This is a genomic window from Thiocystis violacea, assembly GCF_016583565.1.
Taxonomy (GTDB): Bacteria; Pseudomonadota; Gammaproteobacteria; order Chromatiales; family Chromatiaceae; genus Thiorhodococcus; species Thiorhodococcus violaceus_A.
Genome location: NZ_NRRF01000026.1, coordinates 1 through 57,671 on the forward strand (window position 1 = coordinate 1; position 57,671 = coordinate 57,671).

The window sequence follows — 57,671 nt, forward strand, 5'->3', positions numbered from 1 at the left end:
GGCGGTGGTGGTCGGCCATCCCGCGGTAAAGGCGGCGGTGGTGGTGGCGGTGGGCGTGGCGGCAAGGGCGGGCGCTAGGCGCGGTGTCGTGATGTCCGCGAGGCGCTGGTTCTGCAACTGCCGGGCTGGCGTCTCTCAAGGTCTGACCTGAATGCAGGCTCCGCGTCTCCATCCCGGCCTCTTCTTCTGTCCTGGCGAGGAGGGATTGCTCGCCTACGATCCTGTCGCGGACCGCGTCCATCGCGTCAATCCGCTTGCCTCGCTCATCTGTGAGCTGTGCGACGGCGAGCGCCCCCTGGAGGAGATCCAACGTCTCGTGGCGCCCATGCTGCCCGATGGCGAGCACGACCAGGTACGGCTCTGCATCGAGCAGGGTCTGCGGGCCGGCCTCTTCGTTACGGCGCCGATAGCGGCGCCGGTCATGGATGCGGCCGACTTGGCCCGGCGGCTGAAGGACGAGGGCCGTTACGAAGCCGCCTTCATCTGCCAGTACCACGCCGGCGAGTGTGAGCCTGAGGATGCCGGCCATTGGGCGGCGCTGGGCGAGCTGAGTCATATCCTGGGCCGCCGGGCGGACGCGCGCGCCGCCTATGAGCGTTACCTCGCGCTCCAGCCCTATGATGCCGAGGTGCGTCATCTCCTCATCGCCTTGCGCGACGAGCCACCCCCCGCGCGCGCGGACAACGACTGTATCGAGCAGCTCTACGCGCGTTTTTCGTCCTTCTATGAGTCGAACATGCTGGAGGAGCTGGATTACCAGGCGCCTCGGCGACTCGCGGCCCTGATCGCCGAGCTGATGGGGGCGCGCGGCCGGCTCCGGGCGCTGGAGCTGGGCTGCGGCTCCGGGCTTGCAGGAGTCGAGGTCCGGCCGCGATGCGCGCATTTGACCGGCGTCGACCTCTCGTCCCACATGCTGGATCTCGCGCGCGAGCGCGGTCTCTACGACGCGCTCGAGCAGGCCGAGATCGGCGCTTGGCTCCAGCGCTGTGACCGATCCTTCGATCTCATTCTTGCCTGCGACTCGCTGATCTACTTCGGCGATCTCGCGCCGGTGATGCGCGCGGCTGGCCGTTTGCTCGAGCCGGATGGTCTCTTCATCTTCTCGCTCGAGCTGGGCGCTCGGAAGCCCTGCAAGCTGAACGACAATGGTCGCTACAGCCATCACCCGGAGACGATTCGCGAGCTGGCCGCGGACGCGGACCTGAAGATTCTGCGCCTGGAGCAGGGTTATCTCAGGATGGAGTACGGAGAGGAGGTCGAAGGTCTTTTCGTGGCCTTGCAGCCCATTGGCAAAGCCTGAGCGGCGCTTCGAGCTAGCCCTCGGCGTGCCCGTCATTCCAGCTCCGAGCCTTGCGAGATGGGCGCGTCCGCCCGGCGTTGTTCGGGCGGGGTCTCTCCGGAATGCGCCGCTCAGGCCATGCGGCGGAATCTGACCTCGACGAGCAGGCCCTGGCCGGTATCGGTATCCAGCACCTCGATGTCGGCGTGATAGAGGTCGCAGATCCGACGCACGCTCGACAGGCCCAGTCCGGCCCCGGGCTCGCCCTGGCCGATCGGTCGGTAGAAGCGGTCGAAGACGCGCTCGCGGTCCGCGGCTGGGATGCCGGGTCCGGAGTCGGTCACATGCAGCAGGAGATGGCCGCGCCGTGCCGCGACCACGACCTGGACCTTGCCTCCCGCGGGGGTGAACTTGATGGCATTGTCCAGAAGATTGCCGATCAGGATCGAGAGAGGCGCCGGCGACAGATCCACCAAGGCGTCATCGTCGGGTGGCGTCCTCGATGTCAGGGCGATGTCCTTGGCCTGGGCGATGGCGGCTTTGTCCTCCAGAACCTGAGTGACTGCCGCCACGAGCGAGCTGCTGCTCGCCTCCCCATCGCTGACGCGATGATGCAGGCGCGAGAGGATGAGCAACTGCGAGATCAGGTGGCTTGCCCGGTCGATGCCGCGGATCAGCCGCCCGAGTGCCTGGTCACGCTCGTCCGGGTTCTTGCTGCGCTGGGCGATCTGGGCATGGGTGCGGATGATGGTGAAGGGTGTGCGCAGCTCGTGAGAGGCGTCGGCGGCGAAGTGCCGCTCGGCCGCCAGCGCCCGATCCAGCCGCTTCATGAGCCCGTTCAGCGCGGCCGTCAGCGGGCGGATCTCGATGGGGATGCGGCGCGTGTCGATGGGGTCGAGCTGGTCGGCCGAGCGATGCGCGATCTGGCTCGTCAGCCGTCGCAGCGGGCGCAGGCCGTCGGTGACCGCCAGCCAGATGAGCAGCACGGCCAAGGGCATGGACCAGAGGATGGGGCGCAGCGCATGGATCGTCAGGTACTCGATAAGCTCCTGGCGGATGCCGTAGCTCTGTCCGACATAGATGATCTCGCCCGCCTTCCCGGTGGGGAGCCCGAAGACGCGCCAGAGCGTGTCCGCGATCCGATGTTCGGAGAAGCCCGGCGCCTTGCCGAGCGGCTCCTTCGGGGCGGCGCCAAAGGCGCTGATGAGCTTCTCCTTGCGCCACAGCTGAAAGCTGATCATGGATTCATAGGCGTGCCCGATGGGTGAGAGCTTCTGTGGCGACCCGACGACGTCCGGCAGGTGGCCGGCGAGCGTGATCTGGCGCAGGACGTGGGCGGTCTGAGCCAATTGGGCGTCCATCAGTTCGCCGACTTCGTGCTCCGAGCGATCGAGAGAGACGGCGGCAACGGCGATCCAGATCGTTGCCCAGACGACGAAGAGCGAGAGTAGCAGTCGGTGCCTGATGGACTTCATCGGGGTGGCAGAGAGACCAGTTTGTAGCCCACGCCGCGCAGGGTCAGGATCCGCTGCTTGCCGAGCTTGCCGCGCAAATGGTGAATATGGACTTCCAGGGCGTTGCTCTCGAGGCCGTCCTCCCAGCTGTAGCAGGCGGCCAGGAGACGCGCGCGCGCAACCACATGGTCGGCGTGCGCGATCAGGGTCTGCAGCAAGACATATTCCTTGGGCGGGAGCTCCAGAGGGGTGCCCGCCAAGGTCACGCGACGGTTGCGCGTATCCAGCTCCAGGGCTCCTGCTCTGAGGAGGGGGGTGGCATGACCGCTGCACCGGCGCGAAAGGGCGCGGATGCGGGCGGTCAGCTCATCGAGGTCGAAGGGCTTGGCCAGATAGTCGTCCGCCCCGGCGTCCAGCCCGGCGACCTTGTCCGCCACCGTGTCACGCGCCGTGAGGATGAGGACCGGAAGCTTGATCCCATGGCCGCGCAGATCGCGGAGTAGGGAGAGCCCGTCGCGGCCGGGTAGTCCCAGGTCGAGCACCGCGACATCGAAGTGCTCGACACTCAGGGCATGCTCCGCCAGCGCGGCGGTCTGGACCCAGTCGGCGGTGTAGCCGTCTTGGGCGAGCCCGGTCTTGAGGCCAGGGCCGAGTAGAGGGTCGTCTTCAACGATCAGGATGCGCATGATGCTGCCGTGATCTGGGCGTGATGGCATGAGTATGGGGCCAATGTGCGCTTTCTCGCGCCGAGACCGCCCGGCGCGCCCAGCATCGCGCCGGCAAACGCGCGCGGGCGACGCCGATCGATGTCCTCAGGGTCTATCGATGTCATCGGGGTGTCTTTTTCAGAACTGCGAATGGCGTCACTGATTTCGCTTTGCATTTCGCCAGCATTCGCGTATCGTGCTGGCCAGATTCAGCGCCATCCGGTCGGCGCTGCCCGTCTCTCGGTTGAATCCCCCTCCATAGGCTCACCCGTTACGATACGTCCCCCACACAGCCTAGACCGGCCCAGCAAATCCCTGGGTAGGCCGACCCAGGAGCACTTATGTCTTTTGCTGAGCTCGGCCTGTCGGCCGAACTGCTGCGCGCTGTCGCCGCGCAGGGCTACACCCAGCCCACCCCTATTCAGGTCCAATCCATTCCTGCCATTCTTTCAGGTCGCGATGTCCTCGCCGGTGCTCAAACTGGCACGGGTAAGACGGCCGCCTTCACCCTTCCGATGCTCCAGCGTCTGAGTCAAACCAGCGATCGCGGCCGTTTGCCACGCGCCCTGGTGCTGACCCCGACCCGGGAGCTGGCGGCGCAGGTCGGCGAGAGCGTGCGCACCTATGGTCAGCACCTGCCGCTGCGCTCCATGCAGATCTTCGGCGGTGTCGGCATGGGGCCGCAGACCTCTCAGCTGCGCCGCGGCGTCGACATCCTGGTGGCGACGCCTGGTCGGCTGCTCGATCACGTCGGGCAGGGGAATCTGGACCTGTCGCAGATCGAGTTCCTCGTGCTGGACGAGGCGGATCGCATGCTGGACATGGGCTTTATCCACGATATCCGCCGTGTCCTCAAGCTGCTGCCGAAGAAGCGCCAGAACCTGCTGTTCTCCGCCACCTACTCTCGCGAGATCGAGCTGCTCGCGACCGGTCTGCTGCAGAATCCGCAGCGCATCGAAGTCGCACGCCGCAATACGGCCGCCGAATTGGTCTCGCAGCTGGCGCATCCCATCGCACGGGAGCACAAGCGCGCCCTGCTGTCGCATTTGATCCAGAGCGGTGGCTGGGACCAGGTGCTGGTGTTCACCCGGACCAAGCACGGTGCCAATCGCCTGGCGCAACAGCTCGAGCGCGACGGCATTACCGCCGCTGCCATCCACGGCAACAAGAGTCAGGGTGCGCGCACTCGGGCGCTCGCGGACTTCAAGAGCGGCGCGGTGCGGACCTTGGTCGCGACCGATATCGCCGCCCGCGGCCTGGACATCGATCGCTTGCCGCATGTCGTGAATTTCGAGCTGCCCAACGTCCCCGAGGACTATGTGCACCGTATCGGCCGAACCGGCCGCGCGGGCTCCAACGGCACAGCCGTCTCCTTGGTGAGCCCGGACGAGCGCGGACTGCTCGCCGGCATCGAGCGTGTGCTTGGCCGGCGCATCGACAGCCAGCGCATCGCCGGATTCTCCGACCTGCCTGCAACGGCCGCATCCGAGTCCGCGGACGATGAACCGGCGCGGAACCGCTCGTCGCAGCCACCGCGGAAGCACCATGCGCGGACCCGCTCCGATGGCGCGGAGCGTGGTGCCGCGCAGCATCCGAGGGGGCGTTCTCGCCAACCCGGAAGCGCGAGACCCAAGCCGCGGGCGAGCGTCTGATCGCCGCCGATGCAACCAAACTTCGCGGGCCGGCCTCGGCCGACCCGCAAGCCCTCCAGCCGACGAGCGCATCGGTTGGCTGGAGAACTCATTTTTTTGATGCGCAGCTCCTTGAGAGATAGACACTGATGAATATCTATGTTGGCAACCTGGCTTATGCCGTGACCCAGGATGATCTACGCGAAGCATTCGCCGCTTACGGCCAGGTCGAAAGCGCCAATCTGATCACCGATAAGTTCACCGGTGAGTCAAAGGGGTTTGGCTTCGTCGAGATGCCGAACAACTCCGAAGCCGATGCCGCCATCAAGGCTCTGAACGAAACGCCGCTGAAGGGTCGTCCTCTGCGCGTCAATCAGGCCAAGCCCCGTGGCGAGCGTCCGGCTCGCAGTGGTGGCGGTGGCGGTTCGCGCTGGTAAGTAATCACTGACAGCGACCAGCTGTCAGTGATCAGCCGATCCAGGAGCCTGTCCGGCGACGCCGGACAGGCTTTTCGTCGTTGCGATTGCCTTCCAACTGCGTGATTGCCGGGAAACAACCTGCCAACAGTTCTGTAAGCACTGGTGGGAGTCATCCGGACGTTTGAACACGTATCGAGCGGGGTCGGCGCAGAGCGCCGAAGAGGCGCGTGGCACCGCGGAGCGGTGCCACGAGACGGGAAGAAACATCCCGGCTTCTTGGGTAAGATTTCGCCGCTGACACCTGACACCTGACACCTGACACCTGACCTACTCCTGCGCCCCCGTTGGCGGCGGCGTCCAGCCGCGCTCCGTGCGGTCGTGCAGCTGCAGCCGGTCCGTCTCCATCAGCTGTGCCAGGGTTTCCCGATGCTCACGCGCTCGCGCCATGATTGCGCGATTGCGAGAGACATCCGGGTGCTCATCCCAGAGTTCGTAGAGCTGGTCCAGCCCCGCCTCGTCGTGCCGGCGAAAGGCGCGCGCCATCTTCTCCACCTTGAATGGATGCATGCCGAGCTCCTTGAGCGCCTCGGCGCCCAGGCGCAGGGATGCGTCGAAGACCTCCCGAAGGGCCACGTCCGCGCCCGCCTTGCGCAGCAGATAGAGATGGTTCATGTCGAAGGCGCGGGCCAGCACCTTGACCGAGGGATAGCGTCGTTTGACGTACTCCACCAGCTGAACCGCGCGATCCCGGTCGTCGATGGCGACGATGAGGAGTTGCGCGTCCTCGATCCCGGCCGCGTGCAGCAGGTCCGGGCGTGTGGCATCCCCGAAGAAGCTCTTGATGCCGAAGCGGTGCTGGGTCTCGATCTGCGCCGCCTCGTGATCCAGCACCACCGTGCGCACCCCGCTCGCGATCAGCAGGCGGTTGACGATCTGGCCGAAGCGCCCGATGCCGGCGATGATGACCGGACCCTGCTCGTCGATCTCGTCCGCCTCCGCTGGCTCCATGCGCGAGCGATGCGGCTGAATCAGCTTGTCGTAGATGACGAAGAGCGCGGGCGTCAGCAGCATGGACAGCGCCACCACGAGCGACAGCAGCTTGGCGTCCTCGGTGGCGATGACGCTGTTGGCCATGCTGAAGTTGAGCAGCACGAAGCCGAACTCCCCAGCCTGCGCGAGCCCGAGGGTGAAGAGCCAGCGATCGGGCGTCTTGAGCCGGAAGAGGCGCGCCAGGCCGAAGAGGACGCAGCCCTTGAGCAGGATGACGCCCAGGGTGAGCCCCAGCACCGTCGCGAAGTCCCCGAAGAGGATCTCGACGTCGATCCCGGCTCCGACCGTGATGAAGAAGAGCCCGAGCAGGATCCCCTTGAAGGGCTCGATGTCGGATTCCAGCTCATGGCGGAACTCGCTGTTGGCGAGGATGACCCCGGCGATGAAGGTGCCGAGCGCGGGCGAGAGATCGACCAGGGTCATCAAGAGGGCGATGCCGACCACCAGCAGCAGGACGGTGGCGGTGAAGATCTCCCGCAGCCTGGATTCCGCCACGAAGCGCAGCAGGGGGCGCGAGAGAAAATAGCCGCCGAACAGGATGGCGGCGATGGCGCCCAGCACCACGAGCCCATGTGCCCAGCCGGGTAGACCGGCGACCAGACTCATCTCCTCCACCTGAGCGACCGCGTTCGCGGCCGTCGGGGCGTGCGCCAGGGCGTCCGCGTTGATCAGCATCAGTTCCGGACTTGCCAGTAGCGGCAACACGGCCAGCAGGGGGACCAGCGCGATGTCCTGAAAGAGCAGGACGGAGAAGCTCGATCGGCCGCCCTGGGTTCCGGCGAGGCCCTTCTCGCTCAGCGTCTGCATCACGATCGCGGTCGACGACAGCGAGAAGATGAGTCCGACGGCGAGCGCCAGCCGCCAGTCCGCGCCCAGGATCAGAGCCGCCGCCGCGATCAACAGGGCCGAGAGGGCGACCTGCAGACCGCCCATGCCCAGCAGGCGGGCGCGCATCTGCCACAGGGTGCTCGGGTCCAGCTCCAGGCCGATGAGGAAGAGCATCATGACGACGCCGAGCTCGGCGAAGTGGCGGATCTCCGAGGTTTCGTCCCCGACCAGTCCCAGTGCAGGCCCAATGATGATGCCCGCGATCAGATAGCCCAGGACCGAGCCCAGTCCGAGACGCTTGGCGATGGGCACCGCGACCACGGCGGCGCACAGATAGACGAAGAGTTGAAAGAGCATGCCATCCATGGGGTCAGTCCTCCCGGATCAGGCTCGGCAGCTCGGCATTGAGCATGCGCAGCTTCTGGGCGTGGCTGATGTCGAGCCGATCATCTCTCAGCGCCTTCAGGAGTGTCACCCAATCCGCGATGTGGGTCTCCAGCCGACCCTCCTCCAGCGCGGTGCGGGCACTGAAGAGGGCGAACGGTGGCAGATAGACCATGCCGCAGAGGTGCGCGGTCTGCTCAAGCGGATTGAGCAGTTCGCGGATGCCGAAGTGATGAAAGCCCTCGGCGCGGTAGGCCAGCTCCGGTCCGCCGGCCGTCAGCGCGCTGAAGAAGATCTTGCCGTGCAGCGCCGTGCCCTCGGTCCCATAGGCGAAGCCGTGCTCCAGCGCCAGATCCTGCCACTCCTTGAGAATCGCGGGCGTCGAGTACCAGTAGAGCGGGTGCAGGAAGACGATGACCTCATGCGCCCGCAGGCGCGCCTGCTCGCGATCCACGTCGATGCCGTAGTCCGGATACTCCCCGTAGAGATCGACGAGTGTGACCCCTTGGGTTCGGATGGCGGCATCCGCGAGGTGTCGATTGACCTCGGAGCGGTCGGGCGAGGGATGGGCGTAGAGCACGAGAATGCGGCGCTCCCATGTGCGGGGCGGATCGGTGTCGGTGGCTCGTCGGGGTTCGCTGGTCAAGGTCTTTCTCCACGATCCGCGGGTGGGTGCCGTGCCTCGACGGACGACAGGCTTGGCGATTTCTCCGACCCCAGGGAAATTCTGTCAATCCTGCAACATCCGATTCACCCTGTCGATCGTTCGAACGCTCGCGAAAGGCCGTGTCCGCGAGCCCGCGCCCCCTGGCCGCGGACGATCCTTCAGCGCGTCTCTGCCGGGATGAGCCGCCGCCGGTGCTCCGGCGGACCCGGCAGCAAGGGGACGGGCTCGCCGGCCGCCCAGGCCGCGTAGTCGCCGAGCCGCGTCGCCGCGAAGGGATGGGCGTTGGGTCCGCCGGGGAGCTGCAGAATCCCCCGTGCCTCGGCACCGGGCGCGACGACGAGCCGCTCCGAGGCGCCGAACGCCGGCGCGGCGATGCGTGGCAAGTTCGCGTCCCCGGGAACCGCGCGCGCAGGCAGGTCGAGATGGGTGCTGATCCAGCCCGGGAGCGCCCGCGACAGCGGGTGCCTGATGGCCGTGGTGTTGCGCTCGCCCCAGGTGCGGGAGGCCCAGCCGTCAGGCGGACCCCAGTGCGCGAGCACGCGATCGAGACAGGCGCGCTCGAGCGCGGGCCAGTCGCTGTATTCGCTCGGCACCCAGTCGGGGCGCGCGTTCAGGATGGCCCAGACCGCGACCTCGGTGCGTGGGAGTCGTGCCATGTCCCGCGGACTGGAGAGCGCCGGAACGGCAGCGCCCAGTGCCCGCAAGAGGGTACGAGTGACCTCGGCGCGCCAGTCGCGCACCAGCCGATAGGCCACCGAGTCGATCACGGCCTTGCCGGTCCAGTCGCTCAGCAGGCGCTGCAGCCGGCGGCGCTCCGGGAGGTCGGAATCCGCCTCGATCAGGGCAGCCAGCCGGTCGTGCCACAGCCTCATGAGATCGGCGCGGGTGTCGAGCTGGATGGCGAAAAGGGCGCGCTCGTCGAACCCAGGGCGCGCCGCCAGCAGATCACGGATCCGGCGCGCCCGCGCGCCCAGGTCATAACCGCCGTCCCCGATGATCCGCTGCTCGGCGAGGTCGACGACACGGGCGTTGGCGGTCCAAAGCCGCGCCTCCTCGCCGGGTGCGATGCGCGGCACCTCATCGGCGGCGAGCCAGCCGTGCCAGCCGCGCGCGCCGTCCGCCCAGCTCTGGGGCCGCGGTCCGTCCAGACCCACGCGGCGCGGGATGCGGCCCATGAGGGTCCAGCCGAGCACGCCGTCCGCGCCGGCGATCAGGATGTTCTGGGCGGGTACGCCAATCTCTGGGGCCAGGTCGAGCGCCTCCCCGACGCTGTCCAACTCGACCAGGTCCAGCAGCCGCAGATTCAGGGCCTCTGGCGCCTGGGCGGCCCAGCGCAGCGCGAGCGGCCGGCCTTGGGTATCGGGACCGACGATCGGCCCCCAGATCGTCTGCGTCACCTCGAAGGGGATGGATTCGCCGCCGGCGACGGCAATCCGCTCGTGGCGCTGCGTGAGCCGTTGCCAGCCGTCCGGGGTGCGATAGCGCTCCGGGTCATCCGGGTCGAGTTCAAGGACGACGTGGTCGAGCCAGTCCCCATAGCTGTTGGTCAGTCCCCAGGCGATCCGTCCGTTGCTGCCGACGACGAGCGCCGGGGTGCCGGGAAGTGAGACGCCAACCGCATCCAGCGGCTGCTCTCCCGAGCGGATGAGGCGCAGCGGATACCAGATGGTCGGCACGTCCAGCCCCAGATGCATGTCGTTGGCGAGGATGGCTCGGCCGTCCGAGGTCAGGGCGCCGGCGACCGCGAAGGCGTTGCTGCCGACCTGGGCCGAATCCGGGTCGGAACCGCCGGGCTCGATGACGGCCCGCGCCTGAAGTTCGCTGCCCGCGCGTCCAGGGCCGTTTGCCGAGATGCGCACCTCCGGCCAGCCGCCGATCTCTCCCTCGGCCGGGGCCTCCCAAGGACCGGGTACGGCGGTCAGCAGGGCGAAGACCTCGGGCCGAAGTGCTTGGGAGGCGGCATCGAGCACGCGCTCGCGTGCATTGGTCTCGTCCTGCAGGTCGCGGAACATGGCGAGCCCGACCTGGTAGCTGTCGAGCGCGCGCCAGGGCTCGGGCGTCTGGCGCAGCAGGATGTACTCCCAGGGGCGCGCCCGCAGGCTCGCCAGCCCGGCGTTCACGCCCTGCGCGTAGGCCTCGGCGGCAGTCCGCTCGGCCGCTGTCGCCAGGTCCAGCGCGGCGCGGGCCGTTGCCCCAAGGTCGTGGCGCAGCGCGCCCTGATCGATGGCTACGCCGGTCGGTCCGATCAATGCGGCCAGGGTTCCGGCGCTGGCGCGCCTCAGCAGATCCATCTGGAAGAAACGGTCCTGACCATGGGCATAGCCGATGCCGAAGGCCATATCCGCCTTGGAGTCGGCATGCACCGTGACGCGGCCCCTCGCGTCGCGTTCGATGATGACCTCGGCGTCCAGACCGCTTAGCCGCTCCTCGCCGTCGAGCGGCGGCAGGCTGGCCCGGACCCAGAGCAGCAGTGTCGCGACGGCGATCGCGGCGAGCAGCGCGCTGCCGGCCAATGCCCGGACCAGGATGCGCCGCCACCAGCGGCGACGCCGTCCGCTCGGTGTCGGTTGATTTCCAGCGGCTGACATCTCGGCTCCTGGCTATCTGGCTCCCAGCACACGATAGACCATGGGGACGAGCAGCAGCGACACCAGGGTCGAGAAGGACAGCCCGGCGACGATGGTCACCGCGAGCGGCTGCAGCATCTCCGAGCCTTCGCCGACGCCGATCGCCAGGGGCAGCATGCCCACCACGGTGGTGATGGTCGTCATGAGAATGGGCCGCAGCCGCAGACCGGCGGCGGCGAGAATGGCGTCGTGCCGGTCACGCCCGGCGCGCCGCTCCAGCTCGATGAACTCCACCAGCACGATGGCGTTGTTGACCACGATGCCGGCCAGCATGATGAGCCCCAGCCACACCGGCATGGAGACTGGCAGCCCGGTCCATTGCAGCCCCAGCACCACGCCGATGAGTGCGAAGGGGACGGAGAGCAGGATGATGATCGGGTTGCGGACGGACTCGTATTGCACCGCCATGGTCACCAGCACCAGGAAAAGCGCCAGCCCGAGCAGAATGCGGCCCATGTCGCGGCCTTCCTGCAGCGTCTCCAGACTGCCGGCCTCGTAGAGGCTGTAGCCGGGCGGCATCTCGACCTCGGCGGCGGTCTGCAGTGCCGTTGCGATCGCCTCCGTGAGATTCAGCCCCTCGCCGACCGATGCCGTGATCTCGACGATCCGCTGCTGGCGCTCGCGCAGGATGCTCGCCGGTTGCGGATGAAACTCGATGCTGGCCAGGTCGCCCAGGCGGATCGGTCGGCGCGGTTCGGTGTCGCTGAAGAGGATGATCGAATCCAGGTCGCCGGGGGCCGCGATGTCGAGCCGGTCCAGCCGCAGCCGCAGGTCGATGGAGCGGTCGCCGTCGATGTACTCGGTGACCACCCGGCCCTCCAGGGCGTAGCGCAGCAGGTTGCCGACCTCCTCGACATCCAGCCCGAAGCTCGCGGCCCGCTCCTGATCGAGGCGGATGGCGATCTCCTGGTCGACCTCTTCATAGCTGTGCTGGACATTGCTCAGTCCGTCGATGCCTTTGAGTCGCGCAACCACTTGGTCGGCAAGCCGCGTCAGCTCGGTCAGGTCCTCGCCCTGGATCCGCAGGCTCAGGTCGTCGTCGGCGCGATTGAAGCGGATGCCGCGAATGCCCTGGGTGTAGAGCGAGGCACGCAGGCCGGGGATCGCGCGCGCCTGGATCGCCTGCCGCGCTTGGGTCATCCACGCCTCCGTGTCCTGCTCACGCTCGGCGAGGGGGCGCAGCAGCACCTGTAGGCTGGCGCGGTTGGGGCTCTCGAAGGCGGAGCGGCCGAAGACGAAGCCGCCGACCGTGGTGAAGATGGCCTGCACACCGGGCTGCTCCCCGACCAGCGCCTCGATCTCCCGGGTGAGGGCGTCCATCTGCTCCAGGTCGACCCCGTCGTCCGCGGTCAGGCTGATGCGCACGTCGCCCTCGTCCAGCTTGGGCAGGAACTCCTGCCTGGCGTCGAGCAGCCAAGGGACCGTGAGGGCCAGCCCAGCGATGAAGGCGGCGACCACGAGCCAGCGGACGCGGAGCAAGCGCACCAGCAGCCAGACGTAGCCCAGCTGCAGACGCTCCATGGCGGCGTTCACCAGCGTCCGCATCAGGCCCTCGCGCCCCGCTGGCACGCGCCCGGCCAGGGCCGGCACCAGGGTCAGGGCCACCAGCATGGACGCCAGGATGGCCGCCGAGATGGTGAAGATCAGCTCCTCGAACAGCAGCCCGACCAGTCCGCCGATGAAGAGGAAGGGCAGCACGGCGGCGAGATTGGTCGAGGTGGAGGCGACGATGGCGCTGGTGACCTCGCGCCCGGCGGTGTCGGCCGACGCCACCGCCGACTGGCCCTCGCGCTGATGACGGTAGATGTTCTCCAGCATCACGATGGTGCTGTCGACCAGCATGCCGATGCCGAGCGCCAGCCCGCCCAGGGTCATGATGTTGAAGGTCAGCCCGCTCGCGGCCATGAGGATGAAGGTCACCAGCACCGCGATGGGGATGGCCGAGCCGATGATGAGGGTGCGGCGCAGGCTGCCGAGGAAGGCGTAGACCACCGCCATGGCGAGCAGCGCGCCGCTGACCGCGGCGGTGACGGCATTGTTGAGCGAATGGCGGATGTAGCGCGCCTGGTCGTCGACGCGCTGGATGCGGATGTCCGGCGGGATCTGGCCCTGATCGCGCAGCCGCTCCAGCTCCGCATCGACCGCGTCCACCACCGTGACCGTGTTGGACAGCGGCTGCTTCTGGATCGAGAGCTTGATCCCCGGTTGGTCGTCGAGTCGGATGCGCAGCCTCTCCTCCGCCGAGCCGTCGATCACGCGGGCGACCTCGCCGAGCCGCAGTAGGGCGACGGGGTGGGCGGGGTCCGGCGCCGTCAGCGGCAGGCCGACGATCTCGTCGATCGAGGCGAACCGGCCCTGGGTGCGGCCGCTGATCTCGCCGTCCGGCATGCGCAGCCGCCCTGCCGCCACGTCCTGATTCGCCTGGCGCAGCCGCGTCTCCAGGTCCAGCACGTCCAGGCCCAGGCCGGCCAGGCGGTATTGGTCGGCGATCACCTGCACCTCGCGCTCCAGCCCGCCGCCGACCTCGGCCGCCGCGACTCCGGGCAGGTTCAACAGGGCGCGGCTCAGGCTGTAGTCGACCCAGGTGCGCAGCTCCACCGCGTCGCGTAGACTGGAACTGACGGCGTACTCGGCGACCGGGAGCTGGAAGGGGTCGCGCTTGTAGATGATGGGCGGATCGTCGGTGTCCGGCAGGAAGCGCTTGGCGCGGTCGAGCCGCGCGCTGGCATCCTGCAGCGCCTGGTCGATGTCCTCGCCGTAGCGGAAGGAGAGGTCCACCGCGCTGCGTCCCTCGCTGGTCTGGGACTGAATGGCGATGGCGCCCTCGGTGATGGCCAGCTGCTCCTCGAGCTGGCGCGTCACCTCGTCCTCCATTACCTCCGCCGGCACGCCGGGATCCAGCACCCGCACGCGGATGTCCGGGTAGATGATCTGCGGCAGCAGGTCGATGTTGAGCCGGCTGAGCGAGAGCCCGCCGAGCACCATCACGGCGAGCGTGAGGGCGACGACCCCGACGGGATGGCGGACGGACCAGGTGGTGATGTTGGCGGGCATGGGGTCGGCGTCTGGTCGGACTGCGGTCTCTCGTTTCATGGGTCAGTGTGCAAGGAAAGGCGGTTGCTTCACCAGCGTTTCGGGCGTCCGCGCGCGTGCGCGGCGGGGTCGATCGCTTGCTTTTCGCGGCAACACACCCTATCCACCGAACGGGTGCGGGTTTCGGCCATCCTACGCGATCAGCGCGGGGTCGAGCGTGTTTCCCGGACATTCGCTCAGGTGCCGCTCTCGATGGGATGCGCCAAAATCGACAATCTGAGGATCTTGATCGACGCATGGCTATCGCCAGACGGCTTCTCGTCTTCTTTGGGGTTTGGATCATCCTGGCCGGCTGGGATCCGGTCTCCTGGGTCATCGGCCTTCCCGCCGTGCTCTTCGCAAGCTGGGTCTACGGTCGCCTGGCGGAGGACTCGGCGGCGCCCGGCTTCCGCCGGATGTTTGCGTTCCTGCCCTTCTTCCTGCGCGAATCCTTCCGTGGCGGGGCGGATGTGGCGCGGCGGATCCTGCGTCCGCGCATGCGCATCAAGCCAGGCTTTCAGACCTATCGGATGCGCCTGTCCCAGCCCGCGGCGCGCGTGCTCTTCCTCGACTGCATCAGCCTGCTGCCGGGGTCGCTGAGTGCCGACCGGCACCAGGATGTCATCCATGTGCATCTGCTGGATGCGAGCCTGGATGTGACGCCCGAGCTGGCCGACCTGGAGCGCCGCGTCGCGGCCATCTTCGGCGAGCGCCTGGAGCCGCATGCGTATGTCTGATTTCCTCATCGCAACCGCCCTGGTGCTCCTGCTCAGCATGACCGCTGGTCTGATCCGGGTCGTTGTCGGACCGACGCCCGCCGATCGCATGATGGGCGCCCAGCTCCTGGGGACCACGGGCATCGCGGTGTTGCTCCTGCTGGGGGTCGCCTTCGAGCTACCGGCCCTGGCCGATGTGGCCCTGATCTTTGCCCTGCTGGCCGCCGTTGCCGTCTCCGCCTTCACCCGGCGTCGACTGGATCGGGAGCCTGACGCATGAGTCTGCTACTGACGCTGTTCTCGGTCTTGTCCATCGCGCTGGGCGCCTTCTTCTTCCTGGTCGGGACGCTCGGACTCATCCGGCTGCCAGACCTCTTCAGCCGGCTGCACGCGCTGACCAAGACCGATAACCTCGGACTCGGACTGGTGATCCTCGGGCTGCTGCCCTGGTTGCCGGATCCCTTCACTGCCTTGAAACTCGTGCTCATCTGGCTGCTGGTGCTGCTCGCCGGCGCCACCGGATCCCACCTGATCGCGAAGCGGGCCTTGCGCGGCGACGGCGAGGATCTGACGCCATGACCGCCGATGTGCTGATGCTCCTCTTCGACCTGGTGCTGCTCGCCACCCTGCTGGGGCTGGCGGTGGCCGCGCTGACCAGCCCGGACGTGCGCCGGGCCGTGATGTTCTTCATCGCCTTCGGGCTCTGGCTGGCGCTGGTCTGGGCGCGGCTGCGCGCGCCCGACGTGGCGCTGGCGGAGGCGGCCATCGGCGCGGGGCTCGGCGGGGCGCTGATGCTCGCGGCGGCGCGCCGGGCGGCGCGTCGGTCCGCGGTCGACGGACAAGCTGATCCAGACGAGGAAGGGTCGTGAGACGTGCCGGAACCCTGGTGATCGGCGCACTGGTCGGCCTGCTCGCCCTGTGGCTGCTCTGGGTACTGCGGGATGCCCTGGTGCCGACGCCGCGCCTGGCCGAGCTGGCCTTGCGGGAGCTGTCCAACACCGGTGTCAGCAATCCGGTCACCGGCGTGCTGCTGGCCTATCGCGCCTACGATACCCTGCTCGAACTGGCGGTCTTGCTGGCGGCCTTGCTGGGCATCTGGTCCCTGGGCGCGGCCTCGCCGGGCTTCCAGCCGGCGGGGACCGTGCTGCGCGGCATGGTCAAGCTGGTTGTGCCGCTATTGATCCTGACCGGCGGCTACCTGCTCTGGGTGGGTGGACATGCCCCGGGCGGCGCCTTCCAGGCCGGCGCCCTGCTCGGCGCCGCCGGCGTCGTGTTGAGATTGGCCGGCGACGCGCGCGCCGGGCTGCCGCCGGTCCCGGTGCAGCGCCGACTGGTGGTGGCGGGCGCAGGGGTATTCGTCCTGGTCGGGTTGGCGACCATGGCGTTTGGCACGGGCTTTCTGAGCTATCCGCACGCCTGGTCGAAATGGCTGATCCTGACCATTGAAACGGCGGCGACCCTGGCGATCGGGGTCACGCTGGCCGCCGCCTATGTTGGCGGCCAACCACAGCCGCCATCCGACACGGACGGCCCTTCATGATGACGTCGCTGCTCTACGGCGGGACTGGTGTGATCCTCTTCGCGCTGGGGCTCTGGGCCTTTCTGGTCTACGAGCCCCTGCTGCGTAAGCTGATCGCGCTGAACATCATGGGCAGTGGCGTTTTTCACCTCCTGATCGCCATCGCCGAGCGCGGCGCGCTGCCGCCGGATCCGGTGCCGCACGCCATGGTTCTGACGGGTATCGTCGTCGCTGTGAGCGCGACCGCGCTGGCACTGGCGATGGGGCGGCGGCTGGAAGACGACGACGATGCTGGATAGCCTCGCCCTGGCCGTTTCCGTCCCCTTGATCGGCGCGCTCCTGGTCACCGCCGTTCCCGGTCGCGCCCAGGGGCTGGGCCTGCTCGCCGCGCTCGCGACCCTGGCGACGGTCGGGCTGGTCACCGCCGAGGTCTGGCAACAGGGGAGCCTGCGCTCGGACCTCGGTGGCTGGGGCGCGCCGCTCGGCATCAGCCTCGTCGCGGATGGGCTCTCCGCCGCGCTGCTGGCGATGGCGGCCCTGGTCGCGCTGGCGGTGAGCGTCTACGCCACCGGCTATTTCCGCCGTGGCGAGACCGACACCCATTTCTGGCCCCTTTGGCTGCTGCTCTGGGCCGCCTTGAACGGGCTCCTCCTGGCCGCGGACCTCTTCAATCTCTACGTCATGCTTGAGTTGCTCGGACTGACGGCGGCGGCCTTGGGCGCCCTAACGGGCACGAAGGCGGCGGTCGAGGCCAGTCTGCGTTACCTCCTGGTCGGTCTGCTCGGCTCCCTGGCCTATCTGCTCGGCGTTGCGCTGCTTTATACCGCGTATGGCACGCTCGACATGGCCCTCCTGGGCGCTGCCGTGAGACCCGAGCCGATCGCCGCCTCAGCGCTGGTGCTCATGACCGCTGGCCTGGCCTTGAAGGCGGCGCTCTTTCCCATGCATTTCTGGCTGCCCCCGGCTCACGCCAACGCGCCGGCGCCCGTGAGCGCGGCCCTCTCGGCGCTGGTCGTGAAGGCCGCCTTCTATCTTATGCTGCGGCTCTGGCTGGACGTCTTCGCGCCACTGGTCACGCCCTGGGCCGCGGGTCTCATGGGCCTGCTCGGCGCCATGGCCGTCGTCTGGGGCTCCTGGCGGGCACTGCGGGCCGAGCGGCTGAAGCTGATGGCGGCCTATTCCACGGTCGCTCAGATCGGCTACCTCTGTCTCTTCCTCCCGGTGCTGACCGCGCTGCCGACGGGCGACGCGCGCGACGACCTCTTGGTGGCGCTGCTGCTCATGGCCCTGACCCACGGCTTCGCCAAGGCGGGACTCTTCCTCGCCGCCGGTCTGGTGCAGCGCAGCGCCGGTCACGACCGGATCGACGACCTCGGCGGCACCGCGCAGCACATGCCGGCGACGACCTTCAGCATCGCCCTGGCCGGCATCGCCCTGATCGGGCTGCCGCCGAGCGGCAGCTTCATCGGCAAATGGATCCTGATGCGGAGCGCGATCGAGAGCGGGCAGTGGTGGTGGATCCTCCCGATCCTGATCGGAACCCTGCTGGCGGCGGCCTACATCTTCCGTGTGCTCAGCCGCGCCTTCAACCTGGAGCCGACGCCGCGCCGCTTCGTCACCCAGGCACGGACCGAGGTGCCGGCGCTGCTGTTGGCCCTGACCGCGGTGGCCGTGCTGGGACTGGCGGCCCGCCCGCTCTGGCGCCTGCTGGGCTTTGAGGGCGGCCTATGAATCTCGATCAGATGCTGCCCGCGGTCATCGTGCTCAGCTCGCTCCTACCGGGCATCTTCATCTTTCTGGTGAAGGAAGAGAGTCATCTGTTGCGCGGTGTGCTCAACATGACCGGCGCCATCGTCAAGCTGCTGCTGGTCGGCGTGATGATTTGGGGCGTCTTCCACGGTCATGTCTACGAGACTCGGCTGACGCTGGCGCCTGGGCTGACTCTAGTGCTGCACGCCGATGCCCTCGCGGTGCTCTTCGCGACCCTGTCGTCGGTCCTCTGGCTGGTGACGACCATCTATGCCATCGGCTATCTGGAGCACTCGCCGAATCGCAGCCGTTTCTTCGGCTTCTTCAGCCTCTGCGTCTCGGCCACGGTCGGGGTCGCCCTGGCCGGCAACCTGCTGACCTTCGTCATCTTCTACGAAATCCTGACGCTCGCGACCTATCCACTGGTGGCCCATCGCGGGACGCCGGACGCCACCCGGGGGGCCAAGATCTACCTGGCCTACACCATGGGCGGCGGCGCCCTGCTGCTGGTCGGCGCGGTCTGGCTGCAGGCGCTGAGCGGGCCAGCCGACTTCGTGCAGGGTGGTTTTCTGTCGGGTCTGCAGCCGGATGTCTGGTGGCAGTTGATCGCCATCTTCTTCCTCCTGCTGGCAGGACTCGGCGTCAAGGCGGCGCTGTTCCCCCTGCACGGTTGGCTGCCGCAGTCCATGGTCGCGCCGGCCCCGGTCAGCGCGCTGCTGCACGCGGTGGCGGTGGTCAAGGCCGGCGCCTTCGGGATCGTCCGTGTCGTCTACGATGTCTATGGCGTGGGGTTCGCGGACGCGCTCGGGCTGCTGACGCCGCTCGGCATCCTCGCGGCGATCACCATCCTCTATGGCTCGGGCATGGCGCTGACGCAGGACGGGCTCAAAAAGCGACTCGCCTATTCGACCGTGAGCCAGGTCTCCTACATCGCGCTGGGCGCCTCCATCCTCGGTCCCGTCGCCACCATCGGCGGCGTGGTGCACCTGGTGCATCAGGGCATCATGAAGATCACGCTCTTCTTCTGCGCCGGGAATTACGCCGAGACCCTGGGGGTCCACAAGGTCAGTGAGATGGACGGGGTCGGGCGGCGCATGCCCTGGACCACGCTGGCCTTCAGCGTCGGCGCGCTGGGGATGATCGGCATCCCGCCGATCGCGGGCTTCGTCAGCAAGTGGTACCTGGCAATGGGCGCGGTCGAGGCCGACGCCTACTGGGTGCTGCTGATCCTGGCCTTGAGCAGCCTGCTCAATGCCGGCTATTTCCTGCCCATCCTCTACCGCGCCTGGTTCAGGCCGCCGCCCAAGCGTTGGCCGGAGGAGCACATCCCGGCCGGGCGTTTCGAGACCATGGGCGCGCTGCTCTGGCCGCCCCTGATTACCGCCGCCTTTTGTCTCGCCGCCGGACTCTTCGCCGCGGCGCCCTTCAGCCCGCTCGAATGGGCGACGCTGATCGCGCGCCGGGAGTACGGGCCGTGAACGACTGGCTGCTGATCCTGGTCTGGGTCTGGCCGCTGCTGCTCGCGGCCCTGGCGGTCAGACCGTCGTTTTGGTGGCTGCCGGCGATCGGCGCCCTGCCTGGACTGGCCGCCGCGCTGCTGGTGCCGCTCGGCAGCCGTCTGGAGCTGCCCTGGCTCTTTCTCGGCACCACCCTGGGGCTCGACGCGACCGGCCGGATCTACCTCATCTTCACCGCCATCCTCTGGCTGGTGTCCGGGATCTATGCGGCCTTCAGCGTTCGCGGCACGGTGAACGCGGGGCGCTTCAGCCTCTTCTTTCTGCTGGCGATGGCCGGGAACCTCTGGCTGATCGTCGGGCAGGATCTGCTGAGCTTCTATGTCGGATTCGCCATCATGGGGCTGTCGTCCTACGGGCTGGTGATCCACGACGGCAAGACGGCCGCGCTGCGGGCCGGCAAGGTCTATCTGGTGATGGCGCTGCTCGGGGAGGTGACCCTCTTCGCCGCCCTGGTACTGGTCGCCAGCCACGCCGGCACCACGCTGCCCGAGCCCGAGCAGCTAGTCGGGCTCGACACGCTGACCATCGCGCTGCTCATCCTGGGACTCGGCGTCAAGGCCGGCATGGTCCCGCTGCATCTGTGGCTGCCGCTGGCGCATCCGGCCGCGCCCATCCCGGCCAGCGCCGTGCTCAGCGGCACCATGATCAAGGTCGCGATCCTGGGTTGGCTGCGCTTCCTGCCGGTGGGCGTCGTCGCCCTGGCCGACTGGGGCGCCTGGCTGACCGGGGCGGGGCTGCTGACGATGTTCTATGCGCTCCCCATCGGTCTGATGCAGTCCGACCCCAAGGTCGTGCTGGCCTATTCGAGCATCAGCAAGATGGGCCTGCTGATCCTGCTGCTGGGGCTGATCTTGACCGAGCCCGCGCTGGCACCAGTCGGGGTGGCGGCCATCACCCTCTATGCCGCCCACCACGCGCTGGCCAAGGGTGGGCTCTTTCTCGGTGTGGGTCTGCGCAAATATGCCGCGCTTCCGCAACCCCTGGTGCTGGCCGGACTGGTTGTCCTGGCGCTGGCGCTGGCCGGCGCGCCCCTGACCAGCGGCGCGCTCACCAAGGAGGGCATCAAGCCGCTGCTCGCCGGTGCCGATTGGGGCGGGTTGTCCACCGCAGTCGCGGTTGCGGCGATCGCCACCACGCTGCTGATGGCGCGCTTCCTCTGGGTGACAACACGCATCAGACCTCACCCGGAGATCGGCTACACCTGGCCCGTCGCGGCCTGGGCGGTCCTGATCACCCTGGTGCTGCTGTTTCCCTTTGTCCTCGACGGACCGGCGGCCTGGCCGACCAATGCCGCGACCGTCGGCGCCGGTATCGGCATCGCGGTCGCGGTCATGACCCTGGCAAGACGGCATCCCGGCCTCGTCAAACCCCTGGTCGGTCGCGTCCCGCCTGGCGATCTGTTGGGCCTGGCCAGGCTCATCCTGCTGGTACTGGTCTGGTATGGGCTCGGCATTCTGGGTTTCGCGGGGGCGCTCTACACGCGCATCGAGGCGCGACTGACCAAGGCGTTCGATCGAGTCTTCGCGCAGCCGACGCCCGACGCCGAGCGAGGACTGCGTGCGTGGCCGGTGGCCGGTGCGCTCTGGCTCGCGGTCGGTGGCCTGCTCTTCGTGGCGGTTCTCGGCGGAGCGCCGGAGGTCTCGTCTCCTGATGGAGCGCGCCGGGGTGAGATCGCCGCAGCGACTCCCGATGAGGCGGATACGCCGTCGGAGCCTGGCGTCCTCAGTCCGCCCGCAGACGAGCCGCCGCCCAGTCCGATGCCGGATGTCGGTGCCGAAACCATCACGACGTCCGCACCCGAGCCGAGCCCGCGTCCGGAAACGCCTCGCAGTGATGCGGTGATCGCGCCCGACGCCGAAGCGGCATCGACCCTGGCCGCTCAAACGGCCGTTCCCGCGAGTGACGACCTGCCGGCGGAAGCGGTGGCGGTCTGTGACCCCGAGATCCCCTTCGTCTTCGCCAGCCCCGGCGATCCCGCCGAGCGGATTTCCTTGCAGCGCTGCGTTCGGGATCCAGACAGCGGGGCACCGCGCCTGCTCGACGCACCGCCGCTCACGAATCGCCTGGTGGATCTGCTTCAGCAACAGCTCAGCAGACTTGGCTTTGATCCAGGTCCGATCGACGGTCTGATCGGCCCCAAGACCCGCGGGGCCATTCGCGCCTTCCAGGAGGCTCAAGCCCTTCCGAAAACTGGCCGGATCAGCTTCGACCTGCTCGATCGCCTGCAGCGGGAAGCCCATCAGGACCGATGAGCACCAAAGAGATGGACACCAAACACTTAGGCACCAACAGCACAGACATGACCGACAGCACGGAGCCGAGCGACGCCGCGAGCACGGATAAGCAACGCGAAAAGGGCGAGGGACTTTCCAAGACGAAGGCGCCAAAGCAGCGACCGGTCGGTTCGGCAAAAGGCGTCGAGACGCTGTTCCGCAACGCCTATCGCGCGGAATTGGAGATCATCAACCTCGCCGCCACCAAGGCGAACATCATGATCTCGCTGAACGGATTCATCGCCTCCGCATTGACGATCTCAGGCGCCTTCATCTACACCTCGTCACCCGAGTTTCTGTTGCCCGCCACGCTCTTTCTGTTCACCTCGGTCGCCTCGATATCTACGAGGACCGGGTAGACTACTGGGAGCGGATGCGCGCCTTGCTGAAGGATCAGGAGGACGTCTACGCCACGATGAGCGGCCAGCTGTACTGGCTGGGTCAAATGGCGAACCGGAAGTTCGAACTGCTCAAGGTTACCTACATCCGCGCGCCGCAGGAGTCGCTGCGCGCCAGCGCCGTGATGGCAATGAGCAGCATGATCTCGACGTGTACCGATTTGTCCATCATGTACATGTAGATGCTGGCCATTAGCTCGACGGCGATCAACACGACCAAAAACATGCCGAAGACGTCGAAGAGTTGCTTGATGTCGAGCAGGGGTAAACCCTCGGCGCTGACGAGATCCGGATAAAGGACTACGCAGAGCTCGAGATCGCAGTGAAAACAGTCCTCGCCCGCTCGGCGGCGGCGCACGCAAGGCCGTCACAATCCGCGAGAGTCTCCACCCGTCTACACGGATAGGCGGCTCCGGATGTAGCGAAGGCGTTTCAAAGTCGCGTTCCATGGCCGTATTCTTCGGTTTCAAGTCCTGGATTTATTTATATATGCGCGAATCTGCCCACTGCCCGCAATAATCTTGACGACTAGCGATTCGTGAACTATAAACCTTTCCCCTTAAGTGGTTTTGCACGCCTTCCGTCGTTTTTGCGCGAGCACCGAGGGCGAGCGTTGGCCGTTTGGCCTGGGATCACGGAGAGGGTGCACCCGCGTGGAAACGAAGGATGCGCTAGACGATCACTGACCTGACCGCCCCATCCCGCTCGCGCGCGGGGTTTGACTATGGAGACTCCGCGATGCGCCTACGCCCTCGTCTTATCTGGATCCTATCCGGCCTGCTCGCCTCCGTGGCGTTGCCCGCCGGGGCGCTTGGCCCGTTGAACGACACCGGAATCCAATTCTGCGGCGCGGCCACCGATGGCAACGGCCCCTGCGACGGCAGCCAACCCGCCGGACAGGATGCTCATTATGGCCGCGATGCCCAAGCCGCCGCCGGCACCCTGACCAAGATCGGTGGCGGGAGCGCGGGTTTCGATTTCACCAAGATCGCCAACAATGGTAGCGATCTGCCGGCCTCCGCCACGCTCGGCAGCGGCCCGACCGATTGGGCCTGTACCCGCGATAATGTCACTGGGTTGATCTGGGAGGTCAAAACCGATGATAACGGATTCCGCGATCGGGACTGGGGCTACACCTGGTACGACACCGACAGCCCCGATGGCGATCTCGGCGAGGTGGGCGACACCTCTACCTGCAACAACACCATGGGCGGTCAGCCCTGCAATACCGAAGGTTATGTGGGCGCCGTCAATGCCCTCGGATTGTGCGGCGCGCACGACTGGCGGATGCCGCAGATAAAGGAGCTGTTTGGTATCGTGGATCGTGGACGCACCGTCCAGCCGTTAATCGATCCAGTCTATTTTCCGAACACGCCGCGTTCGTTTTTCTGGTCGGGTTCTCCCAACGCCAACAGTTCGAGCTGCGCGTGGAACCTGGAGTTTGACTATGGAAATAGCCAGATATTTGGTTTTCGGAGCTACGCCGACAAGGTTCGGCTTGTGCGCGGCGGACGGTGATTTTGATTTTTGTGTGTCAACCATGACGACACCACCCGGCCCCCAGGTACAAGCAGATTCCGCTGTGGTGCGATGCCAGTCGTTTCGTGCTGGAGGCCGAACGCGCCATGTGGCAATTTCCGCGCCACCACCAGTTCATCAAGCATCGACTCAAGGCGCATCATTATGTGCGTCATGTGGATGATTTTGTCTTGATCCACCAAGACCTTGCGCAACTCGACGCCTGGCGCATGGCCTTCGCCGATTTTCTGCGGGATCGCCTGGGTCTGGCGCTGCGCGATGCCGGACGGCTGACCCATTGCCTACCCTGTCCGCTTCGTCTGTCCGAGGTATGGTCTAAATGAAACCATTGTCTATCTTCCTGATCGGTTTGGCCTGGTTGGCCCTGGCTGATATGGTGCTGGCGGGAACCTGCCAGCACGGCATCCCGGCCAGCAACCCCGACAGCGTCTACACGACCGACCTCAGCGCTGGCACCGTGACCGACACCCGTACCGGGCTGATGTGGAAGACCTGCGTCGAGGGTCAGACCTGGAGCGGTGGCACCTGTACCCGGGGGGGGGCAACTTCCCATCCTTGGGCCGCTGCGTTGGACCTCGCCGAGTCCGCAACCTTCGCCGGGCATGACGATTGGCGTCTCCCAAACGTCAATGAATTGATGAGCCTGGTCGAACCATGTCGCACCAACCCGAGCATCAATGACAGTCTGTTTCCGAACACGCCTACTTGGTATGTTTGGTCGGGTTCTCCCAACGTCAGCTTTTCGGACCACGCGTGGTACGTGCTCTTTAGCTACGGTTTCGCCGAATACTTCGTCCGGAGCGAGGACGTCCACGTTCGGTTGGTACGTGGCGGACAGTCATTTGATCCTTTGCCTGCTGCCGGCCTCTCCTGCACCACCAACACCCTCGGCCTTCCCCTTGATTCAACCGCCTGCTTTTACGACGGGTCCGATAACTGGCGCAAGGCCATCCTGAAAAAGGCGGGCGTCGTCGTCGCCGAGGCCAGCGTGGTCGGCAATCAGGGTGGCTTCTGCGCAAATAACCTGCTCTGGCAGGACGCCTCGGGTACGCCGATCTCCGACTGGTCTGGGCTATTCGCCGGGGCGGATACGGCGACGGTGGAGATCTCCGCCGAGCGCCCGGACGGCAGCACGGTCGTGCTTGGCACCCGCACCGCCTCGCGCTCGCAGTTCGATGTAACGGTCACGTCCGATCAGACCTTCCCGGTGAGCGGACCGTATGCCGAGGTCGACTTCACCGCAACCCCTGCCGGCGGCACAGCGCCTTACACGTACCAGTGGACCGAGGTGCTCTTCGCTCCTTTGGGGTACGGTCACCATGACTGGGGTTCGGACGCGACCACCAGCATCGAGCTTTCGACGAGCGTGCACCCGATCAACCTGCGGGTGACCGACAGCGCCGGACAGGTGGCGACGGTGGAGTGCCTGGCCGCAGTGACCGTACCCTATCTGAACGGCGACCCCGCCCTCAGCGGCAGCGGCAGCCGGCTCATGCGCGGGGTCGACGTGGCCACCGGCAACTACCACAGGTCCACCACGGATCTGTCGGTTTCCGGCAAAGGCCCGGACTTCGCGGTGACCCGCGCCTACAACGCCAACGGGTCCAAGATCGGCGCCTGGAGCTTCAACGTCGACATGCGCCTCGGCTTCGGCGGCATGCCTCCGACCATCGCGATTGGCCCTCGGGAGGACGGCCGCTCTATAAATTACTATCGTGAGTCGGATGGCACCTGGCGTGCGCTCAACCCCGGCAACTTCGATGAGCTGACCGAAAACGCGGACGGTACCTTCACGCTCTACACCCAAGGCAACCTCCTCTATCGCTTCGCGGCCCCGAAAGGTGCCGGCGCCGGGCGGTTGGAAACCATCGAAGACCGCGACGACAATGTCCTGAGCTTCTCCCACGACACCGACAACCGCATCACCGGCGCGACCGACGCCAGCGGGCGCAGCTTCACCGTCACCCGCGACGCCAGCGGCCGGATCACGCGGGTGAGCGACTTTGCCGGGCGCTACGTGCAGTACACCTGGAACGCCGACGGCATGATCACTGCCGTACGCAATCCGCGTGGACATTCGACCATCTATGGCTACAGGGCTGGCAGCAACGCCTTCGATCGCAGCAAGCTGGCCAGCATCACCGATCCCCGTGGCAACGTGCAGGCGACCATCACGTACTACGACTCCGGTTCGCTGGAAGGCAAGGTGGAGTCGGTCACCGACGGCGCCGGCAATGAGTGGGGTTATGTCCACGGGTTGGAACAGAGCTCAGGCGTGGCCGACTCCGGGATCACCCGCCCGACCGTGAACGGCGTCAACAACAACATCGTCTTTATCCTGGACGACGCCCGCACCCGCGTGGTCGAACGGGTGGACTCGATTGGTGTCGGCGACTACCGCAGCCGCACCGCCTACAAGACCACCACGGAGCGCACCCGCATCCCCGAGATGGCCCTGCCGGTGGAGACCTATCGCCCCAGCAACGCCAAGACCACCATCGCCTACACCGCCGACGGCCGAGGCAATCCGGCGACCATCACCGACCCCCTCGGCCGGGAGACGCCCGCGACCCGGGCCGAAGTCGCAGGGCAGACCAACCTCACGCCGCTGGCCACCGTGCAGCGGCCGGGGGTGCCGACACCCACCCGTTACAGCGATTTCACGCCGAGCGGCAAGGCGGAAACGGTCGTCGATCCGTTGAATCAGAGCACCGGACGCGACTTCGACGACCAAGGATTGCTGAAACAGACAACGGACGCACGCGGCAACAGCACCGACATCGAATACGACGACGCAGGCCGACCGATACAGGTGACGGATGCCCTCGGCCATGTCACCGCCACCAGCTACGACGACCTCGGTCGCGTGCTCACCCAGACCAACGCCCGTGGCTATATCACCCGATTTACCTACGACGCCAACGGCAACCGGCTGACCACCACCAATCCGGCGAATGGTGTCACCACCAACGTCTACGACGCCAGCGACAATCTGGTTAGCACCACCGATCCGCGCGGCAACACCACCAGCTTTGTCTACGACGCCTTCAATCGCAAGATCGAGGAACGCTACACCGTCGGCGGCCAGCAGCGGGTGCGCGGCTTCGCCTACGACGCCATGGGCCGCCTGTACCGCGTGACCAACGAGAAGGGTCACGACAGCGATACCCATTTCGATGCCCGCGGCAAGGTGCTGCAAGAGATCAACCCCCTGTCGCAGACCATCACCTACACTTACGACGCCAACGGCAACGTGCTCACGGTCACCGATGCCGAGGGCCGCCGGATCACCAATACCTACGACGCACTCGATCGCAAAATCCAGGTTACCGACGCCCTGGGCAACGAAGAGGCCTTCACCTACAACGACCAGGGCCTGCTCGCCAGCCGGCGCGATGCCCGCGGCCAGCTGACCCGGTATGAATACGACGCCCTCGGCCAGATGACCAAGGTTATCGACCCCAGCGGCGGGCAGACCCTGGCCAGCTACGACGCCAACGGCAACCTCGCCAGCACCACGGACCCCAATGGCCACACGACCACCTACAGCTACGATGCGGCCGATCGCCTGACCCAACTCACCGACGCCGAGGGCCGCCAGTGGACCTTTAGCCACGACGCCAACGGCAACCGCCTCACGCAGACCACGCCGTCCGGGCAGACCACCAGCTACAGCTACGACACCCTCGACCGCGTCACCAGCGTGACCTATCCCGGCGGTCCGACGGTGGGCTACACCTACGACGCCAACGGCAACCGCAAGACCATGACGGACGCCAACGGCACCACGCAGTACAGCTATGACGAGCGCAATCGCCTGACCAGCGTCACCGACGCCTTCGGCAACACCGTCGCCTATCGCTACGACGCCGCTGGCCAGATGGACCGCTTGACCTATCCCGGCAACCGCAGCGTGGACTACAGCCACGACGACGCCGGCCGGCTCGCCAGCCTCGCCGACTGGCTGGGCGATACCACCAACTACACCCGCTACGACAACGGCGCGGTCAAGACTATTCAATACGGCAACGGGGCGCGGGTTGAAAAGCGCTACGATGCCGGCAGCCGGTTGACGTCACTCGTCAACCACAACGCCGCCAATGGCGTGATCTCCAGCCACACGCTGACGCTGGATGGCCTCGGCAATCCGCTCAGCGCCGACGTCGATCTACCCCTGCAGCCCGCCAACCTGGGCCGGACCGCCGAGCAGTTCTACGACGCCAGCAACCGCCTCACCAGCACCGCCGGTGCCGCGATCACCCATGACGACGACGGCCGCGTCACCGCCGATCCCAGCGGCAGCGCCGCGATCCAATACGCCTACAACGCCCAGGACCTGATCACCAGCGTCACCGCTGGAGGCGTGCTCACCGACAGCTACAGCTACGACGGCGATGGCCGCCGCGTTGCCCGCACCAGCGGCGGCCAGACCACCCGCTACGTGCTCGACCCCACCGGCGGCGACCTGTATTCCGTACTGGCCGAGACCGATGGCGGCAACAACGTCCAGCACTACTACCTCTATGGCGAGGGGTTGGTGGCGCAGATCACCGGCAACAGCCACCGCTACTACCACTTCGACCAGACCGGCAATACGCTGGCGCTGACGGACGACAGTGGTTTGGTCACCGACAGCTATGCCTACGAGCCATTCGGCAACGTCACTGCGCAGGGTAGTTCATACAACCCGTTCCGCTTTGTTGGGCGGTATGGTGTGATGGATGATGGGAATGGACTGAATCATATGCGGGCGCGGTATTATCGGGCGGATCTCGGGCGGTTCTTGAGCTTGGATGAACAATATGGCGAAGCTGGCAATCCGGAAAGCTTGAACCGCTATCAATATGCAAGTGGTAATCCAATGACGAAAGAGGATGCTACTGGGCTTGCCGCGAATTACACTTCCGACGAGATACAACGGAGGATAAAAGCGATAAGGGCGAAAAAGAAATACTTGCAGTTGAAAGCGGAGTATCTAAGAAAGAATGGGATTCAGGAAAAGATTGCGCAATCACAATCCAATAAGGGTGCGAAGTCTGACCTCACAGTTCTTCCTGACGCTATGATCGGGTCTATGGGCAATAGTCCGAGTGATTGGGCTGGCGTAGCTTGGGATCTGTCATCGGATTTTTCCTTGGAGACTCTTGGCGACGGGCCGAACGTCAAGAATGCGATCCGCGGTTTCGCTGTAAACACTCTATGCAACGAGGCGCTGGATATTGCCGTATCCTTATATAACGGAGGCCGCACAGAAGAGAATGTCGCGAACACGCAGGAGGCTTGCTCGATAGCTTTGGATGTATCCAACCCCGGGTATGTGTTATTTTCATTCGCCAACCAGATTTACCGCATTAGAACGAAAGGCATCGCGGGGGCCGGCGAGTGGGAATTCAGCATGCGTCTAGATGAGTTTAATCAAGCAGTTATTTCATCGAGCACGTTCCAAAAATTCGTTGATGAATCATTTGGAAACCAGCACCTCGCCAACGAAGCAAAGAAGAATGCAGGGTTTGGAATACTAATGTCCATCTCTGCGCAAGCCGTTAACTTGATCGGCAAGATAAACCCGATGCAGCCCGGTAGTGTGGGCACGTCGTTCGTGCCCTACGTCGGCGGTAGCGAACCGTTAACAGGTCCCGGTTCGACAACGCCGTGAAATACCCGGTACCCCCTGGATATACTCAACGAGCCCGGTAGGGTGGGCACGTTTTTTGTGCCCACGCGGTGCAAACCCGGAACTTTGGTATCGGGCGGGTTTCGGGGGTGCGAAACACGGGTGTCGGTCGGCATGAACGGCGTTGTCGGCACGCGTGGGCACCCTACGGTGCGGGATGAATGACGCGGTATCGGCGGGCGGTGGTTGCTGGCGGGACCTACTTCTTTACGGTGGTGACCTACCGGCGTCGGCGGTTTCTGACGGATGCCGAGCCGCGGCAATGGCTACGCGAGGCGATCCATGCGACGCGGGCGGACCACCCGTTCAAGATCGATGCCTGGGTGCTGCTGCCGGATCATCTGCACTGTATCTGGACGTTGCCGAAGGGAGATGCCGATTTTTCGACCCGCTGGGCGTTGCTCAAGAGCCGTTTCACCAAGCGGGCAGGAGATCGGTTGTCGCGTGAGGGCTGGATGTCGGACTCAAAACGAAAGCATCGGGAAGGCACCCTGTGGCAACGTCGCTTCTGGGAGCATGCCATTCGCGATGATCGTGATTTCGAGGCCCATCTGCACGACATCCATTTCAATCCGGTTAAGCATGGATTGGTGCGGCATGTGGCGGATTGGCCGTTTTCAACCTTTCACCGTTATGTGAAAGCCGGAACCTATCCAAGTCATTGGGCCGGGATGCAGGAAAATCCTGATTCGGATTTGGGTAAGGAATAATCAATGACGCGTGGGCACAGACAACGTGCCCACCCAACGGGGATCGGAGTCGTTTGCGTGTTGGTTCGGCCAACAAGCCAACTCAAAGGGCAATGCAGAAAATGACAAGCAACAAGCAAAGGTTCCGTTCGTGGGTCTTGGTAGGGGTGGCCTTGCTGCTCCCGGGAACCCTGCTCGCCGAGACGATCAGCTATCAATACGACGCGCTGAACCGCCTGCTCCAAGTTGCCTATGCGGACGGTCGCAGCATCGACTACACCTACGACCCCGCGGGTAACCGCACCCAAACGGTCGTGACCGGCGACACCGCATTAGATACCGACAACGACGGCATCCCCGACGCGACCGACCCCGACGACGACAACGACGGCGTCTTAGATGCTCAGGATGCCTTCCCGCTCGACCCATCCGAGTCCGTCGACACCGACGGCGACGGCATCGGCAACAATGCCGATCCGGACGACGACAACGACGGCATCCCTGACGAAAGCGATCCCGATCCGCTGGTACCAGGGCCGTCATCCCCACCCGAGGTGGTGGCCATTCAACCGGAAGAAGGCACGGCGGGTGTGCCCGTCAGTCAAGCGCTCAGTGTGCAGTTTGATCGTTCAATGGATACGGACGGCTGTTCTTGGGTCGAGCTATGGAACAATACGGAACAGAGCGAGGCTGGCTACCAGTTAAACTGGTCGCAGACGGTGCATTCCAACGACACGCTAACGGTGATCCCGACCGCACCGCTGCGCTACAGTAGTTGGTATGCACTGAGCCTTGACTGCCGCGACCTGAATGGAGTGCCGGTGACGGGCTATCACCACCCCGTGAGGATCGGCTTCTCCACGGCCGGCGCACCGCTCGACATCTCATCGCCCCAGGTAACATCCACCGCACCATACAATGGTCAGGTCGGCGGTAACACGCTGCCCATCCGGATCGGGTTCGACAAGCCCATCGATCCGGCGAGCGTTACGCTACAGAGCGTGCAACTAACCGGGCCGGGGTCTCCCGCCTACCAACTGGAGCCCAGCGGCTTCGAACTATTGATCTGGCCGCAGTCCCTGCAAGCGCAGGCTACCTATCAGGTCACGCTGACCACCGCGGTATCAGATGCCGAGGGCCATGGGTTGGCCACGCCCTATAGCTTCAGCTTCAACACCGGTGCCGGTGATACCACGGCCCCGACGATCGTGCAGACACGTCCCGCGGATCAGGCGAACGGGTTGGAATGGGAGCCGATCCGTGTCTTCTTCTCGGAGAACATGAACCCGGACACCATCGTCGCGGGCGATACGGTGGAGGTCTTCGACGAGACCGATGGCGGCGCAGCGCTCGGCATCCACATCGAAAAGCGCTGGGTGCACGAGGACGGGGAGCGCGCCTTGATCGACATCGAACGCGCCTTTGAGGAGGGCGGGCGCTGGCAGTCCGGTCATACCTATCGGGTCGAACTCGATGGGGCTATTGCCGACCTGGCGGGCAACCCACTTGGCAGCGCTCAAGTGCTCCACTTTACCGTGGTCAACAGCTTCCCAGGCTCGCCGGACGCACCTCCATTCATTTGGGACGACGGCGAGAGCCGCGCTTATCGTCAGGCGGATGGTCGCGTTACGCTGGAGCTTGAGCTGTGGGCTGGAAGTAGCGCCGACGGCATCCTCGACATCAACGTGGTGGACCTGACCCAGGCCGGCAAGCACTGGGACAACCTCCAATCCGACGGCAACGGCAACTTTGGCTACGTGACCACGGACGGCGCGGACGAAGGTCTGGTGCCCGGACCCCATCAGCTGCGCTTCACCGTGACCGACCAGTCCAATGGCCAGAGTCGCACCCTGCTGTGGACAGTCCACGTCTTCAATGCAGTGCCGTTGCTGACCGCAGGCCCCGCTGACGGTGCGACGGGTGTTTCGGTGCAGCCCAGCTTTGGCTTCGCGAGCAACGGCATGGTCGGTGTGGCAGCCTACTGGTTAGCTATCATGGACCCCACCACCGGTAACTTCGTCTACGCGACCCCGATCCTGCCGGACGCCGGCATTGCCTATTCGGTGCAGGTTCCGCCATCCCGCGCCCTGGAGCCGGGCAAGACCTATCAGTGGATGGCTGCCGCCTTCGATTCCATCGGGTGGGAAGTGGGTTTGGCCTTCAGCGAGATGCGGTCCTTCACCACGGCCGCGGACGCTGCCGACCAGGATGGCGATGGCGTACCGGACAGCAGCGACAACTGTCCGAACGACGCCAATCCCAGCCAACAGGACCTCGACGGCGATGGCATCGGCGACGCCTGCGACGCCACCCAGGATGCCTGCGACGGCGGCCCGGTGACCGTAGACTCCGTGACCTTCGGGCCCGGCACGCATCGCGTTGCCTCGGCGCAGCACATCGAGACGCAGGGCGCGGTCCAGTTGCAGGCGGGCGCGGATGTTAGCTTCGAGGCGCCGATCTTGCGCTTCGGCGCGGGCTTCCGCGTCGCGGCCGGGGCCATCTTCGCGGCCCGGGCCGGCGTGGTCAGTTGCAGCGCGGCGGTGAGCGATGCAACTGCGGGTGACATGAGCCTGGCACAGCCGGCAGCCGTCCCGGACGCACCTGCGGCGGAGGCGCTCGAAGCACCGCTACCGATCACCAATCCGGACCAGCTGCCCGTTTGGGTCCAGGACACGCTGGCGCTCTACGGCGTCGACCGCGACCGCATCGAGCAAGCCTTGCTCGACCCGCAGGGCTTGTGGCTGCTGTTCGTGACGGCGGAGGACATCCTGCCCGCCGACCGCAACGGTGTCCGCGACATCTACCGCCTCAATGTCTTCACCGAGGCGCTGACCCTACTCAGCCGGAACCAAGCGGGTCATGCCGGCAATGGGCCGAGCGGTCACCCCGCCGCAGATGCGCACGGCGAGCTGGTGGTCTTCCAGAGCGATGCCGACGACCTGGTTGACAGCGATGGTAACGGTGTCACCGACATCTTCCTGCACGACGTTGCGGTGGGCCAGACGACGCGCGTCACCGCCGCAGCCGCCACGGCCTCGGCACATCCGGCCCTGGATGCAGCCGGCGAGGACCTGCTCTACGACCAACGAGATGCCGACGGGCAGCGGCAGATCCTGATCGATGGGCTTTGGGACGACAGGTTGGCGGAATCGCTCAGCCTGATCGAAGACAGTACCGGGCTGCGACTCGATAACCACCATCCGGCCATCAGCGCCGATGGGCGCTATTTCGCCTACCTGGAGGCCCGCGCCGATGACAGCGAAACGGCTTGCCAGGTGCATGTCTACGACCGCGACCAAGCTCAGTATCAGCGTACACCTTGCCCGGAGGCACTAGCTGACAACGCTGAAAGCGCACGGCCGTATTTCAGCCCCGATGCCGCAGAACTGAACTGGTATCTGCCTGGGGTCGACCTGCCGGTGGTCGTGCCCAATCCTTTAGTGGATGGACAAGCGGCTCCACTACCATGACCGTCTCTGCGTGGGCACGAAAATGCCGTCATTTCGCACCCCCTCAGCCGCTTTGAGAATATAACGACACATAGCGCTGACCCAGCAGCCCAAGTAAGGCGCTCTACTGTTGCTGCATATTCAGCCGGACACGGCGCCTGGACGTGCATCGGACGGCCATCGTCGATCTGTTGGAGCGTTATCCGCGTCTGAGTGCGGTGAAGGTGCTGCGCAAGCTGCGCGAGGCGCATGGGGATCTGTCGGTGTCTGATCGTAGTGCCCGGCGCTATATCAAGGAACTCAAGGAGACGGTCACGCTCAAGCAGGCGCGCTATTACGAGCCGGTGGTGGACATGCAGCCTGGGGTGCAGTGCCAGGTCGACGGCGGGGAGCTGCGCGGGGTGATGATCGGTGGCGAGGAGCGGACGGTCTACCTGATGGTCTTCGTGCTGTCCTACTCGCGCCTGCTTTACGTGGCGGCCAGCCCGCGTCCGATCGATACCGCCGCGCTGATCGGCATGCACGATGCGGCCTTTCGCGCCTTCGGTGGACGTCCCCAGGAGTGCGTCTACGACCAGACGCGTCTGGTGGTCCTATAGCCGAGGAGTGCCGTGAGCTGACGCTCAATGAGCGCTTCGCGCGCTACGCGACCACGGCCACTCCCGCGAGCGACGAGCCGCCAGCGGAAGCGGTGGAGATGGCGGTCTGCGACCCCGAGATCCCCTTCGTCTTCGCCAGCCCCGGCGATCCCGCCGAGCGGATCAGCTTGCAGCGCTGTGTCCGAGATCCAGCCGGCGGGGCGCCGCGCCTGCTCGACGCACCGCCGCTCACCAACCGGTTGGTGTCTCTGCTTCAGCAACAGCTCAGCGGACTTGGCTTCGATCCAGGTCCGATCGATGGTCTGATCGGACCCAGAACCCGCGATGCCGTTCGAGCCTTCCAAGAGGCGCGGGGCATTCCTCAGACCGGCCGGATCAGCTTCGATCTGCTGGAGCGTCTACAGCGGGAAACGCATCAGGACCGATGAGCACCCAAGAGATGGACACCAAACAGATAGGCACCAACAGCACAGACATGACCGACAGCACGGCGCCGAGTGACGCCGACGCCGCAAGCGCGGAGAAGCAGCGCGAAAAGGGCGAGGGGCTTTCCAAGACGAAGGCGCCAAAGCAGCGACCGGTCGGTTCGGCAAAAGGCGTCGAGACGCTGTTCCGCAACGCCTATCGCGCGGAATTGGAGATCATCACCCTCGCGGCCACCAAGGCGAACATCATGATCTCGCTGAACGGATTCATCGCCTCGGCATTGACGATCTCAGGCGCCTTCATCTACACCTCGTCCCCCGAGTTTCTGCTGCCCGCCACGCTCTTTCTGTTCACCTCGGTCGCCTCGATCTATTACGCCCTGCTGGCGGCCTCGCCGGACATGACGAACAGGCCGGGCGGTCTTTTCGCCTGGCTCAAGGCGGTCTTGAAAAGGGACGCGTCCCTGAGCGACTTCGCGGCCTATGTGCGGCCGCGGCGCGCGTTCGTCGATGGCGAGTCCAACATCCTCATCTACGAGGACCGGGTCAAGCTCTCCAAAGCAGACTACTGGGAGCGGATGCGCGCCTTGCTGAAGGATCAGGAGGACGTCTATGCCAAGATGAGCGACCAGCTGTACTGGCTGGGTCAAATGGCGAATCGGAAGTTCGAACTGCTCAAGGTTTCCTACAGGGTCTTCCGATGGGGCCTGATCCTATCGGTGTTGACCTTTATCGGCGTCGAGTCCTTTCACACGATCCGGCTGGCACTTGATGGCGATGCCCTGGTGAGCCTGCGAAACGCCGGCATTTCGCCGTTCGAAGACATCTATGAGCCGTCCGCGTTCCAGCAATTGCCGGACGGCCGCATCCTCGTCGCCGAGGACGAGCCGGATCGGGCGTTCAGCATCCTGCGCGTCCGCGCCGACGGGTCGCTCGCCAGCGACCCTGCGCTCGACCTTCGCCTGATGCGCGCCTTCCGCACTCGGCCGAACGACTTGGAGGGCCTGGGTATGGATGCCGACGGCCGCATCTACGCCATCACATCCCACTCCAGGGACCGCAAAGGGCGGCGCCAGGCGAGCCGGGAGCAGCTGTTGCGGTTCCGCATCCTTGGCGACGATCTGGTTGATCTGCAGGTCTACGCCGGTTTGATCGAGCAACTTCAGCGCTCACCGGTCGTAAAGCAGGCATTGAGCCAACCTGCCGACCAGGTGACCCTCTCCGACATCAAGACCCTCTCAGACATCAACATCGAGGGACTGAGTTTCGATCAGAGGAAGCAACGCCTGCTCATCGGATTCCGCGAGCCTGTCGTCGATGGAAAATCCATGATCGTGGCGCTGGACAATCCGCATGGCCTGTTCGAGCGGGGGGGAACGCCGAACGTCTCCGACGTCGTGCTGCTCGACCTTCAGGGCGGCGGCATTCGCTCCTTGACCTATGATCCTGTGCTGGGCCGCTTCCTGATGGTGAACGAGATCGCCGGGCCTGATGGCGATGTCTACTCTCGGTTGTGGTCCTGGTCCGGCGAAAACGACGCTCAGCCGGAACCGATCGCACTGCCGGAGCTACTCGGTCTGAACAACGTGGAAGCCATCGATTCCGTCACCGTCGATGGCGAATCCCGTCTGCTGATGATGAGCGACGAGGGCAGCGTGAAAAACAAGCAGCCGGCCAAGTACATGCTGCTGAAGTACGGGGCGTTGCTGGCGGACTGGCAGTCGCTCTGAGGCCAGGGCGAACGTGGCAAGGGTCAGAACGGTTCAGGCGTCACCTTGCGTCTCGTCGCAACCCCTTCCGAACCATGCGACCCAGGGTCGCGCAGTGAAATCCAAGGTGCCGCGCGATTTCCCGATATCGCTGGGTCAGTCCAGCCTGACCTCGACCTGGGCGGCGACGCGCAGGGCGCGCGCCTTGGCGTCCTCGATATCGCCGCCTCGCGCAAGGGCCACGCCCATGCGGCGGCGCCCCCGCACCTCCGGCTTGCCGAACAGACGCAGGTCGGTGCCGGGCTCGGCGAGCGCCTCGGCCAGGTTGCCGAAACGCGGCTGGGTGGACTCACCCTCGACCAGGATGACGGCGGAGGCGGCCGGCCCAAGCTGGCGGATCGCGGGGATCGGCAGCCCCAGGATGGCGCGGGCGTGCAGCGCGAACTCCGAGAGATCCTGCGAGATCAGGGTCACCATGCCGGTATCGTGGGGGCGCGGGGAGACCTCGCTGAAGATGACGGCGTCGCCGCGCACGAACAGCTCGACGCCGAAGAGGCCGCGCCCGCCGAGCGCCTCGGTGACATGCGTGGCGATCTCGCGGGCGCGCTCAAGCGCCGTCGGCGTCATCGGCTGCGGCTGCCAGGACTCCCGGTAGTCGCCGTCCTCCTGACGATGGCCGATCGGCTCGCAGAAGGCGGTCCCGTCGCGGTGGCGCACGGTGAGCAGGGTGATCTCGTAGTCGAAGTCGACGAACCCCTCGACGATGACCCGCCCGCCGCCGGCGCGTCCTCCGGCCTGCGCGTAGTCCCAGGCGTGGCCGATCTCATCCGCGTGGCGCACCAGGCTCTGGCCCTTGCCCGATGAACTCATGATCGGCTTGACTACGCAAGGCAGGCCCATTTCGGCGACGGCGTGATCGAAGTCCTCCCGGGTGTCGGCGAAGCGGTAGGGCGAGGTGGGGATACCCAACTCCTCCGCGACCAGTCGGCGGATGCCCTCGCGGTTCATCGTGAGCCGCGCCGCCCGCGCGGTCGGGATGACGGTGAAGCCCTCGGACTCCAGCGCAAGCAGGGTGTCGGTGGCGATCGCCTCGATCTCCGGGACGATGTAGTCGGGGCGCTCCAGCTCGATGACGCGCCGAAGCTCCGCACCGTCGAGCATGGAAAAACTGTAGGCGCGGTCGGCGACCTGCATCGCGGGCGCATTGGGGTAGCGGTCGCAGGCGACGACCTCGACGCCAAGCCGCTTGAGCGCGATCACCACCTCCTTGCCGAGCTCGCCGGCTCCGCACAGCAGCACTTTGGTCGCGGTGGGGGTAAAGGGGGTTCCGATCGTCGGCATGGTGTCTCCGCGCGCCGCAGGCGTCGCTATCGAATGTCTGGATCGCGGCTTGCCCGCTGTCCGCCGTTGGTGGTGTCACGTCGTGGGCAGGGGTTCCGCATAGCCCTCCGCACGCGGGCGCGGAGTCTAGGTCGGTCTGTCCGGTCGATCCGACGGGTCCGTTCAGATACTCGAAGGATCCACGCGAGACCGATCAGGCGTCGATCTATCGGCTTGATTGACGGGTGTTGGCAGGCCGCGTGAGCGCCGGGTCAGGCGTCACTGCGCGTCGCCATGATCGAAGCTCGCCCTGAAGGTTTCCCGCACCTCGGCAATGAAGAGCAAGAGTTGACTCTCATCGACTCGAATGACGTCGATGCCTTGCGCCATGGCCTCGGCCGACAAGGACGCGGCGGGTTGATTCGTGGGGAGAAAGAGGGTCTTCGGCAACTGATTCTTGTGTGCCTTGGCCTGCTTCAGCAACTGCCTGCATTCCAGCTGCGTGGGCTCGGTAGGCGCCATTGGCACAGGCGCCGAGCCCAGGATGAAACAACTGGCGGCATCCATGATGCGTGATGTAGTCGAAGTCGCCGTCTTCTTCGGTGTGGATCGGTCCGTCGTTCAGCTTGAACGCGATCCAGGCTTCGTTGACTTGAAACTGATTCGGGTGAAGCACGGGTGGTTCCTCTGTAGAGCCTGGCGAGCAAGCTCGTCGGCGACCATGGAGCCTAGCAGAATAGCCGTCCCCGTGTGGCGCCTGTTGGGTCTGGTGAGGCTGCGACCATGCGTGATGCGCGAGCGCCGGAGGCGTGTACCGTTAGCGTGTCTTTCGCGTGCCGCAGCCTGTTTCAGTGATCGGCGAAGCGCAGCGCTCAGCTCCGGTTGACCGCCTGTGCGTCCGGCTACCGACGTTGATCCAACCGCTTGATCAGGTAGAACCCGCCGATCAGGGTCGCCAGCAAGGCGGCCAGACCCAGCATGTACATCGCCGGATCACCCTTGCTCTCGACGTCGAGCACGACGACCTTGCGCGTCAGCGCCGTGATGGCAATGAGTAGCATGATCTCGACGTGTACCGATTTATCCATCATATACATGTAGATGCTGGCCATCAGCTCGACGGCGATCAACACGACCAGAAACATGCCGAATACCTCGAAGAGCTGTCCGATGTCGAGCAGGGGCAAACCGTCGGCGCTGACGAGATCCTGATAAAGGACCACGCAGAGTTCGAAGACGGCCTCGACCGCGACGACCGAGATCAAGATCAACAGAACCAGGGCGAGCGTTTGCTCGAACCAATGGAAGATTCGATGGACCCGCGACGGTGGGCGGTGGTCCGATCCAGACCATCCGAACGGATCCAGACTCGGCAGGTCGTGCGCAGGGGCCGGGCGGCGCGCGTCCTGCCACTGCGGCCGTTCTGGCTCGCCGCTTGCCGGAATGACACGGACGACGGCTCCGGCCGCTTCGAAGGCGGCATGCAGCCGCGCGGCCGTGGTGCTATCGACGCCGCGTTTGACGGTCACGGGGACCCCGCTGAAAAGCTCCGCAACAGCCGCGTCAGACAGCTTGAACAAGGTCTGTATGTCGTCGCGCGCCCGCTTCGGGTCGGTTCCGGCCCTGAGTTCGCCAGCAAACTCGATGTTGAAACGGATGTCGCTCATCGTTCGTCTGCGTCAGTCAAGTGCTGCTCACTCCACTTTACTGGCCGGCTGCGGCGGGCAATGACCACGGCCGCAGTCGGCGGGTCTTCTCGACCATGCGGTGGGTCGAGCGATTGTTGTTGAATTGCGCCACCTGCCGTAGTCGCACCCACAACACCTGATGCGACTCGTCGTTGCCGGGAATCGTCAGGTCGTCGTCCATCTCCACCAGAAAACGGATGTCGATGTGCTCGTGCTGCGGGCCGCGCTCGCTGGCGGGGATGGTGTGGATGTCGACGTCGAAGATGGCGTCGTCGACGAGACGGATGTGCGAGGCATCCAGGCCGGTCTCCTCGGACGTCTCGCGCAGGGCGACACGCAGGATGTCGGAGTCGCAATCGGCGTGTCCGCCGGGCTGGAACCACTGGTCGTGCTTGCGATGGTGCAGCAGCAGGATCTGCTCGCGGCTCGGGCTCACCACCCAGGCGGATCCCGTCACGTGGGCGGGCCAGAGATCGCAGTGGAAGCAGTCTTCGTGGGCGAGGACGAACGCCCGCGCCCGTGCCACGTAGGCCGCTTCTTCCATGAATCGGGTCCGGTGTGCGTCAAGCAGTGAAATGAGCGCTTGGCGGTGCATGATGGCGTACTCCGGTCAGGCGCCGGATGGGTTCTGGATGGCTTCGATCGCGGCCGCCGCGGCCTCGTCCACATCGCCCTCACGCCCGGCCAGGATCAGACGGCCGAAGGCACCGACCGCGCGCGCGTCGATCAGCGTGATGTTCGCGGCCTTCTCGGCTTGGTTCGCGGCGTAGACGATGTAGCCGGCGGGCTCGGTTTCGAGGATGAACATGCTCTGCCCAGGCAGGATCATCGAGCCGCGCCGATCCTGACGATTGATGAGCACGCAATGGTCGGGGGTCATGCCGCGAATCGTTTCCTGCCAGGCGATACGGCAGGTCTCGCGGTCCGAGAAGGTCGCGCCCATTCGCGACAGGAGCACGCGGCCGGCCTCGCGCACGTCGCTCTGGTCGCGCTGGTGAATCACCAGCGAGCCATAGGTGCGCTCGACCACCTGCTGCGATAAGTGCACGCGGGTCGCCTTGAGGGCGGCATCGGTGAGGCGATGGACCGCCATGCCGGGCGAGACCTCGACCCACAGGCAGGCGTCGCCCGGTACCGGCAGGAAGCCCTGAGACACGGTCGCCATATAGGCGGCGAGCTGGGGCTGTAGCGCATCGATGTACACGTAGGTTCTAAGCTTAATCATCCTGTCTCGAAGCTCTGGCGCGCGGAAGCGGCTGTGTCGTTGAGTGCCTGGCCCCGTTCGGCTGAGGCCCCTTGGTGTCGGGCTTGGCATGGCTGGATCGCGTCGGCCTCGATGAACCCGGTCTCGGCAGCGGGGCGGGCGAAGTGGGCTGCGAACGATAAGGTGGAAGCGAAGGCTACAGCTTGAGTCTCTTGTGGTGTATCGGCTCCTGAGGGGTGGGGTCTAACAGGCGTGCGGTCAAGGTCTCGCGTCGGGAGTAGGCAAGTCTCGTATCATAGCAACTCTCCTCTCGAACGATGTGTTCTGAGACCTTTCCTGCTCCGACGAAGTCCTCGACCAGGTCGTCGGCGTCCTGTCCCACAAGGCCGACGAGCAGCAGATCGACCGCCCGGGCGATCTGCCGGTTTACCTCGTCGGTGGCCCGCTGCGCCTCGGCCAGATTCTCATCAATCTCCTCAACAACGCGCTGAAGTTCACCGAGCAGGGCGAGGTGCTGCCGGGGATCGGCGTGTTCGAGCGCAGCGAGGAGGGACTGCGCGATCCCCTCGCTCTGGCGTTGGAGGTTTCAGAGACCATGCGCCGGGCATGGCGATTGCCAAACTTCAATTCCTACTGCATTAGTAATTGATAATGTAGTGAAGCCGGATCCGGCCGCGGCGTCTTTCACCCAGCCGGTGATCGATCGGAAGGCCTCGATCTTCATTGCCGTCGATGCGTTGCGTCGAGCATGAAGCGCTCAATGATCGGATCTCGCTCGAAGCATCACTACACACGCGATCGCGGAGCATCGACATCGAATCCGATGTCGCCCCGCATTGCCAGACTGGAGCCGTCGACCAAATGAATGCGCATCAAGCACCCCCACCTTCTTCGCCACCTCGGTCAGTGATGACTCCAAAGGTGCGGCGGTCATGGCTCAAGAGGACCATCCTCGTTGTCGCCGCGGCCTTTGGACTCTATCTCGTGACAGTCCTCGGGCTTGCCTATTACTGGTGCAGTCAGCCGGCGAGCTTCGAGGTGGTGGAGGTCTTGCCGGAGGCCGTCGGCGAGCCTGTCCCGGGTACCGCGTTCACCTCGACGGTGATCAAGATCGGCGAGACGTTGCTCGACAAGCCGGGCGGATTCCTCCACAACGATGTCATGCCGCCGGGCGTCTTCCTGGACAACTGCCCGAGCTGGGAGTGCGGTGCCCTCATGGCGTTGCGTGATTCGGTGCGGTCGCTGCGGAACGACTTCAGCCGCTCTCAGAGCCAGTCGTTCGAGGACGAGAATGTCAAGCGTGCTGATCTGCAGTTCGCGTTCGACCCTGAGTCCTGGATGTTGCCGGCGGCGGAAGACGAGTACCGCAAGGGCATCGATGCGCTCAAACGGTATCGCGACACACTGGCGGATAAAGCAGGCAAGGGCGGGCAATTCTTCGCGCGCGCCGATAATTTGGCGGACTACCTCAACGTCATCGAGAAACGCCTGGGACACCAAGGCAGCCGGTTGAGCACGAGCGTTGCGGACCCGGCGCTTACCCAGACATTGGCGCCGAATCGGGCCGCGGACGCGCCAGTGGCCGCCGAGTCGCAGGCGTCCCCCATGACGCCATGGAACGAAGTGGACGATGTCTTCTACTGCACCCGCGGCTACAGCTGGGCGCTCTTGCACATCATGCAGGCGATCCAGGTCGACTTCCGCGAGACCCTCGACGCCAAGAACGCGCATGCCTTGGTGGACCAGATCCTGCGCGATTTAAGGGGTGCGACCCGAGCCATGTCGAGCCCGATCATCCTGAACGGTGATGGGTACGGCATCGTTGCCAATCACTCGCTCACCATCGCGTCCTACATCTCGCGCGTGAACGCGGCGGTGCTGGACCTCAAGATCCTGTTGAAGGAGGGTTGAACCTGGGTCCGGCCGTTGACCGCTCCATGCGTCATGCGACAAGCGCTCGTTGCTTAGGCGGCGCGGTTCGCGCCGTTGCGGTCGGTCTGCGGCTCAGCAATCGGCAGCCCCGCCAGCGACGCCGCGTGACCGCGCACGACCAGGCTGCCGGTCAGACCGCCATACCCTGCTCACAACACCGGTCCCAGTATGGCAAGCGTGTTGTTCCACAGCCGTTTTCGCCAGCTCCAGCCCTCGACATCGGCCGCGGCGACGAGCCTGGACCGCTCGATGTAGGCGTGCTGACGCGCGCGCAGGTCCGCGGTCAGCGCGCAGTCCACGAACAGGATGTTGTTCTCATAGTTCAGCTCGAAGCTGCGCCGGTCCATGTTGGCCGAGCCGATCAGCGCGATCTCGCCGTCCAGGGTCAGGGACTTGGTATGCAGCAGGCCGCCGACGTACTCGTAGATCTTCACGCCGGCCGCCAGCAGATCGGCGTAATAGCTGCGGCTGGCGGCGGCGACGATCCGACTGTCGTTGCGGGCCGGGAAGACGATGGTCGTGTCCACGCCGCGCCGGGCGCTGGCGCACAGGGCCGATTGCAGGGAGTCGTCCGGCACGTAATAGGGCGTGGTGACGACCAACTCGCGGCGGGCGGCGTAGATCAGGGTCTCGAACAGCTCCGGCATCGCCGACCAGCGCACGGTCGGCCCGGTGCCTACCACCTGCGCCGTCAGCCCGGGCTCGGGCTCTGGCAGGGGGCGGCGCAGCAGCGCGTCGATGTCCTCGCCGGTCTGTACCATCCAGTCGGCGCCGAACAGCAGCTGGTTCTGACGGGCGATCGGCCCATCGAAGCGCATCATCGCATCGACCCAGGGGGCGTACTTAGGCTTGACCCGGAACTCGGGATCGGCGCAGTTCTGGCTGCCGCAGTAGGTGATCCAATCATCGATGACGACGATCTTGCGATGGTTGCGCAGGTCGATGCGCCCGCGCAGGACCCGCATCAGCGGGTTGCCGATGGGCAGCGCCCGGGCCAGCCGGACGCCGGCGTCTTGCATCCGTCGCCAATGTTCGGAGCGAATCATCGAGCGCGAGCCCAGGTCATCGGCCATGGCGCGGCAGGTGACGCCGCGTTCGACGGCGCGCACGAGGGCATCGACGACTCGGCAGCCGTTGTTGTCCGGCAGCCAGATGTAGAACAGCAGGTGGACATGGTCCGTGGCCGCGTCGATGTCGGCGACCATGGCGTCGATGGTGGCGTTGGAGTCGGCGAGCAGCCGTGCGCGGTTGCCGCCGACGGGGTCGAAGCCGCTGATGGAGCGGCCGACCTCGAATAGATGCCGGTGTTGCTCGGGCACCGCGGGTTGCAGTGCCGGCGCATCGCTGCCCGGGGCGTCCTGCACCCGTGGCATGCGCTGCATCACCGCCTGGGCGCGGGCGATATAGTTACGGCCGATATTGACCTCGCCGAACAGCAAGTAGGCGACGATGCCGATCACCGGCAGCGCGGCGATGACCACGACCCAGGCGATGCGCGAGGCCGGGTCGCGGTGCGGACGCACCAGCACACGCACGATCACGGCTGCCTGGAGGGCCAGGTGCAGAACGATAGGGTAGTAAAGGGTCAGGTAGTAAAGGGTCAGGTCTCGCATCGTTGCAACCCCAGTCGAACAATGCGACCCACGGTCGCCAGGTGGACGCCAAAGTGCTGCGCGATCTCCCGATAGCTGTAAGCCCCGGTCGCATAGGCGGCGCGGATGGCGGCGTTGCGGTCGGTGTGCTGCGCGGCAATCACGGGTAGCGCCGGGGCAGGGGCGCGACGTTGGGCTTTTGGGATCGACAGCAGATCGCCCCGAATCTGCGTCTTGGCCTGCATCCGCTCAACAAAGCTCGTGTCCCCCAAATAGACTTGTTGGCGAAGGCCGCTCCAGAGGTCGTTCTTGCCCATGCCTTCCCTCACGAACCGTTGGTACTGACGGCACGCCTCCTCGCGGACCTCGCCGAACTGGCTCAAGAGTGCGTCCACCGCCAGCCAGTTTGGCACAGGTGCCGCCCCGACCATGGCGCGGTAGCTGCTCCACGGCCAATCCCCCGGAGCCGGCACGAGCCCCGCGCGCACCGGATTGAGCACCACGTAACGTGACAGCTCCAGCAGATAGGCGTCCCTGTCGACGAGGATGCCCTTGAAGCGGCCCTGAAAGAGATGCCCGACCCGACCATGGCGGCGGTTGGAGGCTTGGGTATACACCCCATTCAGCTGGCGCATCCCCTTCGAGAGATTGCCCTCGACCGTCTGGACGATCAGATGGTAGTGGTTCGGCATCAGGCAATAGGCGTTGCAGCGCCAATTGAATCGCTCCACCACCTCCGCCAGCAGGTCCAAGAACGTCGTCCGATCCGCATCGTCCTCAAAGATGGCCTCGCGCCGATCACCGCGCGAGGTGATGTGATAGAGCGCGCCCGCAAACTCGATTCGAAGAGGTCTGGCCATGTGGGAACGATAGCACATGGGTGGGGTTGTTACAATACGAGACCTGACCCCTTTGCCTTTGCATACAACTTTTACGCCGACGGCACCCACCGAGTCGTGCTATCGGGCACGGGGCGCCAGACGGTGCACTTCGACTATCCGAACCCGTCATACGGGCATTTCAATGTGTTGTCGCTGCAAAACGCCTCGGCGGATGGGGTGGTGTTCGCCTCCCCGCTAGCGGTGGTGCAACTGGAGAGCAATAGCCATGTGCTCAATCCACTGACCATCGACGCGATGAACTGGACCCTGAGCGACGATGTGACGGTACGCGGTCCGGTGCAGCTAGCGGATAGCGTGCTGGATCTGGCCGGCCATACCCTGACCGTCCAGGGCGACCTGATCCACGCCGGCGGGATCCTGACGGTCAATGGCGGCACCCTGATCGTGGAAGGCGACTACCGGATTCAGCATCTGACGACAGACGCCGAGGGTCAACCGGTCTACGAAGCGAGCAACGGATGGCTGGCTATGCAGAACGCGGAGGATCAGATTGAGGTGCGTGGGGACTTCGTCACGGACTCAACGCAGGACCACGAGGGGTACTTGTCGGCCGGCACGCTGGAGATCATGGGGGATTTCACGCAGTTGTCGACCTCCGGAAACCCATACAACTTTTACGCCGACGGCACCCACCGAGTCGTGCTATCGGGCACGGGGCGCCAGACGGTGCACTTCGACTACCCGAACCCTTCATACGGGCATTTCAATGTGTTGGAGATGGCCAACCCGAGTAGCCAGGGTGTGCTGTTCCAATCCAACCTGGTGGTGACTCGCCTGTTCTCGCATCACGGCAAGGCCTTCACCTTTGCGGGCACCGTAGAAATACCGGATTTCGACGGTGACGGCCTCAGAGACGACTTGGATCCCGATCCCTTGCATGGGGACGACGAGCCGACCTCATGCTACCCGAGTGATCATCAGATCAGCGGGGAAACCTTCCAGGATTCGCGGCTCATTCGCTCCGAGGCGACCCTCGAGACCGGTGGTAGCGTCCTGATCGCCGCTGGCGCGGACGTGACTTTCGAGGCCACGACCCGTGTCATCCTCAAGCCGGGGTTCCAAGTCAATGCCGACGGCCGGTTCGTAGCCCGGATTTCCGCCGTGGACTGTCAGACGAGCGCGGCCACCGCGGCGGATACGGGCGAGACGGAGAACGAGCCCGTAGCGGAAATCCAAGAACGGTTCAGTACCGCCGAAGCGCATCCGTTGCGCTTCGCGGATCTACCGCTGGCATCTCTGGAATTCCTGATGGCCCGCGGGATTTCCGCCGATGACCTGGCCGATCTGCAAAGCGACGCGGAAGGGAAGTACATCGTCTTCAGCACCTCATTGGGCCTGGATGTCGGGGATGACAATGAATTGAGCGATGTCTATCTCTACCGACCGTCGGATCACGACCTGCGGTGGATCAGTCGGAATCTGGATGGCACGGCGGCAACCGCCCCGAGTGACCAACCCCGCATCGACGGCTGGGGCGAGTATGTGGTCTATCGGAGCGCGTCGGACAGGCTCACCTGGAATCCCGATACCAACGGTGTGGAGGATATCTTTCTCTACGCGATCGAGGAGTGGAGCACGGAACGGGTCAGTTGGACCGAAAGCGGTGAAGAACCGACTCAAGCGTCTTCTCATCCGGATTTGGCTGGACTTGACCTCGAAATCGTCTACGCGCGCAAGGACGAGAACGGTGAAGGGGCGATCTACGGATACGATCTGGCCGTCGATCGCTTGACTCAGCGGCAAGATGACGGGCTATGCGATGCCCACCATCCCAGGTTGAGTGCCGATGGGCGGTACTTGGCATACCTTTGTGGCGTACCCGGCACCCGTGAGGAGGATTGCTCGGTGCACTTCATCGACCGCACGACGGGCCTTAGTGGCATGGAACCCTGTCCGCCACAAATCGAGGCCGGCTACCGCGTGTATTTCGATACGGAAGGCGGTGGTGTGCGTTGGTTGCTGGGGCCGGATGCATCCGGCGACCAGTATCAGTTCACCGCGAACCCCGTGTTTGATGACGCAGAAACACAGCGTCAATTTCAGTAGCACAAGAGGGTCGGGAAAGGAAAAAGGAGGCGGATCTATTCAACGCTGATCGTCGACCGGTTCACCGCCTCTAGACCTTCTCGCAGGCATCGGTCATCAGGCCGGGCTAGCCGCTCGGCCTGTGGGAGCGGCGCCCCGCCGCGACCGCTCGTCGCGCCGGGGCGGCGCTCCCACGTCGGCGTGCCGGGATGATGATCGAGGCCCTCGCGTAGCAGGCGATGGACCGCCCGCATGTGGCGCTTGCTCAGGCCAGCCATAGGCGCAGGTCCCGAATGATGAAGTTGCCGCTGTAGAGCGGGTGCGGCTCGCCGATCATGTCCAGCTCGAAGTGGCGTTTCTGCGCCTCGGGCAGGCCGTCGTAGCCGCCGATGACCTGGTAGAGCCAGCTCTCGGCATCCCAGGGCAGGGACTCCTGGCGATGGTAGTCGAGCGCCGAGATCGCCTGGGCGCTGTCGATGACTTGGCAGAAATAGGCGTCCACCGCCGCGCGGATCGGGCTGGGCTGGACCTCGAAGGTCTCCGGTGCGTGGAGCGTCAGATCGGGTGCGTCGCCTAGGAGCTGCGCGGGTCGATCCTGTTGCGACTGCGCGCGGATCTGGGCCAGGAGGGCGAGCAGCTCGGCTTCCAGGGTCGAGTCGTGGATGTCCAGAGACGCGGGGGCCAGGATCGGCGGGGCCTGATTGAAGAGTTGCGGCACCACCCGGCCGCCGGCATGGGGGCCGGCCTGGTAGTCCGGGCGCTGGGTCATGTGGAGCAGCCAGCCCTTGAGCAGTCGGGTGCGGCCGCGGATCTCGCGGAAGCGGCCCAGCAGTTCGAGCAGCCGACCCTGCACGATGCTCAGCTCCTGAGTGCAGGCGCTGAGGGTGCGCTGCAGGTTGGTCACTAGCAGGTGGCGCAGCTCGCGCAGGTCGCCGGCGGTTTCGGCCAGCGTCTCGAAGCTGACCAGCTCGAGCCCGCCGAGCAGCTCGCTGACCTGGGACTGGGTCAGCTCGTTCTCGCGGATCTTGGCGTTGAGCGTGCCGACGTAGCCGAATTCGTTGTTGATGCGACTCCAGAGCACGCGGACGCTGTGGCGCAGGGTCTCGCCGAAGGCATAGACGTGCTCCCTCAGGTCGGCCAGATGGACGTCGGCGGCGGCGTAGTCGCCCTGATGGCGGGCCTCCTTGTAGTGGTCGGCCAGGGTCATGAAGGCGGCGAGGGTGGACGCGGCGTTGGCGTCGATCTGGCGGTTGCGGTCGTTGCGCAGGGCCTCTTCGAGCAAGGCCCGAACGACGCGGCGCAGGTGCAGGTCGGCGCCGGGCTCGGGGCGGTAGAGGATGCCGTCCTTGACCAGGAGTTCCTGCACGCCGGGCTCCAGCTCATCATCCGCCAGCGAGCCGCCCAGATAGGCCTTCATGATGGGGTCGGCGTGGCGCCCGAGCTGGCGCAGAAAGCGCACCCCGGACTGATGCAGGTTGCCGCTCACAGCAGTTGGCCCTGGCTGGCGACCTCGGCCTGGGCCTCCAGACTCAGCCCCTCGGCCTCGTCGATGAAGCGGATCACCTCGTAGAGATAATCCAGTTTGCCGGTCGCCAGATAGATCTGTTTCTCCGGGTTGGGACGGATCAGGTAGCCCAGCTCGCACAGCCGCCTGAAGACCAGTTTGAGCTGGTTGTCGACCGTGGGGCTGTTGGAGCCGAACAGCCGGTAGTGGCTGATGCGCGCCAACTGCTCGCGAAAGGCCGGGGTGTCTTCGATGACGGTCTGCAACGCGTTCAGACGCACCGGCGTGCCCTCGGTGAGCGGGGCGTCCTGGGCGGCGGCCTCCTGCACCAGCACCAGCCACTCGGCGAGCGGGGTCAGGGCCTGGCAGATGTCGCGGAACTGCTGACCGATCACCTTGCGCTCGGCGTCGCCCAACTGGCGGTAGCCGCAGAAGAACACCTCGCCTTGGCCGCCGGCGCCGACTGTGGCGACCTGGCGGTTGAGTTGGCCGAGGTAGTTGTCCACCTCGTCGCGATTGCCCGGAATCGTCAGGAAGCGCCAGCCGTCTTCGTCGGTGGTGCGGCAGATGAAGGCGCCCTGGAGCAGGCGCTCGATGACCTGGCCTTTGATCGACAGCATCTAGAGGCACTCCTCGGTCTGGCGTTGGCTCAGCTTGGCGGCGATGGTGTCGATCCGGGGCTGGACCACCTGCAGCCGGCGGCTTTGCTTGTCGACGATGTAGCGGTTGGCGAACAGCCCGAGGATCTCGGAGTCCGGATTGGGGAAGGCGCCGAGCACGCGGATGTCGTTGGCGGTGCAGGCGTCGAAGATCTTCTTCACGTTGTGATGATGCAGGGTGCCCAGCTCGTCGATTGGCCAGTGAATGGTCAGCGCCGCGTTGCCGCGCAGCAGCCGGGTGAAGGCGAGCAGGAACTTGCACAGGATCAGGTAGGCCATGCCGTGGCTGGAGGATTCGTTGAGCTGGCGGTCGGTGCGGATCACCAGGTCGCTGTGACCCTCGCGCAGCCGCAGCTCGATCTCCAGCAGCGCGGCGACGCTCCCGCTCAGGGCGGAGCGGCCGATGATCTCCAGCGCGCGGCGCATGCTGCTGACATAGTCCTCGCTGGGGAGACCGCCGAAGCCCTCCTCGCGCCATTCGCGGAAGGCTTGGATGAAGGCCTTGAGATCGGGCCAGAATTCCAGCTCGGTGATGCGTGAGCGGATGCGCACCGCCGAGTCGGAGACGCCCTCAAGTGACAGGTCTTCCTCGACCTCGCGGGTGATGCGCGCGCTCTGCGCGGCGATGCGCCGGTCGATGTCGGCGAGCACGTCGTAGTAGTTGTTGAGATCGAGGCCAAACATCCGGCCTTCCTCGCGCAGGCCGGTCAGGCTCTGCGGCACCATGACCTTGAGCAGCTGTTCCAGGTGCGGGACCAGTTTGCGGTGGTCCAGGGCGGGAACCCCGTGCTCGCCGACCAGGGTGCAGTCGGTGCGGCTGCGCTCCCAGGTCTCCGCCAGGCTGGAGCCGGCGTTGCTGGCGATCAGGCTGTCGAAGCGCTCCACATGGGCCTTGACCGCATCGATCATCCGTTCGCGGGCGTAGAGCTGTTCCTCGCCCAGGCGCAGGCGCTCGTCCAGCGCGCCCTCGGGCGGGGTCCCGTCACCGGACAGCTTCAGCTCGCCGAGGCGGCGCAACAGTTTCCTCAGCCAGCTGAAGTGCTCCTGCGCCTCCTGCTGGCATGCGTTCGTCTGGCAGCGCGCGGCCTCCAGTCGGCCGCGCTCGGTCTTGAAGGCGCTGGTGGAGGTCTTGAGCTGCTGCTCCAAGAGCGCCGTCTGGCGGTGGCTCTCTTCGAGCGCACGCTGGAGCGCCGGTTTGCGTGTGAGCCAAGTGTGCTGGTACCAGTCGTCGTAGCGCAGCACCTCGGTGCGGCGCCGCTCGGTGCGCTCGATCCGACCCTCCAGGTCGCCGATCTGGCGCCGCAAGGTGGTGATGGCCTGCTCGTCGACACCGCGTGACGTCAGCTCGTCCTGGTGCCATTGGTCGCAGGCGCTCAGTTCGGTCTTGGCCTGTTGCTTGCGCTCATCGATGGCGTGGCGCACGCGCTGGATTTCGCTGTCGATCCGCCCGATCACGTGTTGCCAATGGGCCTTGAGCTCCTGCGACGCCTCCTGGTGTCTGGACAGGATGTCATCGCGCCATTGCTCGCGCTCGCGCTCCAACTGCTGCATGCGGCCCTTGAGGTCCGTCAGCGCCTTGCGGGCGTCGAGCGTGCGCTCGCGCAGTGCTTCGTCGATGCGGCTCTGCTGGGCCGCGCGCTCCTCGCGGATGCGGCGCAGGTCGTCGCGGCGATTGCCTCGGTTGGTGCGCGCGAGGGTGAGTTCGCGCTGCAGGACCTCCAGTGACTCGTTACGCTCGCCGAGCTGGCGCGCGGCGGCCTGCTGGCGATGGTTCGCGTCCTGCCTCGCGTCCTCGGCCAGTTGCAGGCGCTGGCGCAGCGCCTGCTCCGAGGCCGCATGTTCGGGGATGTCGATGGCCGCCAGATCCAATTGCAGACCGAACAGGCTGTTGTGCGTCGGCTCGGTCAGGGCCGGCTTGAGGTCGGCGCGTTGCAGCAGGGCGGGGGCCAGCACCTTGCCCAGGCTCGTTTCCCAGCCGGACCGCTCGCGACGCAGAAATTCCAGTAGCGTGTGCTGGCCGGGATAGAGCAGGCGCTGGACGGCCTCCAGGTCGCGCTGGCGCTCGTCGAGCTGGCGCCTTGCCTCGCGCAGGGCCGCGTCGGACTCATCGCGCTGCCGACGCAGTGTCTGCTCCCCGGTCTCCAATCTCCGCACCTCGGCCTCGGCCGCATCGGTGTCGGCTTCCGCCTGTTCGCGGCGCCGATCGAAGACGGCCAGGCTCTGGCGCTCGTCCTCGGTGTAGCTGGCGCTGTCGATCTGGGTCTCCAGGCGTTGGCGATCCAGTCCGTATTGGACCTCGCGCTCACGAAAGGTCTCCAGTCCCGCTTCCCGGTCCGTCTGCTGGCGCTGTTGCAGTGCCGCGAGGGCGTCGTTTTGCTGCTCTTGCTGGTCCGTCCGTTGTTCCCGCAAGGCGTCCTGCTGCTCGCGTAGCTCATCGAGGCGCCGTTCGCGTTGATCCTTGATCCGCTGGATGCGCTCCAGATAGTCCCGCTCCACGTCCTGATGCTGATCGGTGAGCAGGCGGTAGCGGCCCCGGAGGTTGTCCAGGTCTTCGCGCCAGGCGCCGAGCTGCTCCAGGTCGGCACGGGCCTGCTCGATCTCGGCCTCCAGGAAGTCCTGGTGTTGCTGTTCGATCTGCTCCAGCTCGGCCGCGTCGCGGCCGCGATCGCCCTGGCGGGCCGAGAGCGCCAGGCTGAGATCGTCGCGTTGCTGCTTCCAGCGTTCCTCCAGTTGCGTCAGGGCCAAGCCAATCTGCGCGATGGTCGCTTCGTTCTCTTCCAGTTGCAGTTGCAGGCGGGTCTCGTCGACACGGTAGCCCAGCTGCAGGTTGCCCAGGCGCTGCTCGCAGGCCAGCAGGTCCTGGTACTCGCGCTCCAGCAGCTCGAACTCCGGGCGCATGGCGTCGAACCCCTGGATCAGCCGGCTTTCGCGAATCCAGGCCTCCACCAGCTGGGGCTTGAGGTGCGAGGTGGGCGGGCTGACCCCGTCCTCTTCCAGAATCGCGGCGATCATGGAGCGGACGGTCTCCATCTTGCCCTCGCGCGAGTGCACCGCCTGGGCGAGCTTTTCGATATGGCGCAGCGCCTGTCCCGGCTCGCACAGCGAGAACTGGCGGGCGAAGGCGCGCAGCTCGGCGCTGTTGGCGCTCGCGGCGAGCTGGACGCGGTCGTTCTGCAGGATGGCGCGGTAGTCGCGGGTGTTGAGCAGTCGGGTCGTGCCGACGTCCGTCTGCTTCAGCCGCCGGCCCAGCTCGGCCATGCCGAGACAGCTCAGGGTGTCGCCCTGACGGCTGCGGGTGTAGTCCGCCAGGTCGAACGCCTTCTGCACCAGCCGGTAGGCCACGCCCTTGCCGTCCGCGGCGGCGGCCAGCACCGCCTGGCAGGTCTGCCCGTCCATGCGCTGGTATTCGTAGATGATGAAACTCTGCTCGGTCGGCAGGTACCAGCGCTCGAAGCTGTCGCGGGTCGAGGGCACGACCCGGCTCGGATATTCGCCATAGAACACGGGCACCAGCCGCTGCAGGGTGGTCTTGCCGGAGGCGTTGGTGCCGCAGATGTTGGTGTGGGCATCGACGACCAACTCCACGACGCCTTGGAGATGGGTGTTGATCAGGATGATGCGATTCAGACTGGGCATGCGGGTCCTTGCGTGAAACGGGGCGGACGGCGGGTGATGGGGAGATCGAGGAGGGGCGATTCTAGCGATTGGACGCGCATTGGTCCGATCACGGCCGCTCGGATGCGCAGGGTAAAACAAACCGGGGCCCGTGCGGGGTTTTCCGCGGGTCGAGATGGGGCTGTGCTGGCGGCGATCGCGACGATGACTCCTGGGTGTGTGATCCCGAAGCCGTTGAGACGCTCGCCCTGCTCCGGCGAAGGGTCATTGGAGACTGGCGCCCGACGTCAGCGAGTGCCGAGTTGCTCCAAACCTCTTCGACCTCTGGGACCTCAGAATCGGAGATCGAAGGTCGCGCCGAGGAATGGCGTCGACCCGTAATCATCCCGTGCCAAAAGCCGGCCGCTGGCGTCCTCCAGACGCAGCTCGCCGTTGATCTTCATCCCCGTGACAGCGCTGATTCGCAGGTCCCTGCCTCGGGAGTAGGTGGCGCTCACATACAGGGGTATGGAGCGGTCTTCGCCGACGCCATCGGGAGCCTGACCTTCGTCGTCCAGGCGGAATCGGAGCGATTCGTACCGACCGCCCAAGCCAAGGCTCCATGTCTCGGACAGGCGATAGTTGAGCGTCAGGCCGGGGCCTTGGGTGGCGCCGAGCCCGCGCCCGGTCTCCAGGGCGAGGCGGTCGGTGATCTTCCAGTCGATGATCAGGATCGGCAGGACGTTGACGCTGTCCTCGAGCTGGCTGAAAACGCCGATGCCAGGCCCGATCGTGAGACTGTCGTTGAACCGGTAGGAGACGCCGCCAAGCGCGCCCGCGGTCGCCGCGTCCCCCGCGCCTGATTCGCCGTAGTAGCGGAGGGTGGGGATGGCGAACAGCGTCCATTGCTCGTCGAAGCCCCAGGTGACGGGAACGCTGAATCTGAGCTGATCGATGCGTCCCCAGGGCTCGTCGGCGAGGCCAACCCCCCCAGAGAAGTCGTAGCGATCGGTTCCGCCTCCGACCGAGAAGGAGACGCGGCGCCGCGGCCCCATGCTGTAGGTGACGCCCGCTTCGAGGAAGAAGCGGTCCACGTCGAAATCGCCCCCGCCCTCAAGGTCGCTGTCGAACTGGTGGACGTAACCGCCACGGGCGAACGGGGCCCATTCGGATTGCCGTCCAGGCCGCTCGTTCGCGGTGTCCTCGGCGGCGATCAAGGTTCCGGGGCAAAGGACCGTTGCAATCGTCATGGTCGATAACCATGCGTGGATTCCCGGCTTGCGGGTTCTCGTCGTCCGTTTCTCGGCGTTGTCGTTTTTCATCTGCGTTTTTCCCTGGCTTAGCCGTGTGTGGGGTCAGAGCCGTGTGTGTGGGGGCAGGTCTCGTATCATTGCAACCCCTTTCGATCGACGTGGCGGCTCGGGACGCGGAGCCTTCGGATTGGCTTCCACGCTGGAGCTTGGCAGCGAGGACGCTGCGAGAGGCGCGGCTGTGCCCTCGGTCATTGGCGCCGGCTGGTTGGACGTTAGCCGGCGCTGCGCGGGCAGGACGACTGGTGCGATCTCTCAAGCCGCTCGCGGCACCAGATCCCGATAGGCGTGCCAGGTGGCATGGCCCACCAGGGGGACGGCCAGGAAGAGCCCGAGATAGAAGGTCAGGAGTCCAGCCCCGACGATGGCGACGAGCAGTACGGCCCAAAGCAGCATGGGCAGCCAGTTCTGGGCCACGGCTCGCACGCTGGTCCGCATGGCGGTGAAGCCGTCCACCGGGCGGTCGATGAGCATGGGGATGGTGATGGCGCTGACGCAAAAGGCGCAGGCGGCGAAGAAGGCGCCGACCAGGACGACGGCAATCACCAGGGGCATGTGCTCCCCGGACAGCACCACGGTCGGGATGAAGTTGCTCCAGGTGGGGAAGGGGTCCTGGTAGAGCATGATGAACAGAAAGACCGAGGCCAGTATCCACAGCTGCATGATGATCAAGAGGAACCCGGTCGCGATGCCGAGCTGACCCTGATTGCGCTTGACCGCCTCCAGCGCTTGGCAGCGTGCCAGGGACTCGCCCCGCTCCAGGTGGTCGCTCATCCGGTAGAGCCCGATGGCGAGCAGGGGCGCCATCAGAAAGAACCCGGCGGTGAGGAAGGGCACCAGAAAGCTGAGGCGGCCGAGCAGGGTCAGCAGGAAGATGGAAGCGCTCAACGCCACGATGCCGGCGCCATACCTCAGGCTGTACAGAGGGGCTGCCCGGATATCCTCCCAGCCCTTTTCCAGCCACCGCCAGGGGTGCCGCAAGGTCACCCGATTCACGGGCGGGTCCGCCTGATCGAGCGGTGCCTCAAAGGGTGTCTCGTTCATCGCTCATCCTCCTCATGCCCTCTGCGGGGCTTGGTCGTGATTGCTAGCCTGTCGCCTGCTCCTCGGTCTTCTTGCCGCCATTCTCGCGCCCGCGCGTCAAGCGAGCATGGGTTTTTTTCAATTGACGGCGCAGTTGCTCACTTTCCTCGTCCAGGAAGTCGAGGAAGGCGCTCGCGACCACCGAGAGCTCCTTGCCCTTCGCGTAGGCCACATACCACTTGCGCTCGAGCGGGAATCCTTGCACATCGAGAATCCGCAGCGGCGATTGCGGCCCTTCTTGTGCCAGGGTGTGGAGCGAGAGCACGGAGAGGCCGAGCTGGCCGTAGACCGCATGCTTGATGGCCTCGTTGCTGCCCAGTTCCATGCGCACCCGCGGCTTGAAATCGGACTGCTCGAAGCTTCTGAGCACGACATCCCGGATGCCCGAGCCAGACTCCCGCATGATGAAATGCTCGTCGGCCAGGCGCGCGACGGGGATGTTGCGCTCGGCGGTCAGCGGATGATCGCGGTGCGCGATCACGTGGAGCGGGTTGGGGGCGAAGGCCTTGGTGATCAGCTCCAGATCCCGATCGGGGATCTGCCCGAGGATGTAGAGATCGTCCTTGTTGGCGGCGAGACGCTCCAGCACGCTGTCGCGGTTGGTGACCTTGAGCGCGACGTCGACGCCGGTGTGGCGCTGACAGAAGCGTCCGAGCACCTCGGGGGCGAAATACTTGGCGGTGGTGATGACGCAGAGGCGCAGATAGCCCTGCCTGAGTCCCTTGAGGTCGGCGACCTTCATCTCGAAGCGGTCGAGGACGTCGAGGATCGACTTCACCGCGGTCTCGAGCTCACGCCCTGTCTCGGTGAGATAGACGCGCCGGCCGATCTGCTCGAACAGCGGCAGGCCGATGACGTCCGTCAGCCGCTTGATCTGGGTGGAGACCGTGGGCTGGGTGAGATAGAGCTCATCGGCCGCCTTGGTGAAACTGCCGAGGCGGGCGATCGCCTCGAACACCTGGAGCTGGCGCAGACTGACGTGACGGACGAGATTCAGCATGGGGTCGAACATCTTCGGCTCTCGATGGCTCCGATGATAACGCGCGCTCCAGGGGTGCTGGCGAGGCGATCGATCCCGCGATGAGGGTCGATCTCGTCAATCGGGCCAGACACGCTGGTTGGAGCGATAGTCATGGTCGTAGGGCCTCTGGGCCGCCGGCTTGGCGCGCGGCCGTCGAGCGGCTGGACGCTTTACTCCGCTTGGGCCTGCCTTGGTCTTGGCGCTGGGGGCCGCGGCGGGCTCGGCCGCCGGTGGCTCGGGTGGGGCGATGGGTGGCTCTGTGTCATTGGTCATGGTCCTGATCCCCGAATCGCGTCAGCTCAAGAAGCCGCCGGAACGGCCGTGATGAGGGCGTCGATCTGGCGGGCGAATGCCCGATGTTCCGGCAGGATCGCGCCCGCGTCCTCGTCGGTCTGGATGGTGAGGCTCACGGAGGTGCGCCCGAAGCTGATGTCCGGGTAGCGATTGGCGGCCTCGCTGATGTCAGCCAGGGCCTCGAGGAATTCCCGAGTCTGCTCGTAGTCCTCGAACTCGATGCGGCGCTCCAGGCGCGCGGGGCGGTTGCGTTCTTTCCAGGTGGCTGCTTGAGTGGGCATGGGATCCTCGTCGGTCTTTGTCAGTTTGGTAGTTTGGTAGGATGGGCAAAGTCCGTGCTCGTGCCTCAAGTCGATCCGCGGCGCTGGGCGGACGTGCCCATCTTTGGCGGCTCGGAGCTGGGATGATGGGCACGCCCGTCGATCCTCAGCGCGGCGAAGCCAAGCGCATCGCGCGGGCTTTGCCCATCCTACGGGTTCTTTGTCAGGTGTCAGGTGTCAGGTGTCAGGTGTCAGGTGTTGATGGGTGTCGTGCGTCCAGTGCCCCATGATGCCGGGCGGGGGCAAGCGCAGCTGTTGCAGCCAGGCGTCGAGTTGACGGACGTGGCCCAGCTCCTCGTCGTGGAGGGTGGCGAACAGGGCCTGGTCGTCGGGCGCGTTGATCAGCGCGCAATATTGCGCCGCCTCGCGATACAGCTCGACCGCTCGCTGTTCGAGCAGACGATCGGCCTGCAGCAGCTCGATCAGCGACAGGCCAGCCCGTACCGGGGTCAGCTGCGAGGCGTTGGGGATGGCGCCGAGCCTGAGCAGGCGCGCGACCAGCCGCTGTGCGTGCTCCTGCTCCTCGTTCGCCTCCTGGCGGAAGTGACTGGCCACTTCCGCCATTCCCCACAACTCCGCCAGACCGGCATGGGTGAGATATTGCTGTACCGCACTCAACTCGTGGCTCAGGGCGCGGCCCAGATACCCCAGCACTCTGGGGTTCACGATTCCGGGGTCTGCGATCATGGTGCTCAATCCACGTTTGCGCGCTTGACGAGGCGATGGCTGGCGCGGCCGGCTGGCGGTCTCTCAGCCATGCGATCGGCCAGTATCGCCTAGGACCGGCCGTGTCCGCCGTCGGTGTCACCCGGTTGCTTGGGCAGCACCGGTTCCACCTCGCGATGGGGG

The 57,671-nt window shown here is 65.6% G+C and carries 46 protein-coding genes and 3 pseudogenes (1 of these 49 running past the window's edge); 25 read left to right on the forward strand and 24 right to left on the reverse strand.

All coding sequences use genetic code 11. The features are described from left to right. Nucleotides 1-151 precede the first annotated feature (151 nt). On the forward strand, nt 152-1,300 hold the full coding sequence (locus tag CKO23_RS12075) for a methyltransferase domain-containing protein (protein ID WP_200331430.1): 1,149 nt from the start codon (nt 152-154) through the stop codon (nt 1,298-1,300). 110 nt (nt 1,301-1,410) lie between these two features. Here the strand turns inward: CKO23_RS12075 and CKO23_RS12080 are convergent, their stop codons facing one another. Together CKO23_RS12080 and CKO23_RS12085 are read right to left on the reverse strand one after the other, a co-directional pair. Then, on the reverse strand, nt 1,411-2,754 hold the full coding sequence (locus tag CKO23_RS12080; RefSeq protein WP_200331432.1) for an ATP-binding protein: 1,344 nt from the start codon (nt 2,752-2,754) through the stop codon (nt 1,411-1,413). After that, nucleotides 2,751-3,449: a response regulator gene (locus tag CKO23_RS12085; RefSeq protein WP_274600215.1), complete on the reverse strand. Its 699-nt coding sequence runs from the start codon at nt 3,447-3,449 to the stop codon at nt 2,751-2,753. The genes CKO23_RS12080 and CKO23_RS12085 overlap by 4 nt, the downstream gene beginning before the upstream one ends. A 332-nt stretch (nt 3,450-3,781) precedes the next feature. Between CKO23_RS12085 and CKO23_RS12090 the strand changes: the two genes are divergently transcribed. Next, complete coding sequence (locus CKO23_RS12090) at nt 3,782-5,092, forward strand: DEAD/DEAH box helicase (protein WP_200331434.1); 1,311 nt, start codon at nt 3,782-3,784, stop codon at nt 5,090-5,092. A 128-nt stretch (nt 5,093-5,220) separates the two neighbouring features. Further along, entirely contained in the window at nt 5,221-5,508 is a 288-nt protein-coding gene (locus CKO23_RS12095; RefSeq protein ID WP_200331436.1) for an RNA recognition motif domain-containing protein, read from the forward strand. A 309-nt stretch (nt 5,509-5,817) separates the two neighbouring features. On the opposite strand, the gene CKO23_RS12100 is transcribed toward CKO23_RS12095, so the two are convergent. The 4 genes from CKO23_RS12100 to CKO23_RS12115 all read right to left on the reverse strand — a co-directional run bounded on the left by CKO23_RS12100 (nt 5,818) and on the right by CKO23_RS12115 (nt 14,139). Then, a complete protein-coding gene (locus CKO23_RS12100; protein WP_200331438.1) occupies nt 5,818-7,734 on the reverse strand; it encodes a monovalent cation:proton antiporter-2 (CPA2) family protein in 1,917 nt (638 codons plus the stop codon). A gap of 4 nt (nt 7,735-7,738) precedes the next feature. After that, nucleotides 7,739-8,398, reverse strand: coding sequence for an NAD(P)H-dependent oxidoreductase (locus CKO23_RS12105; protein WP_200331440.1), 660 nt, complete (start codon nt 8,396-8,398; stop codon nt 7,739-7,741). A gap of 179 nt (nt 8,399-8,577) precedes the next feature. Then, complete coding sequence (locus tag CKO23_RS12110; RefSeq protein WP_200331442.1) at nt 8,578-11,007, reverse strand: penicillin acylase family protein; 2,430 nt, start codon at nt 11,005-11,007, stop codon at nt 8,578-8,580. Between the two features lie 12 nt (nt 11,008-11,019). Continuing rightward, nucleotides 11,020-14,139 carry an efflux RND transporter permease subunit gene (locus CKO23_RS12115; protein WP_242482399.1) on the reverse strand — a complete coding sequence of 1,040 codons (3,120 nt, stop codon included), beginning with the start codon at nt 14,137-14,139 and terminating at the stop codon, nt 11,020-11,022. A gap of 236 nt (nt 14,140-14,375) precedes the next feature. On the opposite strand from CKO23_RS12115, the gene CKO23_RS12120 reads away from it, so the two are divergent. The 11 genes from CKO23_RS12120 to CKO23_RS26730 are packed head-to-tail and all read left to right on the forward strand — an operon-like array spanning nt 14,376 to nt 22,472. Beyond that, a complete protein-coding gene (locus CKO23_RS12120) occupies nt 14,376-14,855 on the forward strand; it encodes a Na+/H+ antiporter subunit E (protein WP_200331444.1) in 480 nt (159 codons plus the stop codon). Beyond that, complete coding sequence (locus CKO23_RS12125; protein WP_200331446.1) at nt 14,848-15,114, forward strand: monovalent cation/H+ antiporter complex subunit F; 267 nt, start codon at nt 14,848-14,850, stop codon at nt 15,112-15,114. The genes CKO23_RS12120 and CKO23_RS12125 overlap by 8 nt, the downstream gene beginning before the upstream one ends. After that, nucleotides 15,111-15,413 (forward strand): monovalent cation/H(+) antiporter subunit G, encoded by a 303-nt coding sequence (gene mnhG, locus CKO23_RS12130; protein ID WP_200331449.1) that lies wholly within the window; start codon nt 15,111-15,113, stop codon nt 15,411-15,413. Before CKO23_RS12125 ends, mnhG begins: the two co-directional genes overlap by 4 nt. Then, on the forward strand, nt 15,410-15,703 hold the full coding sequence (locus tag CKO23_RS12135; protein WP_200331451.1) for a Na(+)/H(+) antiporter subunit B: 294 nt from the start codon (nt 15,410-15,412) through the stop codon (nt 15,701-15,703). Before mnhG ends, CKO23_RS12135 begins: the two co-directional genes overlap by 4 nt. Then, complete coding sequence (locus CKO23_RS12140) at nt 15,700-16,374, forward strand: MnhB domain-containing protein (RefSeq protein ID WP_200331453.1); 675 nt, start codon at nt 15,700-15,702, stop codon at nt 16,372-16,374. The genes CKO23_RS12135 and CKO23_RS12140 overlap by 4 nt, the downstream gene beginning before the upstream one ends. Continuing rightward, complete coding sequence (locus CKO23_RS12145) at nt 16,371-16,652, forward strand: NADH-quinone oxidoreductase subunit K (protein ID WP_200331455.1); 282 nt, start codon at nt 16,371-16,373, stop codon at nt 16,650-16,652. Before CKO23_RS12140 ends, CKO23_RS12145 begins: the two co-directional genes overlap by 4 nt. Next, nucleotides 16,642-18,084: a complex I subunit 5 family protein gene (locus tag CKO23_RS12150; protein WP_200331457.1), complete on the forward strand. Its 1,443-nt coding sequence runs from the start codon at nt 16,642-16,644 to the stop codon at nt 18,082-18,084. The genes CKO23_RS12145 and CKO23_RS12150 overlap by 11 nt, the downstream gene beginning before the upstream one ends. Further along, on the forward strand, nt 18,081-19,580 hold the full coding sequence (locus CKO23_RS12155) for a complex I subunit 5 family protein (protein WP_200331459.1): 1,500 nt from the start codon (nt 18,081-18,083) through the stop codon (nt 19,578-19,580). Before CKO23_RS12150 ends, CKO23_RS12155 begins: the two co-directional genes overlap by 4 nt. Continuing rightward, nucleotides 19,577-21,871, forward strand: coding sequence for a proton-conducting transporter transmembrane domain-containing protein (locus CKO23_RS12160; protein WP_200331466.1), 2,295 nt, complete (start codon nt 19,577-19,579; stop codon nt 21,869-21,871). Before CKO23_RS12155 ends, CKO23_RS12160 begins: the two co-directional genes overlap by 4 nt. Before the next feature lie 11 nt (nt 21,872-21,882). Further along, nucleotides 21,883-22,251 (forward strand): hypothetical protein, encoded by a 369-nt coding sequence (locus CKO23_RS12165; RefSeq protein ID WP_200331468.1) that lies wholly within the window; start codon nt 21,883-21,885, stop codon nt 22,249-22,251. A gap of 14 nt (nt 22,252-22,265) precedes the next feature. Further along, on the forward strand, nt 22,266-22,472 hold the full coding sequence (locus CKO23_RS26730) for a Pycsar system effector family protein (RefSeq protein ID WP_369408002.1): 207 nt from the start codon (nt 22,266-22,268) through the stop codon (nt 22,470-22,472). Here CKO23_RS26730 and CKO23_RS12170 read toward each other — a convergent pair. Next, nucleotides 22,373-22,648, reverse strand: a complete 276-nt coding sequence (locus CKO23_RS12170) for a phosphate-starvation-inducible PsiE family protein (protein WP_200331470.1) — start codon at nt 22,646-22,648, stop codon at nt 22,373-22,375. The two genes, CKO23_RS26730 and CKO23_RS12170, sit on opposite strands and share 100 nt — an antisense overlap. A gap of 380 nt (nt 22,649-23,028) precedes the next feature. Between CKO23_RS12170 and CKO23_RS12175 the strand changes: the two genes are divergently transcribed. The 9 genes and pseudogenes from CKO23_RS12175 (at nt 23,029) to CKO23_RS12210 (ending at nt 36,395) form a co-directional block, all read left to right on the forward strand. Continuing rightward, nucleotides 23,029-23,808, forward strand: a complete 780-nt coding sequence (locus tag CKO23_RS12175; protein ID WP_200331472.1) for a DUF1566 domain-containing protein — start codon at nt 23,029-23,031, stop codon at nt 23,806-23,808. 86 nt (nt 23,809-23,894) lie between these two features. Then, a complete protein-coding gene (locus tag CKO23_RS12180; RefSeq protein ID WP_200331474.1) occupies nt 23,895-24,152 on the forward strand; it encodes a hypothetical protein in 258 nt (85 codons plus the stop codon). Beyond that, complete coding sequence (locus tag CKO23_RS12185) at nt 24,149-29,485, forward strand: Lcl domain-containing protein (protein ID WP_200331476.1); 5,337 nt, start codon at nt 24,149-24,151, stop codon at nt 29,483-29,485. Before CKO23_RS12180 ends, CKO23_RS12185 begins: the two co-directional genes overlap by 4 nt. Before the next feature lie 179 nt (nt 29,486-29,664). Next, nucleotides 29,665-30,213, forward strand: a complete 549-nt coding sequence (locus CKO23_RS12190) for an REP-associated tyrosine transposase (RefSeq protein WP_200331478.1) — start codon at nt 29,665-29,667, stop codon at nt 30,211-30,213. Nucleotides 30,214-30,314: 101 nt separating this feature from the next. Next, nucleotides 30,315-31,715: pseudogene (locus CKO23_RS26480) on the forward strand (Ig-like domain-containing protein); the annotation flags it as partial. Between the two features lie 678 nt (nt 31,716-32,393). After that, nucleotides 32,394-32,498, forward strand: a pseudogene (locus CKO23_RS26485) (thrombospondin type 3 repeat-containing protein); the annotation flags it as partial. A 1,289-nt stretch (nt 32,499-33,787) separates the two neighbouring features. Continuing rightward, nucleotides 33,788-34,299, forward strand: a pseudogene (locus tag CKO23_RS12200) (DDE-type integrase/transposase/recombinase); the annotation flags it as partial. Nucleotides 34,300-34,338: 39 nt separating this feature from the next. After that, nucleotides 34,339-34,668 (forward strand): peptidoglycan-binding domain-containing protein, encoded by a 330-nt coding sequence (locus tag CKO23_RS12205; protein WP_242482404.1) that lies wholly within the window; start codon nt 34,339-34,341, stop codon nt 34,666-34,668. An 11-nt stretch (nt 34,669-34,679) separates the two neighbouring features. Continuing rightward, nucleotides 34,680-36,395 (forward strand): DUF3616 domain-containing protein, encoded by a 1,716-nt coding sequence (locus tag CKO23_RS12210; RefSeq protein ID WP_200331484.1) that lies wholly within the window; start codon nt 34,680-34,682, stop codon nt 36,393-36,395. Nucleotides 36,396-36,530: 135 nt separating this feature from the next. Here the strand turns inward: CKO23_RS12210 and purT are convergent, their stop codons facing one another. From purT to CKO23_RS12235, 5 genes are all read right to left on the reverse strand, one after another. Next, complete coding sequence (purT, locus tag CKO23_RS12215; protein WP_200331486.1) at nt 36,531-37,715, reverse strand: formate-dependent phosphoribosylglycinamide formyltransferase; 1,185 nt, start codon at nt 37,713-37,715, stop codon at nt 36,531-36,533. Between the two features lie 258 nt (nt 37,716-37,973). Then, the gene (locus tag CKO23_RS12220; RefSeq protein WP_200331488.1) at nt 37,974-38,216 is read right to left on the reverse strand and encodes a hypothetical protein; all 243 of its coding nucleotides are present in this window, start codon (nt 38,214-38,216) and stop codon (nt 37,974-37,976) included. A 380-nt stretch (nt 38,217-38,596) separates the two neighbouring features. Further along, on the reverse strand, nt 38,597-39,361 hold the full coding sequence (locus CKO23_RS12225) for a phosphate-starvation-inducible PsiE family protein (protein ID WP_200331489.1): 765 nt from the start codon (nt 39,359-39,361) through the stop codon (nt 38,597-38,599). A 37-nt stretch (nt 39,362-39,398) separates the two neighbouring features. Beyond that, nucleotides 39,399-39,977 (reverse strand): NUDIX hydrolase, encoded by a 579-nt coding sequence (locus tag CKO23_RS12230; protein WP_200331491.1) that lies wholly within the window; start codon nt 39,975-39,977, stop codon nt 39,399-39,401. Between the two features lie 15 nt (nt 39,978-39,992). Beyond that, entirely contained in the window at nt 39,993-40,607 is a 615-nt protein-coding gene (locus tag CKO23_RS12235) for a BMC domain-containing protein (RefSeq protein WP_200331493.1), read from the reverse strand. Nucleotides 40,608-41,507: 900 nt separating this feature from the next. On the opposite strand from CKO23_RS12235, the gene CKO23_RS12240 reads away from it, so the two are divergent. Continuing rightward, nucleotides 41,508-42,497 (forward strand): DUF2333 family protein, encoded by a 990-nt coding sequence (locus CKO23_RS12240; RefSeq protein ID WP_346014603.1) that lies wholly within the window; start codon nt 41,508-41,510, stop codon nt 42,495-42,497. A 170-nt stretch (nt 42,498-42,667) separates the two neighbouring features. Here the strand turns inward: CKO23_RS12240 and cls are convergent, their stop codons facing one another. Further along, complete coding sequence (cls, locus tag CKO23_RS12245; RefSeq protein WP_200331497.1) at nt 42,668-44,131, reverse strand: cardiolipin synthase; 1,464 nt, start codon at nt 44,129-44,131, stop codon at nt 42,668-42,670. After that, entirely contained in the window at nt 44,119-44,970 is an 852-nt protein-coding gene (locus tag CKO23_RS12250) for an REP-associated tyrosine transposase (protein WP_200331499.1), read from the reverse strand. The genes cls and CKO23_RS12250 overlap by 13 nt, the downstream gene beginning before the upstream one ends. A gap of 123 nt (nt 44,971-45,093) precedes the next feature. Between CKO23_RS12250 and CKO23_RS12255 the strand changes: the two genes are divergently transcribed. Further along, nucleotides 45,094-47,058 (forward strand): 3-coathanger stack domain-containing protein, encoded by a 1,965-nt coding sequence (locus tag CKO23_RS12255; protein ID WP_200331501.1) that lies wholly within the window; start codon nt 45,094-45,096, stop codon nt 47,056-47,058. 244 nt (nt 47,059-47,302) lie between these two features. On the opposite strand, the gene CKO23_RS12260 is transcribed toward CKO23_RS12255, so the two are convergent. From CKO23_RS12260 to CKO23_RS12305, 10 genes are all read right to left on the reverse strand, one after another. Then, nucleotides 47,303-48,523, reverse strand: coding sequence for a phosphoenolpyruvate carboxylase (locus tag CKO23_RS12260; RefSeq protein WP_200331503.1), 1,221 nt, complete (start codon nt 48,521-48,523; stop codon nt 47,303-47,305). Then, nucleotides 48,520-49,161: a hypothetical protein gene (locus CKO23_RS12265; RefSeq protein ID WP_200331505.1), complete on the reverse strand. Its 642-nt coding sequence runs from the start codon at nt 49,159-49,161 to the stop codon at nt 48,520-48,522. Before CKO23_RS12265 ends, CKO23_RS12260 begins: the two co-directional genes overlap by 4 nt. Continuing rightward, complete coding sequence (locus CKO23_RS12270; RefSeq protein ID WP_200331507.1) at nt 49,162-52,836, reverse strand: ATP-binding protein; 3,675 nt, start codon at nt 52,834-52,836, stop codon at nt 49,162-49,164. Between the two features lie 311 nt (nt 52,837-53,147). After that, a complete protein-coding gene (locus CKO23_RS12275) occupies nt 53,148-54,044 on the reverse strand; it encodes a hypothetical protein (protein WP_200331509.1) in 897 nt (298 codons plus the stop codon). A 315-nt stretch (nt 54,045-54,359) separates the two neighbouring features. Continuing rightward, nucleotides 54,360-55,148 carry a DUF2189 domain-containing protein gene (locus CKO23_RS12280; protein WP_200331511.1) on the reverse strand — a complete coding sequence of 263 codons (789 nt, stop codon included), beginning with the start codon at nt 55,146-55,148 and terminating at the stop codon, nt 54,360-54,362. Nucleotides 55,149-55,191: 43 nt separating this feature from the next. Further along, nucleotides 55,192-56,199 (reverse strand): LysR family transcriptional regulator, encoded by a 1,008-nt coding sequence (locus CKO23_RS12285; RefSeq protein WP_200331513.1) that lies wholly within the window; start codon nt 56,197-56,199, stop codon nt 55,192-55,194. Between the two features lie 84 nt (nt 56,200-56,283). Continuing rightward, complete coding sequence (locus CKO23_RS12290; RefSeq protein WP_200331515.1) at nt 56,284-56,481, reverse strand: hypothetical protein; 198 nt, start codon at nt 56,479-56,481, stop codon at nt 56,284-56,286. Between the two features lie 26 nt (nt 56,482-56,507). Then, nucleotides 56,508-56,783, reverse strand: coding sequence for a 4a-hydroxytetrahydrobiopterin dehydratase (locus CKO23_RS12295; protein WP_200331517.1), 276 nt, complete (start codon nt 56,781-56,783; stop codon nt 56,508-56,510). Between the two features lie 216 nt (nt 56,784-56,999). Next, nucleotides 57,000-57,509: a ferritin-like domain-containing protein gene (locus tag CKO23_RS12300; RefSeq protein WP_207168531.1), complete on the reverse strand. Its 510-nt coding sequence runs from the start codon at nt 57,507-57,509 to the stop codon at nt 57,000-57,002. 89 nt (nt 57,510-57,598) lie between these two features. Next, nucleotides 57,599-57,671, reverse strand: the 3' portion of a protein-coding gene (locus CKO23_RS12305) for a BMC domain-containing protein (protein ID WP_200331519.1). The gene runs 251 nt beyond the window's last position; 73 of the gene's 324 nt are visible here — the last part of the coding sequence; its start codon lies beyond the right edge, outside the window; it ends in the stop codon at nt 57,599-57,601.

Excerpts from the sequence above, each read along its gene's own strand:
- CKO23_RS12150 (WP_200331457.1), top strand. The coding sequence starts at position 16,642 with ATGCTGGATAGCCTCGCCCTGGCCGTTTCCGTCCCCTTGATCGGCGCG.
- CKO23_RS12085 (WP_274600215.1), bottom strand. The coding sequence starts at position 3,449 with ATGCCATCACGCCCAGATCACGGCAGCATCATGCGCATCCTGATCGTT.
- CKO23_RS12175 (WP_200331472.1), top strand. The coding sequence starts at position 23,029 with ATGCGCCTACGCCCTCGTCTTATCTGGATCCTATCCGGCCTGCTCGCC.
- CKO23_RS12095 (WP_200331436.1), top strand. The coding sequence starts at position 5,221 with ATGAATATCTATGTTGGCAACCTGGCTTATGCCGTGACCCAGGATGAT.
- CKO23_RS12290 (WP_200331515.1), bottom strand. The coding sequence starts at position 56,481 with ATGACCAATGACACAGAGCCACCCATCGCCCCACCCGAGCCACCGGCG.
- CKO23_RS12115 (WP_242482399.1), bottom strand. The coding sequence starts at position 14,139 with ATGAAACGAGAGACCGCAGTCCGACCAGACGCCGACCCCATGCCCGCC.
- CKO23_RS12090 (WP_200331434.1), top strand. The coding sequence starts at position 3,782 with ATGTCTTTTGCTGAGCTCGGCCTGTCGGCCGAACTGCTGCGCGCTGTC.
- CKO23_RS12185 (WP_200331476.1), top strand. The coding sequence starts at position 24,149 with ATGAAACCATTGTCTATCTTCCTGATCGGTTTGGCCTGGTTGGCCCTG.
- CKO23_RS12075 (WP_200331430.1), top strand. The coding sequence starts at position 152 with ATGCAGGCTCCGCGTCTCCATCCCGGCCTCTTCTTCTGTCCTGGCGAG.
- CKO23_RS12250 (WP_200331499.1), bottom strand. The coding sequence starts at position 44,970 with ATGGCCAGACCTCTTCGAATCGAGTTTGCGGGCGCGCTCTATCACATC.
- mnhG (WP_200331449.1), top strand. The coding sequence starts at position 15,111 with ATGAGTCTGCTACTGACGCTGTTCTCGGTCTTGTCCATCGCGCTGGGC.
- CKO23_RS12120 (WP_200331444.1), top strand. The coding sequence starts at position 14,376 with ATGGCTATCGCCAGACGGCTTCTCGTCTTCTTTGGGGTTTGGATCATC.
- CKO23_RS12155 (WP_200331459.1), top strand. The coding sequence starts at position 18,081 with ATGAATCTCGATCAGATGCTGCCCGCGGTCATCGTGCTCAGCTCGCTC.
- CKO23_RS12230 (WP_200331491.1), bottom strand. The coding sequence starts at position 39,977 with ATGCACCGCCAAGCGCTCATTTCACTGCTTGACGCACACCGGACCCGA.
- CKO23_RS12145 (WP_200331455.1), top strand. The coding sequence starts at position 16,371 with ATGATGACGTCGCTGCTCTACGGCGGGACTGGTGTGATCCTCTTCGCG.
- CKO23_RS12225 (WP_200331489.1), bottom strand. The coding sequence starts at position 39,361 with ATGAGCGACATCCGTTTCAACATCGAGTTTGCTGGCGAACTCAGGGCC.
- cls (WP_200331497.1), bottom strand. The coding sequence starts at position 44,131 with ATGCGAGACCTGACCCTTTACTACCTGACCCTTTACTACCCTATCGTT.
- purT (WP_200331486.1), bottom strand. The coding sequence starts at position 37,715 with ATGCCGACGATCGGAACCCCCTTTACCCCCACCGCGACCAAAGTGCTG.
- CKO23_RS12100 (WP_200331438.1), bottom strand. The coding sequence starts at position 7,734 with ATGGATGGCATGCTCTTTCAACTCTTCGTCTATCTGTGCGCCGCCGTG.
- CKO23_RS12135 (WP_200331451.1), top strand. The coding sequence starts at position 15,410 with ATGACCGCCGATGTGCTGATGCTCCTCTTCGACCTGGTGCTGCTCGCC.
- CKO23_RS12080 (WP_200331432.1), bottom strand. The coding sequence starts at position 2,754 with ATGAAGTCCATCAGGCACCGACTGCTACTCTCGCTCTTCGTCGTCTGG.
- CKO23_RS12110 (WP_200331442.1), bottom strand. The coding sequence starts at position 11,007 with ATGTCAGCCGCTGGAAATCAACCGACACCGAGCGGACGGCGTCGCCGC.
- CKO23_RS12265 (WP_200331505.1), bottom strand. The coding sequence starts at position 49,161 with ATGCTGTCGATCAAAGGCCAGGTCATCGAGCGCCTGCTCCAGGGCGCC.
- CKO23_RS12280 (WP_200331511.1), bottom strand. The coding sequence starts at position 55,148 with ATGAACGAGACACCCTTTGAGGCACCGCTCGATCAGGCGGACCCGCCC.
- CKO23_RS12205 (WP_242482404.1), top strand. The coding sequence starts at position 34,339 with ATGGCGGTCTGCGACCCCGAGATCCCCTTCGTCTTCGCCAGCCCCGGC.
- CKO23_RS12220 (WP_200331488.1), bottom strand. The coding sequence starts at position 38,216 with ATGGCGCCTACCGAGCCCACGCAGCTGGAATGCAGGCAGTTGCTGAAG.
- CKO23_RS12295 (WP_200331517.1), bottom strand. The coding sequence starts at position 56,783 with ATGCCCACTCAAGCAGCCACCTGGAAAGAACGCAACCGCCCCGCGCGC.
- CKO23_RS12190 (WP_200331478.1), top strand. The coding sequence starts at position 29,665 with ATGACGCGGTATCGGCGGGCGGTGGTTGCTGGCGGGACCTACTTCTTT.
- CKO23_RS12235 (WP_200331493.1), bottom strand. The coding sequence starts at position 40,607 with ATGATTAAGCTTAGAACCTACGTGTACATCGATGCGCTACAGCCCCAG.
- CKO23_RS12275 (WP_200331509.1), bottom strand. The coding sequence starts at position 54,044 with ATGACGATTGCAACGGTCCTTTGCCCCGGAACCTTGATCGCCGCCGAG.
- CKO23_RS12270 (WP_200331507.1), bottom strand. The coding sequence starts at position 52,836 with ATGCCCAGTCTGAATCGCATCATCCTGATCAACACCCATCTCCAAGGC.
- CKO23_RS12210 (WP_200331484.1), top strand. The coding sequence starts at position 34,680 with ATGGACACCAAACAGATAGGCACCAACAGCACAGACATGACCGACAGC.
- CKO23_RS26730 (WP_369408002.1), top strand. The coding sequence starts at position 22,266 with ATGCGCGCCTTGCTGAAGGATCAGGAGGACGTCTACGCCACGATGAGC.
- CKO23_RS12125 (WP_200331446.1), top strand. The coding sequence starts at position 14,848 with ATGTCTGATTTCCTCATCGCAACCGCCCTGGTGCTCCTGCTCAGCATG.
- CKO23_RS12300 (WP_207168531.1), bottom strand. The coding sequence starts at position 57,509 with ATGATCGCAGACCCCGGAATCGTGAACCCCAGAGTGCTGGGGTATCTG.
- CKO23_RS12165 (WP_200331468.1), top strand. The coding sequence starts at position 21,883 with ATGGACACCAAACACTTAGGCACCAACAGCACAGACATGACCGACAGC.
- CKO23_RS12285 (WP_200331513.1), bottom strand. The coding sequence starts at position 56,199 with ATGTTCGACCCCATGCTGAATCTCGTCCGTCACGTCAGTCTGCGCCAG.